Source organism: Clostridium sp. TJA032 (genome assembly GCF_058310275.1).
This window is the reverse complement of the sequence record NZ_JBZEFB010000006.1, coordinates 1-57,552: the sequence shown is the minus strand read 5'-3', so window position 1 is coordinate 57,552 and position 57,552 is coordinate 1. Positions and strand designations below refer to the sequence as shown.

Genomic DNA, 57,552 nt, shown 5'->3' with positions numbered 1-57,552 from the left:
AACTCTCAATTTAAAAGTTTAATCTATACTCATATTACTTATAAAAGAATTGCTGGTTTATGTTAATATCTTCTGTTTAATTTTCAAAGACCATTTCTTTGTCGCCCTCAAGCGACTTCTTTATTTTATCATCACTTTCGAACTTTGTCAACACTTTTTAAAAAAAGTTTTTTAAGTTGTTTTCTTTCAACTTAATGTCTTTTTTTGTTGCCAGTCCTTAGCGACAGGTATTATCTTATCATCATTTATTTAATTTAATTTAATTTTTAGGTGTGTTTTTTAAAAATATCCAAATTTAACTTTTGAATTCTTTTATTTTCTTTATATATCATATATTGATACGCTAGGAAAAGTTTATAGATATTATATTCAATAAGTATTCATTTATGGATAGTTTTGTATTATTAATCTATATTAAAAGCTTAAATTAATAATTAATTCTTTATTATCATTACCACTTTTAGATTAAATATTCATAAGTATTATAAAAAGAAAAAATATAATTATAAAGTAAAAAGAAGAGAATAATTTTATATCCTCTTCTTTTTGCATAGATTTATTTGTTTTTTTCTAATTCTTCTAGCTTTTTATCTATTAAGTTTAGAACATACTCCCTATCTTCTGGTACATTCTCAAAATCTAACTCATCTACATTTATTCTTAATATAGGAGACACATCGTAGTTTTCAAAATACTCTCTATACTCTTTATTTAATTTTTCCCAATATTCTCTTTCTACTACTTGTTCGTAATCTCTCCCCCTCTTCTGAATTCTTTTCATAGCTTCATCTACTGATATTTCTAAATATACCATTAGTTTAGGAGCTTTAACATGCTCTAACATATTTTCTAAAAGCTCTTTATATAATTCAAACTCTTCAACAGTCATTTCTCCACTTTCGCAAAGCATTTTAGCAAATATAACATCACCATATATACTTCTGTCCATAACAGAATTTTCTACAAGACCTGCTTCTTTTATATGTTTAAATCTTTTATTTAAGAAAAATACTTGAAGTGGAAAAGAGTATCTATTTCTATCATAATAGAATTTTTCTAATATAGGATTGTCCACAACTGGCTCCTCATAAGCTATTAATCCCCTTTCCGCTAAGATGTTCATCAAAGTACTTTTTCCTACTCCAACAACTCCATCTACAACTATCATCTCCCAATTTCCTCCTTTATCTATCCTGTCTAGTATCTCTTTATAAAGATTATTTTTAGTATTTAGAGACAACTTTGCTCCTCCTTAAAGTTCTATAAATCATTATTTATCTTATAAAATATTTTGTGGTCTCTCCACTCTCCATTTATATATAAATATTTTTTACTAATACCTAACTCATTAAAACCACAACTTTTTAGTACCCCTTGTGATCTATCGTTATCTATTAAAGTTGATGCTTCTAATCTATGCAAATTCATCTCATAAAAAGCATAGTTACAAACCTTTCTTAATGCCTCTTTCATATATCCTCTTCCTTGATATTCTTTATCTATTGAATATCCAACGAAAGCACTTCTAAGTATTCCATATACTATGTTAGATAATTTTATTTTTCCTATTAACTTTTCATCTTTAAATATTCCTAAGTCAATAGATGTACCATCTATAAATTGCCTAAAACTTTCCGTTAAAATTTCCTTTTGCCCCTCATAAGTATAAAAACTACTGTCCCTTGTTGGCTCATATTGTTTTAAATGCTTTTCGTTTCTTATATAATAAGCTAACATTTCCTCAGTATTTTCTGGTGTTAAGTTTTTAATAGTTAAATTCTTAGTATTTAATTGAAAATTAACTAATTTCACTTTATCCTTAAAGTCATTTGAATTTATACCAAGTATATATTCATCCTTTTTTACGCCGTTCACACAAACATTATCTGATAAAATTCCTTCAAGCATAAAACCTAAGTCTAAATAGACACTAAAATTTTTTATATCCGATACAAAAAGATTTATTTTATATATGTCTTTTTCAGCAAATAAAACCTTTAGAATCTTTTTTAAAGTTTCCTTCATAAGCATATAGTTTTCTTCTTTATAAAACTTAAATTTAACATCTGCTTTTTTATTTTTATTATCTAGGTCCTTTAAAAAAAATCTCCCTAAAATTATTCCAATTTTATCTTTTATAACGTACTCTCTATTGTTTCCTCTTATTGCTTCTATAAATACATTTTTATCAAAAGACATACTCTACTCTCCAAATTTATATTTTTATTTTACTAGCTCTTTCTTGGTTTTTACATATAAGTAGAACATTAATATTGCAGATAAAATTGCACTTGCAGGTATAATATAAAAAGCTTTTTCAGGTCCTATACTCTCATTTAAAATACCAATTACTTTATTTAATATCATTCCTACTAAACTTGCAGATGTTATTACTATTCCTGTTATATAAGCAACATTTTTATTAAACACCTTACTTATTGTTAAAACTGTAGTTGGGAATGTTATTGAGAAGAACAATCCTGATAAAGATATTATAACCATACCACTTCTACCTAAAACTAAACCTAATATACAAAGCACAGCACCTACTATTAATGTTTTATATAGTATGTTAAAATATCCTCTTTTTTCTACTACAAAACCTCCAAACAATCTTCCAATTGTAAAGATAGCAAAAAATAAAGATAGATACATTCCTGCTCTTTGTTCATTTATATTATACCCGTACTTCATATAATTTACGAACCAGTTTGATATACCTTGCTCTGTAAATACATATAAACCTAAAGCAAGCATATAGGCTATAATTATTTTATTTGATAGAGCTTCTACTAAAGTCATCTTATCTTTTTCCTTAACAACTTCAGTTCTAGGTATCTTTACAAATATAAAACAGATAAATACTGCTAAATAAATTAGTCCAACAAAAAAGTATATTGTTCTCCAGTTAACACCTCTTGCTGTTAAAGCTCCAAAAAGCCCTTGCCCTACTGAAGAACCTAAACCATAACAAGCATGCATAACATTCATTATTACATTTTGTGCAGTTAAAGCTAGTATAGGGAGTACCGTATTACAAGATATTGCAACTAAAGCTATACCAGCACTACTTACAACTGTCCCCGTATATAACATTAAGTAGTTTCTTGTAAAAGATAAAAATATAAGAGATAAAAATATAACTACTAATCCTGTTAAAAATACTTTCTTTTGTCCAAATTTTTCACATAGCATTCCACCTATAAATGTTAAGACCATGTATGCAGCTGAAGTTGATATAAGTAAATTACTTATAGTATTATCGTTTACTCCAAATTCCTGTTTAAAAACAGGGATAAATATACCCTTAGTATTTTCAACTATAGCTGCTAAGATCATCATTATAAATAGAAAAGCTAATGCAACATAATTTTGCTTTTTACTATTCATTATTACTTCTCCTTATCATTTAATAAATAAAAAATCTTACCATATTTATATTATTAAATTAAATCACTTTAAGCTATAAAAATATAAAATTTAGAGTAGTATTTATAAAACAAAAACATTAAAATTATAACACAAAAAATTTATTTAATGCTTAAATTATATACTCTAAGTATGTAAAACTTCTTTATACTTTTAAGCTAAAAATTATTTTTAATTTAATAAATAAAATTTAGGTTATATCAAAATAACTAAGTTTATATTTTGATATAACCTAAAAATTTATTCAAACTATATATATTCTTTTATTAAATCCTTAACCACTTCTGAAGCCATTATCATACCTGCAACTGGTGGAACAAAAGACATACTACCAGGTGTTTGTCTTTTCTTTATAATGGTTTTATCATTGTTTTCATTTTGTTCTTTTTTTGAGGATTCCTCTTCGTTAAAACTTTTAGGCTTTCTTGGCATCTCTTCTGAATATACAACCTTTAACTTTTTAACTCCTCTTTTTCTAAGCTCATATCTCATAACCTTAGCTAAAGGACATACCTTTGTATTATATATATCAGAAACTTTAAATTCAGCTGGGTTTAATTTATTTCCTGTTCCCATAGAACTTATAAGCTTTATACCTTTTTTCTCACAATAAACTGCAAGAGCTATTTTAGATGAAATGGTATCAATAGCATCAACTATATAATCTACATCCTCTGGTATTATTTCGTCTAAATTATCTGGTGTAACAAAAATTTGTATTGTTTCCACATTACAATCTTTATTTATTGAAAGTATTCTCTCTTTCATAACATCAACTTTATTTTTATCTACAGTATCATATGTAGCATGTATTTGTCTGTTTAAATTAGTTATACAAACTGTATCATTATCAACTAAAATCAGATTTCCAATTCCTGCTCTTGCTAAAGCCTCTACAGCAAAGCTTCCTACTCCCCCAACTCCAAATACCATAACCTTACTTTTGGATAATTTCTCTAAAGCTTCTTCTCCTACTAAAAGCTCTGTTCTTGACAATGAATGTTTTGACATAAAAATTCTCTCCTTCTTAAACTTTAAAATTTTCCCTATGTGTAAAAATCTAATTTATGTTCTATATAAATTATATATAGAAATTTACTTTATTTATATAAACTAATATAAATAAAGTTTTTCATATATACTATCATATAATTTAGTCAAAAAGTTTTTATATATGTAAATTTATTAAATTCATATATAAAAAACAATAAAACTACTTATTAAAAGTATTTAAATTCCTATGATATGCTTATTTTTTAATATATAATAACTTTATGAATTTAATTTGAGGAGGCATTAAAATGACATTAGGAATAATCGCTGCTATGAGCGAAGAATTAGAAATACTTTTAAAAGATATGGAAGTTAAATCTAAAGAAACTAAAGCTAATATGACATTCCACAAAGGAACTCTTTGGGGACAAGAAGTTGTAGCTGTTGTTTGTGGTATAGGTAAAGTTAACGCTGCAGTTTGCACACAAATATTAATAAGTGAATATAAAGTTAATAAAATAATAAATGTTGGTGTTGCTGGTGGTATAGGTATGAATATCTACCCTGGAGATGTTGTTATAGGTAATTCATTAGTACAATACGACATGGATACTTCAGCTTTTGGAGACCCTATTGGACAAATCCCTAGACTAGATACCTTTGATTTTAAATCTTCTGAAGAATTAATAAAACTTTGTGAAGAGGCTTGTAAAGAAAATGATGAAATCAATAGCTTTACTGGAAGAATAGTAACAGGAGATCAATTTGTTGCTGATTTAGATAAAGTTAAATGGTTAGAAAAAGAATTTTCTGCTTTAGCCTGTGAAATGGAAGGAGCAAGTATCGCTCATGTATGTTACTTAAACAATATTCCATTCTTAGTTATAAGATCAATATCTGATAATGCAAATAATGGAGCACATATGGATTTTGCTGAATTTACAGCTATAGGAGTTAAAAACTCAACTTCTATACTAAAATCTATGTTATTAAAAATGGCATAAAACAAAAGCCCTAATATATTAGGGCTTTTTTAAATTTAAATAATATCTTGTAAAATGTTAAATTTTCTTTCCATTTCTCTTGAACAAGTTCCGCATCTAAATTCATTACAATTTAAACAACTTTTACAAGAATCCATTGAAGATACAGCTTCCCTATGTCTAGATGAAAAATCAAAACAATTTTCTGCTATATGATTAAACTCCTCACTTATAGTCATATAAAAAATCTCCTTTCTTAGAGAAGTATTTATTATTATTATTTTCTAAGAAAGTTTTTTTATACTAAATTATTCCTCTTCTTCACCCCAAAATAATACTGATTCTGTTTCTCTACAGTATTTAACACAAATACATTGTCCTAAATTTCTTGGACAAACTCTACACAAACAATTTTTTTCAGTTCCATCACATTTATTATTTTTAAAGTCTATACAATACTTACAATTTATACTTGTTCCAACAGCCATAATAACCCTCCAAATTTTTAATAATAAAAGTATATCACACTTTCTTTTATTAAAAATAAAAAGAATATTTAAATAGACATATCTTCTGCTAACTGTATAGCTCTACTTAAATTTTTAATATTATATAAATGTTCAAGTTTTTTTCTTCTTTTACTCATAATAATTCTATAGCTTATTTCTAAAATCACAAAAAATATTATAAAAAATACTAAAGATAAAAGATTAACTATAAAAGTTCCTTGAACATAAGATATTCTAGGCATTAACATTATTAATAAATATCCTATTCCATGAACTGAAATAAAACTTATTAATAAACTCATAAAAAAATAAACGAAATATCTAATACTTTTAAAGAAATATATATTAGAAATATTTACTACCTTTATATTTCTAAAAACTACTTTTGATAAGATTATAAATATTAATGAAATTGCATTTATAATAAAAATATTTATAACCTGTCTTGATATACTAAATGAATTTATTTGAAAATCCAAATTAAAAATTTCAAATATTTTAAGAAGAAACTCCCCTATACTAATTAAAAACATTCTTAACTTTATTAGTTTATCACTTATTAAAAGTTCACTTATAAAAAAGAAAAATATTAATCCCTCTACAAAAAATATAGGAAAAACACCTGCTAAAAGACTATCCTTTATTAAAAAATTCATAAATATTATTATACTAAGAAAAAACAGTATTAAACTTAATATATAAAAAAAGCTTAATATAAATAACCCAATAGGAAATTCCTCTCTATATTTAAAATATAAAAAAAACTTTAAAAGCATATTTAAAACATAAGGAATAATAGATATTTTTAGTATTGTCATTATCTTTATATAAAAATAATTATGTTCATACTTAAATATTTTAGATGAAACTAAACTAGTACCCTTATGAGAAAATATAAAATTAACTGTAAAAGCTAAAATTAAAAAAAGAAAAAACTTATCTATATCGCTTAAGGAAAAACATTTATTTATTATGGAAATCTCTAAAAAAGATTTATTTAATTTTAAGTTTCTTATTAACGCATAGTTTCCTAATAAAAAGAAGTACAAAGACCCTAAAAAAATACCAATTCTAATATTTTTATACTTATATTTATCTAAATATTTTTTATCATAAACAAAACTAAAATTACTCATAAACAAAACTCTCCACATTTAAATTTATAGTATATATAAAATATACTTTTCTTTAAAAGATTTTATGATTTAAGTAGCAATTTTTTATTTTAAGCATATATTTATATTAAGACTAATTACTTCTTACTTTGGCTACTCCTCTCCTTAGAATAAGAAAGAAGTAATTGGATTCCTCCTTAATAATTGTCAAAACAATCTCCTTCCAATGACTTAAATAAAAAAAACAGGTGAAAATCACCTGTTTTTTTATGCTATAAAAATTTGAAATAACACCATTAATACAACTCCTGGTATTCCTAATATTCCAGCAATTAAAGCTGTTAACAAATTTATACCTATAGTTATTCCAAAATATGCCCCAAAATAGTTAACTATTAAAAGTAGTACTGCTCCAAAAAGACCATTTATAACTAAACCAATTATCTTTCTTATAGACCCAAATATTAATCTTAAAATTAGAAGTGCAGCAAGTACACCTATAATTAAAATAACTATATCATCTAAGGATAAATTTCCTATATCCATTAATATACCATCCCTTTTTAAATTATGCTTATTCTAGTATTCTTAAATATATGCTCAATCCCAACTTTTATTCCTCTTTTTTTTGCTTCTCTTATTAAATATTCATATCTTGCATTAATATCTTGCTCTTTATATATTAAAGATTCTATAAGTTTATCATCATAAGCATTTTGAAAGGCTGACCTTGCAACTTCCATCTCCAAAATAGTCTGTTCTATGGCATCTAATATTTCTTTTTCTTCCTTTGAATAATCTATTTTTTTAATTAAGTAATTAGAAATTTTTCTTTTATCCATAATAACACCTCCAACTTATTCTTTTGGAATTATTACCCAAATATCCAAGTTATATTCATGCATTACAGATATTTATAGAATATTTATATATTAAATTACTGTTCTTCCCTCTAAAGCTTTTGATAAAGTTACTTCATCTGCATATTCTAAATCTCCACCAACAGGTATTCCCGCTGCTATTCTAGTAACCTTAACATCTAAAGGTTTTAATATTTTTGATATATACATTGCCGTAGCTTCTCCATCAATTGTAGGATTAGTAGCTACAATAACCTCTTTTATATCTCCACTCATTCTAGCTACTAATTCTCTTATTCTTATATCTTGTGGCCCTCTACCTTGCATCGGAGAAATTGTTCCATGTAAAACATGATATAATCCATTAAATTCTTTAACTTTTTCCATAGTCATAATATCTTTTGGTTGTTCAACAACACAAATTATATCCTTATCTCTGTTAGGATTCGAACAAATTGCACAAGGGTCTGTATCTGTAAAGTTACCACAAACTGAACAATACTTAATAGTACCTCTTGCTTTAATTAAAGCATTAGCAAATTCTTCAACTTCTTCCTTTGGCATGTTTAAAATATGTAAAGTTAATCTTTGAGCTGACTTTTTTCCTATGCTAGGTAATTTAGCAAACTCTTCAATTAACTTCTCTATAGCTACAGGATAAAATTCCATATTTCTTCCTCCTATCTATTAAAATAAACTCTATATTTATAAAAAACTCCGCTGATAGTTTCAGCAGAGTTTTTAAATTTAATAAGTATTATATTAGAATAATCCTGGCATTCCCATTCCGCCAGTTAATTTACCCATTTTCTCTGAAGTTTCTTCAGTAGCTTTTTCTAAAGCTTGCTTAACAGCTGTGAAAACTAGGTCCTCTAACATTTCAACATCATCTGGATCTACAACTTCTGGCTTTATATTAAGTGCGATTAATTCTTTCTTACCGTTAACTTTTGCAACAACTGCACCGCCGCCAGCTGAGCCTTCGAATTCTGTTGCTTCGATTTCTTCTTGCATTGATTGCATTTGCTTTTGAAGCATTTGTGCTTGCTTCATTAAATTATTCATATTTCCCATTCCGCCTGGGAATCCACCTCTTGCCATACTTATATCCTCCTTAAAAAATTAACTCTTTAATATTATATAGCATTTTTGAAAAATTTACTATAATATATGATTAACCATAATTATTTGGTTACAAATTATTCTATTCATCAACTATTTCAAGGCCATCTCCCATAATACCTGCAAGTCTAGCTTCTAAATCAGCTTCCTTATCTTTTTCTTCTTCAGTTCCTTTTTCAACACTATATACAACTTTTACAGGCTCTTTCAAGACCTCAGAAAAAACTTCATTTACAATCTTAGAAAAATCAGGTTTTTCAAGTCTTTCTTTATTATGTCTATATTCATAATTATATCTAAATTCAACAACTCCCTTATTGCAGGAAACCTTACTTATCCCTCTAGCTAAAGCTATATAAACCATATACTTTCCTCTACTCTTAAAAGTTTCAAGTATATCTTTCCAAACCTTCCTTAAATAATCTGGTGTCAAAGTTGAATTTTCATTTACAACTTCATAATTTAAGCTCTTAACTTCTTTATCTTTTTCATTATTTAAAAGCCTTTGATTTCTATTATTTTCATTTATAACTTTAGGCTTTTCTAATTGTGAGTTTGTATTAACTATTATATTTCCACTTTTTATAATTTGCTCTAATTTATTTATTCTAGATAATAGAACTTCCTTAGATGTATCATACTCTATTTTACACATTTTTATTACTGCTAATTCTAAATAAACTCTAGCTTGTTTGCTAAGTTTAGCCTCTTCATCACAATCTTGCATAATTCTTATGCATCTCATAATTTCCTCAACTTTTAACTTAGCACCTTGAAGCTTCAACTTTTCTATATTTTCCTCTGCAGTATCTAAAACCTCCTCTGGATTTAAAGTAACCTTTATCATAAGAAGATTTCTGTAATGAACTATTAAATCCTTTATAAAAAGAGTTAAATCCTTTCCTGAGAGAACTAATTCTTCTATTATTTCCATAGCACTTTCAATATCTCTCTTTATTATAGAATCAACTATTTTAAATAGATTATCATTAGTTACAAGTCCTAGCATTGAAACTAATTCATCATAATCCACCTTTCCATCACCTATTGATATAGCTTGATCTAATATACTTAGTGAATCTCTCATAGCTCCATCAGAAACTCTTGCAACTAAATCTAAGCTTTTATCATCACAAAAAACACCTTGCTCTGTAACTATTTTTCTAAGCCTTGCCGTTATGTCTTTTCTACTAATTCTTTTAAAATCAAATCTTTGACATCTTGATAATATAGTTATAGGTAATTTTTGTGGGTCTGTTGTTGCTAAAATAAAAACCACATTTTTTGGTGGCTCCTCTAAAGTCTTTAAAAATGCATTAACAGCTCCCATTGAAAGCATATGCACCTCATCCATTATGTAAACTTTATATTTAGCTTCCTGTGGTGGATATTGAACATCTTCAATTATATCTCTTATGTTATCTACTCCATTATTTGAAGCTGCATCAAGTTCTGTTATGTCTATCGCTAGCCCTTCATTTATTTTTTTACACATTTCACACTCATTGCATGGTTCACCATCCTTTAAATCTAAACAATTTAAAGCCTTTGCAAAAACCTTAGCAGTTGATGTCTTACCTGTTCCTCTTGTTCCACAAAATAAATATGCATGAGCTATTCTATCATTTATTATTTGATTCTTTAAAGTAGTTGTTATATGTTCCTGTCCCACAACATCCTTAAAGGTCTGTGGTCTCCATTCTCTATACAAAGCTTTATATGCCAAATTATTCACCTCTCTAAGCTTGTATTAACATATAATCATTATACATCAAAACAAACTGTAATACCTGCTACACTTTTTTATATTTTTCTTAGTTAAATTATTATATCATGATTAATATTTTATTTTCTAAAAATAAATATATAATTATCTTTAATAGTATTTATATTTAGAAAGGATTTTTTATGTTTTCTATAATTGTTGCCAAAAGTATTAATAATATCATAGGAATTAACAATAAAATGCCTTGGAATATTCCAAGCGATTTAAAAAGATTTAAAGAAATTACTATGGGTAAAAAAATATTAATGGGTAGAAAAACCTTTGAATCTTTACCCTTTATACTACCTTATAGAACTCATTTAGTTTTAACTAGAGATAAAAACTTTTCTTGCAAAAATAACTCAGTAATAATCTATAATGATTTAAAAGATGTTATTTCAGATTATAAAAATAGCAAAGAAGAAGTTTTTGTAATAGGTGGAGGAAAAATTTACTCAGAGCTTTTAAAACATAGCTCAAAATTTTATATAACCGAAGTATTAAAAGAATTTAATGGTGATACTTACTTTCCAAATTTAAATTATGAAAAATTAATAAAAACCTATGAAAGTTGTATTTATGAAGAAAATAATATTAAGTTTAAGTTTATAGACTATAAAAAAATTTAAACTAAAAAAACAAAGCTCTTTTAAAGAGCTTTGTTTTTTTAATTTTAGTAGGATTCTTCTAAAGGCAGTACTTCCTTTTTCCTACATATAATTGCAGCTATTAATCCTCCAATTATTGCAGGAACAACCCAGTTAAATCCTAAATTTGCAAAAGGTAATTTATGTACTAAATCTATCTTAATTCCTAAACTATCAATTACAGTAAGTAAACTTATTAAAAGAGTTGCATAAGTTGCACCTTTTACAACTGCATCACTTGGGAATAACTTATCAAATATTTTCATTAGTACTAAAAGAATTGATACTGGATAAATTAAACTTAATATAGGAACTGCTATTTCTATTATTTTATCAACTCCTAAATTTGAAGAAAATGCACTAAATACACATATTGCTATTACTACATACTTATACTTTAATTTTTTATTAGAAACATCCTCAAAATACTTAGCAGTAACTGATGTTAATCCAACTGCAGTTGTAAGACAAGCTAAACCTATTACTACAGCTAACATTATTGTTCCTGTTGAACCTAATATCTTATTTGTTATGTTCATAAGTAAAGTTGTTTGTGAAATATTACTATCATATAAAGTTGAAGCTGTAGCCCCTAAATATGTTAATCCACCATAAACAATAGCTAGTCCAATACATGCAATTAAAGCTGACTTTATAGTAAGTATTCTATTTTCTTTTTTATCTTTATACCCTTTACTTGCTAAGGAAGCCATAACAAGAGCAACAATTCCTCCTGTTCCTAAAGCATCCATTGTTTGATATCCTTGAGTAATACCTGTCATAAATAATTCTCCTGAATTAACCTTTGCTAACTCGCCAATAGGACTTACAATACCTTTTATTATTAATATTGCTAAGGCTATTAATAATAAAGGTGTTAATACCTTTCCTATTATGTCCATAACTTTATTAGGCTTTATTGTTAAAGCAAAAACTACTAAGAAGAATATAATTGAAAAAATATATGGATTTACACCACTAAAAATTGGTGCAATACTCATCTCAAAAGTTGTTGCAGCAGTTCTTGGAACTACTAATATAGGCCCTAGACAAAGCATCATTAAAATTTCTAAAGTTATACCAAATCTCTTACCAGCTCTTCCCACAACACCTTGGAATGAGCCTGCCTTAGATATAGCAACTATAGATAAAAATATTATTCCTACATCTGAAATTATAAATCCTAAAAAACTTATAATCCATTGACTTCCAGATGTTAATCCTATGTATGGAGGAAAAATTAGGTTTCCTGCCCCAAAGAATATAGAAAACAAAGCAAATCCTATTATTAATATATCTCTGTTTTTTTTCATGTTTTCCAACCCCAATCTAAATTTATTTTTTTATATAAAAAAGCCACATAGTGTAAAACTATGTGGCCCTATTGCCTAAATAAAAAAGCCACATAGTATTTATCTATGTGGCCTACATGCATATTAAACTTAGCCATCATAGATACAAACCTTAGCTTGCATCTATGAATTCTTATGTATCATAAACGCAAACTTAACTATAATAGCTAAAGTAAAAGGTATTTAGTTTTGAAGCTTTAGTTAAGTTTATATTTTTCATAATACCATTCTCCAAATTTCAAATTATTATCTTACTAGAATTTTAATTGCTAAACCAAAAAAAGTCAATACAATTTATTGTTATAATACTAATAAATTTCTTTAAAAAGTATAAATAAGATAAAATCCCTTTAATTTCTTAATAGTTTCTTTAATTTAACAATTTTCGTAGTATATTAATAACCTATCAACTATATTAGATATTTCCTTATTACTCTGAATAAAAACCTTAGCATTTTCTTTTATAGAATTTTCATCTTTAGAAACTAACATTACATCTAAGGAATCCTTAGCTTTTTTTAAATTATCTAATATCTCCTCATTATATGTAGAAAACTCCTCTGGAACGCTTAAATTATTAAAGTCATCTATAAGACATTGAAAAAAATTATCTGAAACTTCTAATTGTGAAAATAGTTTACTATCTATTTTGCCTGTTTCACTAACCTCTCTCATATTATTTATTGACCCATCTACTCTCATATTTACAATAGTAGAGGAAAGTTTTTGAATATATTTTTCTTTATCTTTATACTTTTCCTCAATGTTCTTATCATTAAAAAAACCATATAAATTTTTTTCCATGTTAGAACATCCTAAAATAAAAAAGGACATAACTATCCACATTATACCCAATAAAATTTTCCTCATAATAGCTTCCTCCATATATTTATCATAAGTATTCTCTTATAATTATACCAACAAGCACAAAGGATTTTATTAATGTTTTGTTAATAAACAGTTTAGAAATTTTAAAAAATAAAAAAACTCTTAACATTTTACTGTTAAGAGTTAAATTTGCATAAATAAACCGTACACCTCACTTCGACAATAACTTATGAACGTTACCTATGCAGTTAGCTCAAGCCAGACGTATCCACGGCACATGAAAATGACTGCTTATCGCTGCTTCCTTCCAGACCTGACGAGGTTCACAGGTTTCCATTGCGTGGGGCCCAACTCTCAACACCACTTACATAGGGCAGACTTCACAAGCTAGAGCCTCTATGAGGACTTCGATCCTGCTGTAGCGGATTGCAGGTTACAGGGCACCGCTAACTCCCCATCTAGTACGGCATTGGCGGAGAGAGAGGGATTCGAACCCTCGGTAGAGTTTCCCCTACACACGCGTTCCAGGCGTGCTCCTTCGGCCACTCGGACATCTCTCCATATAAATAATATTAATTTGTAATACTTTCTCATTCTAACATATAAAGCTAAGCAATTCAATACTGAAAAGTAAATATCTCTCTTTAAAATAAAAAATAAGAAAATCAATAAAAACCTCACTTATAGGCTTTTCTTAAAATTCTTATTTATACATTATATATTAAATTCAAAATATAAATTTATTGTAAAGTATCTGTATAAGAAACATTTATAATTGGAACAGTTACTATTTCTCCAAATTCATTTCTTATCTCCTTTGATTCAACTACTCCCTTTATTTTTATTTCACTTCCATTTTTAATTTCTTTAATATCTCCCCTACAAAGAACTCCTAAATACATAGAATCCACTATACAACAAGTCATATCTATCTGTGTTATAGCAAATTCTCCCCTTTCATAATCAGAACTTAAATAAAAAAGTCCTTCCATATAAATTTCTTTTCCTAAAAATTCATCTAAGTTAACACTTAACTCCTCTATAAAACTATGAAAATTCTCTTCATTAGAAACTAAAACATCTGAATTTTTAATTTCTTCATGAGAATGTAAGTGATTTTCTTCCTTATGAATTCCATGTTGTAATTTAACTCCCTTTAAATCTAAAGAAATTTCTTTAATATCACTTCTTACTGATATACTTAACATAATTATTGCAAAAAGAAAAATTAAATATCCTCCCTTAAATTTTTTTCTAGTTGAAACCTTAAAAATATTAAAAAATTGAATTATCAAAATAAAAGACAATATTATTAAGGTTAAAATAACATATATCTTCATATCCTTTGATATTATCAAAAAAATCTTTTCGCTAAGTATCATCTTAACTATTAAATACTCTAAGACTAAAATTAATAAAAACCATATAAATTCTCCAAAATTAAACTTTCTCATAAAATTCCCTCCTTAAAATATAAGAACTGAAAATATAAAAGAAAGTGCAAATACTACAAATAAAAGCTTAAAAACAAAAGACTTCTTAAATGTTGAAAAAAGCATAATAGTATTTTTTAAATCTATCATAGGACCAACTACTAAAAAACTAGTTACTGCCCCTAAAGAAAATCTATTCATAAAAGTACTTGCAACAAAAGCATCAGCTTCTGAACATAGAGAAATTAAAAATGAAAAAATCATAAGAGTTATTATAGATAAAACTTGATTATTTTCAAAATAAAAAATTATTCCTCTTGGTACAAAACTTTGAAAAATTGCTGCTAAAGAAGCTCCTACTATAAAATATTTTCCTATTTCATAAAACTCTAAGGATATATGCTTTAAAAGCTTTATTATTTTACTAGAATTATCTTCTATTTCAGAACATCCACAAAAACATTTTTCCTCTTCAAAGCTATCTTCTTTATTTATAAATATATTACCTTCTTCACTTAAGTAAAGCATAATAACTCCAGCTATAACAGCTACTGAAAATCCAATAAAAACTCTTAAAAATACAACTTTCATATTTCCACCAAAGGCATAGTAAGTTGATAAAATAACTAAGGGATTAACAATAGGTGCAGCTAACATATAGGTTATAGCAACATTTAAAGGAACCTTTTTACTTAAAAGTCCTCTAGTTATTGGTACTGTAGCACATTCACAAACTGGAAGAAAAATACCTATAACTCCTGCTTGCAAAGAACCTAAAAGCTTATTTTTGCATATTATTTTATTGAAAATATCCTTTGATATATAAACTTGCATAAAGGAAGCTAAAACTGCCCCTATAAGTATAAAGGGCAGAGCTTCTATTACTATACTTGAAAAAACTATAGAAAATTTATTTAAAAACGCCATACTTAAGCCATCATCCTTTTTATTAATCTTTCCTTATTAAAAATCATTTTATTTTCCTTTTTACCTATACAATTCACTATATGAGCATCTTTATTAAATTTCTCTATCATACTCTTATACTCTTTTAAAGAATCACCTTTTATATATTCACATTTGTTTAAAATAATAAGATTACTTAAAGATATGTTTGGAACTATCATAGAAGGTATATTTTTCAAAAACATATCAAAGGTTGTCATATCTATTAAATTAATTACAAGGTCTAAATTCAAATAATTTCTAAGTTTATCTCCTCTTATTTTATCTATTATTTTTTTACTACTTATAACTCCATTACACTCAAAAATAATTCTTTTAGGTTCATAAAACTTTATACTTCTTATTAAGTCTTCTTCCTCTAATTTTTCCATGTCTAAATAATTTTTTATATTAATATTTTTTCTCTTAATATTTATAGATTCCTTACCCTTTTCCCCCTGTATTATTAAAATCTCATCTTTAAAGCCTCCCTCTAAAGTATGATTTATAAAGGAAGTTTTTCCTGAGGATAAAAAACCTGTTACTAAATCAACAGAACATTTTTTCATCTCTCTAATCTCCTTTTAAAAAAATAATTTTTCTATTTCCTCTTTATTTAAATTTCTTCCTATAACACATACTCTTCCTGTATAATCTCCTTTATAGTCTGAAATTGATATATCCTTAGGAACAAAATCAAATTTAAGCCACCTATCTTCCTTAGACTTTACTATTCCCTTAACTCTTAAAACTTCTCCATACTTGTTACTTTGAAACTCTTTTAAAATTTCTTTTATTTCTAACTCTTTAAAAACCTTTGCTGTTTCTGTACCCCAATTTTCAAAAACTTCATTAGCATAGCTTCTTTTAACTGCCCTTATACCCTTTCTTTTAAAATCTACTCCCTCTATTAAATCCTCAATCTTTTTTTCAGAAACTTGAAGTATTCTTTCTGCACTTAATTTATTTAAACTTGTAGTTATAATACTTGCTCTATTATTTACACTTTTTATTTCTTTACAAACTTTAAGAATCTCATCATCAGAAAGATTTTCAACTCTAGTTAATATTATTGTATTTGCCATAATTAATTGGCTTTTATAAAACTCTCCAAAATTTTTCATATACATATGAACATTTTGAGCATCAACCATAGTTACCTTCATATTTATTCTTAAACCCTCTATATTAGCTTCTTTTATAGATTCAAGAACCTGAGAAAAATTAGCTACTCCAGAAGGTTCTATGATTATTCTATCTGGTCTATAATTTGATATTATTTCTAAAATACTCTTTTTAAAATCACCTTTTATAGTGCAACATATACAACCTGAATTAATTTCCTTAACCTCAATTTTGCTATCCTTAAGTAAAAATCCATCAATTCCAACTTCACCATATTCATTTTCAACAATAGCTACCTTTTCCTTTATAATTAAGGTTTCTAAAAGCTTTTTTATTAAAGTAGTTTTACCAGAACCTAAAAACCCAGAAATTACATCTACTTTCATTTAATCCTCCAAATAAAAAGCATATTCTTATTGATTATATTCTTAAAATCCATTTATTATTACTTTAATAAAATTAGATAAAATAAAAGCTTAAAAAAGAATATATTCTTTCTTAAGCTTTTATTTTTTATTACCACCAAAACTATTAATCATTTTTTTATTTTATACTGTAAGTTGAATTTCCTACAATCCATTCATTTATATTTTTATCTAATATGACTTTTCCATTAGCTATTACCTTTATATTTTCAGGCTTATAATCATCTTGAAAAGCTGTATATTTACTTTTTCTAATCCACATATTTTCAATATCAGAAGCCTTTATATTCTTATCCTTTAACTTAAAGGTATAAGTATCTTTACTTCCTGTCATAAAATCATTTCCTGGGTTGTCCATTTCCCACTCTTGACTTTCTCCATCCTTAGTCTTAATTCCAAAATACATATAATCATTTGTTCCTGCATCTTTTTCATTACTAGTTGAAATATACGCAACTAATTCATCTATATTTTTATCAATTGAAGCTTCTTTATTTTCTGAAACATCATGTAAAAATCTATAAATGTAACCTGCTGTTCCTTTTTGAGAATTAGCTAAAGTTATTTTTGCTGCATAATCCCAATCTTCCCATGTATGACTCATACTAGCATGACTATAATATAAATTCTTTCCTATCTTAGCAAATCCTCTTGCATATTCCTTTGACCAAGAATTAAAATCTTCATTTTTTAAAATATCCTTATAAAAATTTTCATCTGTTTTACATCCTACAGTATCTATTTTATACTGCTCTTTTCTTTCCTCTGCAAAAGTTTCAAACTTAACATGCCCAGGGCTATCTACAGCAGTTACATTTGCAGGATGATATGGAGTATCTATATCTCCAAAATAATGCATAGCTTCTCCAAGATAAAAAGTTGCCTCTTTATAATTACCCCTTTGCCACTCATATCTAGCTAAAGCTGAAAATTTTCTTATTTGTGATTCTCCAGTATCTTGAACAGAATAAGCTAAATACCATTTATTATCCTTTGAAAAGTTATGTTCTGTATCAGGGTCCCAGAAATGGTCTTGATATAAATCATAAGCATTTTTATCATAGTCAGGATAAGTTGAACCTAATTGAAACTCTTTTAAGTTGCTTTTTAAAATTTCTAAATTTTCTCTTACGTAAGCCGGTTCATCCTTTGATAAATCATTTTCCAAAATAGAAATTCCTTGCTTTGCAATCATTGCATGAGTTCCTGTACCATCAATTTTTCCATCCCAAGCATATACTTTACTTGAATAAAGTCCTGCAAAAGAAGTTACTAAAGTTGCACAAATAAGCGCTTTACAAATTTTTCTTTTCATTTTACATCCCCCATAAAAAATATCTAGCCTTAATATTCCTTTTTTGATAAGGTTTAACACTAGTATTGAAATTATACCATATATAATTAATAATCTCAGTAATTTTTTAATATTTTTTAAACTATTTTTAAACTAAATTCAAAATTATATTAAATAAATTCTTCACTAAAATTAATATTTAATAATTTTTTAAAACTATTAGTGATATAATCTACTTAAATCTTATTTTTATAATTTAATAAAAATTTTTAAGCATAATATAAGGGATGGAATAAAGTTTGAAATAAATTATAAGGTAAAGGATTTAAATATATGAATAAAAAAGATTTTCAAGAAAAAACAGGTTTTAATCTAGAGAACACCTACTTAACTCTTCCTAATATATTCTTTAGTAAACAAAATCCTAGCATATCAAAAAATCCTAAATTAATTAAATTTAATGATGATTTAGCTAAGGAACTTGGACTTAATAAAGATATTTTAAATAGCGACTTTGGTCTTAGCATATTTTCAGGCAATAAAACTTTTCCTGAAATAACACCTATTTCACAAGCCTATGCTGGTCATCAATTTGGGCACTTCGCAATGTTAGGTGATGGAAGAGCTATTTTATTAGGTGAACATATAACTAAAGAAGGAAAAAGATATGATATAGAATTAAAAGGCTCTGGAAGAACAATATATTCAAGAGGTGGAGATGGAAAGGCAGCCCTTTCCCCTATGCTTCGTGAATATATAATAAGTGAAGGAATGTATGGACTTAAAATACCAACAACTAGAAGTCTTGCTGTGGTAACTACTGGTGAAGAAATTTTAAGAGAAGGATTTAAACAAGGAGCTATACTAACAAGAATAGCCTCTAGCCATATAAGAGTTGGAACATTTTCTTTTGCTAATCAATTTGGAAAATTAGATGACTTAAAAAGTCTTGCTGATTACACAATAAAAAGGCATTTTCCTCATTTAATAGATAAAGAAAATAAATATGAATTATTCCTTTTAGAAGTAATAAAACTTCAAGCTAGTCTTATTTCAAAATGGCAAAGTGTAGGATTTATTCATGGAGTTATGAATACAGATAACATGCTTATATCAGGAGAAACAATAGATTATGGCCCTTGTGCCTTTATGGATACTTATAACACAGAAACAGTTTTTAGCTCAATTGATTATTTAGGTAGATACTCCTACAAAAATCAACCTAATATGGCCTTATGGAATTTAGCTAGATTCTCTGAAGCATTGTTACCCCTTTTAAGTAACCATAAAGAAGAAGCTATTAATATAGCTAATAAATCTTTATCAAATTTCTCTAAGTTATATGAAAATTACTGGTTTGATAAAATGAGAGCTAAACTTGGTCTTTTTACTAAAAAGAAAAATGATGAAATGTTAATAGATACTCTTTTAAGCATAGTGCAAAGGTATAAAGCAGATTTTACCAATACTTTTGTCTCTTTAACAACTAATAACTTTAATGAAGAAGAAATTTTTAATAGTGAAGAATTTAAAAATTGGTATATGCTTTGGAAAAGCAGATTAAAAGAAGAAAATAAAACAAGTGAAGAAATAAGAGATTTAATGAGTAAAAATAATCCTTATATAATTCCTAGAAATCACTTAGTTGAAGAAGCTCTTAAAAAAGCAGAAAAAGGTGATTTTATCTTTATGAATGATTTAATAGAAGCCTTAAAAAATCCTTATAACTATTCTAAGGACTTAGAAAAATACACTAAGGTACCAAATAAAGATAATAAACCTTATATAACCTATTGTGGAACCTAAGCTTTAAATATATTAAGGTATAAATTCTCTTAAATAGAATTTATACCTTATTTTTATAAATAAAATTAATACACGTTCATAACTTCCATGCCACCATTTATAGCACCTAAGGTCATTTCATTATACATATTCAAAATTTCTTCTCCATAAGTATCACTAGGAGCCCAGTTTTCACTAAGCTCAATTACAGAATCAGCTTTTCCTAATATACTATCAAAATGCCTAGGGTCCTTTGTTTCTTCCTTAGGGTATCCTATAGCTCCTGCATATAATGCTAAATGGTCTAAATGAGCTTTTACTCCATCATCCCAACTTTCAAACTTCATATGTGCCTTAGGGTCTCTATCACTTCCTCCTCTACTTGTTTTTAACCCACAAGGATTTCTATAAGAAGAATCTAAAACTCCCCCAAAATTACCATAAGCTGTTTCCTTAGCGGCCTGTGCATAAGCTAAAGCAGGATTAACCTCACCATGTTCACTTGAATATTCCCAATATAAATCTGCAAGATATAAAAATTCCTCTGTTGCTCCCTTTTCTCTTGCCCATTCCTTAGCCTCCTCTGCACTTATAAATACCTCTGAAATTATTGGAACGTTCTCTTCTTCTATTATTTCTAAATTTATATTATTTTCATTAGATAAATGAACAAAATCTATATTTATAATTGTAAGCATAATTAATATGGTAACTATAAGAGTTTCTATATTAAATTGTTCCTCTTTCAAAATAGTACCTCCTAATAATCTATAAATTTCTCTATAAATAATATGAGATACAATGCTTATTTATGTAAAAAGTAATTGTAAAAATAATCATTAATAAAATTATTTTTTATAATAAAAAAGTCAACAAATAAAAATTTATTTGTTGACTTAAATAATTAAGATACTTTTAAAGACCTTATTTTACATTCTTTTTGTAAATAATTTTCTTTTATATAATTAAATACTTCCTTATAATCTTCTTCTCCATATTTTTTAACTAACATTACATTTAAACTTGTACCAAACCATACTCTACAGAAGGATGGGTCTATCATAAGCTTAGCGCCTTCTTTTCCATTTATTCTTACATTTTCATCCTCTAATAAAGTATTAAAATGATTTATAAGCCCCATCATTATTCTATCTCCAATATTAGGGTCCTCATCTGCTATTGTAATAAAATAGTATGACCAAGCATATAAAAGATTTTCTTCTATAGCTATTCCTGCAACCTTTTCTCCAATAGTTTCATTAAAACATCTATGCATATAGTAAGATAATTTTTTTATGTTATCATCAAATTTCTTTTCATAAAAATTCATTTCATATCCTACCATCATATCTAATTTATTCATACTACACCCCCACCAATACTTGTATCATCAGTATAACATAAAAAAGGTAAGTAAATCATTACTTACCCTCGTCTATCTTTGAAAAATTCTGTTAATATTTTACTACATTCCTCATCATTTTCCCAAACAACTTCAAGAAAATGATTCAGATTGTGGTTTTGAAGAATATTGATTACAGAACCAGAAGCTCCAGTATTTTCATCAAATGTACCAATATATATTTTTGAAATTCTACTTTGTAAAATAGCTCCTGCACACATAGGACATGGTTCTAATGTAACATACATTTCACAACCATTTAACCTCCAATTATTTAACTTTTTACAGGCTTCCTTTATAGCAAGAATTTCAGCATGTGCTGTTGAATCCTTTAAGGTTTCTCTTAAATTATGAGCTTTTGCAATAACCTCTCCATCTTTTACAATTATAGCACCTACAGGAACTTCTCCTTTTTCTTTAGCTTTTTTTGCTTCTTCCAAAGCTAAACTAAGCACATTTAACTCTCCTCTTTTTCTATCTTATAAGTATATACTCTAACTTTTTTAATTCTATTTCTATCTAACTCTTCAACTATAACCCTAAAGTCATTTGTTTTTACTTCTTCTCCAACTTCAGGCATTCTTCCTAAATAACCAATCACATATCCTCCAATAGAATCAAATTCTTCAGATTCTATATCAAATCCTATCATATCGCTTAAATCAGAAAGTCTTGTACTACCATCTACAACGAATTCATTTTCTTTTATAACTTCTATATCCTTATCTCTTTCGTCGTATTCATCTTCAATTTCTCCTACAATTTCCTCAATTAAATCCTCAATAGTTACAATACCTACTGTTCCACCATATTCATCTAATACTACAGCTATGTGATTTCTTGTAGTTCTCATCTCTGCAAAAAGTTCAGTTATCTTCTTAAATTCAAAAGTTCTAAAAGGCTCTCTCATATAGTCTGTTACATTAAAGTCTTTTTCATCGCTATCTAAAAGTATTAAATCTTTAACATTTAAAATACCTACTATGTCGTCAATTGATTCATTATACACAGGTATTCTTGAAAATTGTTGTTCTTTTATAACTTTAAGAATCTCCTCATATGTAGAAGTAACATTAACTGCAACAACATTTACTCTTTGAACCATTATATCTTTAACTTGAAGATCTCCAAATTCAAAAACGTTAAATATCATCTCTTTTTCTTCTTCTTCAAGGACGCCCTCTTCTTCACTTACATCTACCATAGTTTTTAATTCTTCCTCTGTTATGAAAGGCTCACTTTTATTTAAATCCCCACCTAAAAGCTTTACTATAAGTGAAGATATTGAAGTAAATAACCATACAAAAGGTTTAAAAACTATTACAACTATATTTATTATAGGCGCTACAGCTAAGGAAACTTTTTCGGCATTTTGCTTAGCTAAAGATTTAGGTGTTATTTCTCCGAAAATTAATACTAATATTGTCATAACTCCAGTTGCCAATGCAACTCCACCATCACCAAATATTCTATAAGCAAGTGTTGATGCTAAAGATGATGCACCTATATTGACTATATTATTTCCTATTAAAATACCACCTAATAACTTATTTGGGTCTTCTAATAACTTTTCTAAAAGCTTAGCTCCCTTTACATTTTCATCAACCATATGTCTAACTCTTATTTTACTTAAAGACATTAAAGCAGTTTCTGAAGCTGAAAAAAAGCCTGATAAAACTATTAATATAATAAGAAGAACAATCTGCAACGTATATGGGTCCAAATGAACTCCCCCCTAAAAATTTTATATATTTTCTTATTTATTTTTCTATATAATTATTATATTATACAAAAATTTATTATTAAATAATAATACTTAAAAAACTCCATATAAATATGGAGTTTTTTACTTCACAGTTAAAACCATGGTATCCCCAGTAGGAATCGAACCTACATCTATCCCTTAGGAGGGGATTGTTCTATCCATTGAACTATGGAGACTTATTTTAATTTTTATTATAATTTTAACTCTATAACTAATATATGTCAATATGACTTATTTTATTAGTATTCCCTCTAGTATATTAGTTGTAATTTCTGAAAAAACACTATCAACATCAAATTCTTTTTCTTTACTTAATTCATATAATGAAGTTGATATAAGGCTTCCAAACAAACTATGTGCTAATAAAGAAGTGTCGCAATTTCTTATTTGATTTTTATTAACAGCCTCATTTAATATTCTTTCTATTCCTTCTATATATTGATTTATCTTTCCTCTTAGCTCATCCTGTCTAGTTTCCTGTCCCCAAATTTGACTCATTACAACTTTAAAAAAAGCTCTATTTTCATATAATAACTCAAATTGCATCTTAAATAATTTTTTTAATTTATCTATTGGTTCATCCTTAAGATTTTCTAAAGTCATTAGTTTCTCATTCCATATTTCTAAACCTTTGTTAATCACAAAATTAAAAATCTCTTCCTTATTCTTAAAATTATAGTAAATGGTTCCCTTGGCAACACTTGCTTTAGCAGCAATCTCATCTACAGTTGCACTATTATAATCATAAACTGAAAAAATATTTATAGCTGCATCAAAAATAGCCTTTTTGGTTTTATTCATATTATTCACTCCACCTTCATTATTAAAACAATTTAATGATATAATACTTATTTTATTTAATCAACAACAGAAATTTGTAATTTTTTGTTTACAAGTTCAATTTATATATATAATAATATAATATATGTATTTAACATAAATTTTAAAGGGAGATATCATATATGATAAAAAATTTTAATAGAAAAACTAAAGCTTATGACATTGAACAAGTAGCTGGTCTTAAGTATATAAATTGGTCTTATTCATCTCCTATCGGAAAAAGTTTTTTAGAATTATTTATAAAAAAGAAATTGTTTTCAAAACTTTATGGTGATTTTTGTGATTCTTCTTTAAGTAAGAAAAAAATCAATAAATTTATTGATGAATTCAATATTGATATGTCTATATGCACTAAAAAGAAGGAGGACTTTAAAAACTTTAATGACTTCTTTGCAAGAACTTTAATTAAAGAGGCTAGACCTATTGATTATAATAAAAATATTCTAATTTCACCTGGTGATGGTAGACTACTAGCTTATGAAAACATAGACCTTGATAAACTTGTTCAAATTAAAGGATATACTTATTCTTTAAGAGAATTAATAGACGATTCTAAAGTAGCTGAAAAGTTTAAAGGTGGAACATGTTTAATCTTAAGATTATGCCCAACAGATTATCATAGATTTCATTTTGTAGATAGTGGAACTTGCAGTAAAACAACAAAAATAAAAGGATTTTATTACTCTGTAAATCCTATTGCATTAAATAATATTCCTAATCTTTTCTGTAAAAACAAAAGAGAATGGTCTATTTTTAAATCAGATAATTTTGGTGATATACTTCATGTAGAAGTTGGTGCTACTTGTGTTGGTACAATTATTCAAACATACATACCTGAAAAAAGAGTAGATAAAGGGCAAGAAAAAGGATACTTTAAGTTTGGAGGTTCTACTACTATACTATTCCTTGAAAAAGGAAAAGTAAAAATAGACTCTGATATTTTAGAGCAAACTAACTTAGGATACGAAACTAAGGTCAACATGGGCGAAACTATTGGTCGTAAACAATAAAAACTTAGCTTTTAAGCTAAGTTTTTATTGTTTTAATTAAGATAAGACCTTATTTATTATCTTTTCTAATTTCTCTTTAAATATTTTTTTATCACCATCAAATATAACTAAGTTTATTCCCATTTCCTCAGCTCTTTTTAAAATAGAGGACTTTAAAGGAGGATAAGTTGCAACTAATATCTTAACTACATTTTCTCCGCCTAGCTGTTCTGAATAAACATTTAGTTCATTTAGTGCTACTTCATCATACTTTTTAGAATCTTTACAAGAAACACATATTAAAACTGAATCCTTTATAGCAACTACATCAACTTCATTTTTAATTCTAGATTCTTTATCATTCCAAAGAAAAAGCACTCCACTTTTTATATCATCAATACTTTTTATTTCTTCAATAATATTTTTTGTTAAAACTTCTAACCATGTTCCACTTTTAAATATAAAACCCTTTATAAATTCATTTTGAAAAGTTACTTTTAAATACTGGTCAAAGCTTCTTATTTTTATTTGTCCATTTTCCTCTAAAAACTTTAAAATTTTATCAATTAAATTTTTTTCTTCTTTATTTAGAAGTTCTCTATCTATTTTTATTATTTTAGGATTTGACTCATCATGAATAAAAATAGAATTATCACTTAATTTTATCTTATATCTTTTCCAAAGTTCTAAATTATTAGCTATATGATTTGTAATTTTTTCTATTATATTTATTTCAGACATCTTAGTTGAATCTGATATTATGGAAGCTCCTATACTATCTATAATATCCTTAACATCTAAATCTATAAAATTACATTTGCTTAAATTTATATCTCTTAAATTTGATGTTAAAATTTCCTCCTTAGGAATATCAAGAAAAAAACAATCTATATTATATTTTAAAGCTAAATTGTTCATAATTAAGATATCTCTTTTATCGCCTTGATTTAAACATATAGCTACTTTTTTATCCTTAACACTTTCTATTAACTCTTTTAAAGAAGAAATTATGTCCTTATCTATTTTTTTAGTTTTAAGATTAATATTAGGAAATTTATTTAAATAAAACTGCTTTAAAGAATTTGAAATTCCAATTTCTTCATCACTTTTATATAAATATATAATTTCCTTAGGACTTAACTTTTCACTTAATAAAATACTTGACTCATTGTGGTCATCTAAAATAGTAATTATAATATCATAATTCATATTATCAACCCTTATCAATATTTTATGAATAAAACTATTTATAATTATTTTCACCTAAGCAAGTATTTTTATTCTAAAAAAATAGATAATATACTCTTTATAATTAAATAAAAAAAGCTTACAACTAAATGTTGTAAGCTTATGGTGCGGCGAAGAGGATTCGAACCCCCGACCAATCGGTTCGTAGCCGACTACTCTATCCAGCTGAGCTACCACCGCATATTTATCAGACTTATAATATCATATATTTAATAATAAATCAAGTTGTTACATATTATTCCCACATCTCAAATTATTATTAAATATACTATTTATAACTTATTCTTCAATTTTATGCCCTAGATATTTTTTATATTAAATATTATACTTATTTAGAATAATTCAATTAAATGAGGAGGAAAAATTATTTTGAAAAAATTTGTTATATTTACTGATTCGGCTTCAGATTTGCCAAAAAGCCTAGTAAAAGATTTAGATGTTGAGTATTTAGGACTTGTCTGTAATATTGACAACATAGAATACACAGATAACATTGACAGCAAACTAACTCCTGAAACTTTTTATAATAAATTAAGAGAAGGCTCAATGCCCTCTACAAGTCAAGTAAATTCCTTTAGATTTGTGGAAGCCTTTGAAGAATACATAAAAAAAGGAATATCTATTTTATACTTATCTTTTTCCTCAGCCTTAAGCGGAACATACAATAGCTCTCTTATGGCTAGAGAAGAACTTTTAGAAAAATATCCCCACGCTGAAATAAAAATAATAGATACTAAAGCTGCTTGCCTAGGTCAAGGTCTTATAGTTTACCATGCTGCTAAAATGAAAAAATCAGGAAAATCCTTAGATGAAATTTACTCTTGGGTAGAAGAAAATAAAAACAATTTATGTCATTATTTCACAGTAGATAGCTTAGACCACTTAAAAAGAGGTGGAAGAATATCCTCTACTGCAGCAGCTATTGGAAGCTTACTAAATATAAAGCCTATGCTATATGTAAATGAATTAGGTGAACTTCAAAATTTTGCTAAGGCAAAGGGAAGAAAAAAATCATTAAAAATGTTATTTCAGCAACTTGAAAATCGTATAATAAATCCTGAAGAACAAACAATATTTATAGCTCATAGTGATTGCTTAGATGATGCAAACACTTTAGCAAAAATGATTAGAGAGAAATATAATGTTAAAGATATACTTATAGATTACATAGGAATCGTAGTAGGTTCGCATACTGGAATAGGAACATTAGCCTTATTTTTCTTAGGTGATAGAAAAGAACCTTAAATTTTAATTATTTAAAATTTAAAAAACCTATAAATATATTTTGACTTATACTCTAAATATATTTATAGGTTTATTTTAATCAATTTTATTTTTCAGCATAATTTTTTACTATATTTATTATAACTTCAACTGCTTTTTCCATAGAATTCACAGGTATATATTCATATCTTCCATGGAAGTTTTCTCCACCTGCAAATAAGTTAGGTGTAGGTAATCCCATAAATGATAATCTAGCTCCATCAGTACCCCCTCTTATTGGGTTTTTAATAGGCTCTATTCCACAATCTCTCATTGCTTTTTCAGCAGCTTCAACAATATGCATCTTAGGTTCTATCATTTCTCTCATATTCATATATTGATCTTTTAATGTTACTGTTACAGTTCCTTCTCCATATTGTTTATTTAAAGTTTCTGCAATTTCATTAAATTTTTCTTTTCTATTTTTAAATCCTTCTTTATCAAAATCTCTTATTATAAATGACATTGTAGTTTTCTCTACTTCACCTTGTATGTCTAATAAGAATGAGAATCCTTCATAACCTTCTGTCTTTTCTGGAACTTCATCTAAAGGTAGCATTGAAACAAATTCATGACCAACTAATATTGAATTTATCATTTTTCCCTTAGCACTTCCTGGATGAACATTTTTACCTATTATTTCAACCTTAGCACTAGCTGCATTAAAGTTTTCATATTCAAGTTCACCTATTCTTCCGCCATCTAAAGTATATGCAAAGTCTGCACCAAATGCTTTAACATCAAAATGGTCTGCACCCTCTCCAATTTCTTCATCTGGAGTAAATCCTATTTTTATATCTCCATGCTTTATTTCAGGATGATTTACTAAGTATTCAACTGCTGTAATTATTTCAGCTATTCCAGCTTTATCGTCAGCCCCTAAAAGAGTTGTTCCATCTGTAGTTATTAAAGTTTGTCCTTTGTATCTTGGAAGTTCTGGTGAAAAACTTGGTGATAAAACATATCCATGTCCAAGTTCAATATCTTTTCCATCATAATTTTCTACTATTTTAGGATTAACATTTTTACCACTCATATCTGGTGCAGTATCCATATGTGAAATAAATCCTATCTTTGGAATATCTTTATCACAATTGCTATTTAAAGAAGCATATATATATCCTTTATCACTAATAGTAACTTCATCTACTCCAATTGCCTTTAATTCTTCAGCAAGCATTTTTCCTAATTCTAATTGACCTTTAGTACTAGGAGTAACCCCTGTTGTTTCATCTGATTGAGTATCTACTTTTACATATTCTAAAAACCTTTCATGAACTTTCTTCATGCTCAACACCACCTTGATTAAATTGTTAACATTTCGTTAAATAAATACCTATATAATAATATTATGACTGTTTTGAAAAAAAAATACAACCGTCCTCATTTATTAATAAGTAAATATATCCTATAATGATTAATATTGGTGTTACTTTCTATAATTAAATAATAAAACTTTAATAGAGGTAAAAGATGAAAAATAAAAAATTTTCAATTTCAATTTTAATTTCAATTTTTTTAGCGATAACATTATTAATCCTATCTTTTTTATATTATATAATTTCCTATTCTAAAAACTTAAATAACTTTAAAAAAGATATAGAAGCAAATAATTACAAAGAGGCATACTATCACTTTAATTTAGGAAAAGATAGCTACTTATTAAAAGAAAATTTTATTAAAGATTCAAAAAATATAATTTTAGATAAATTCTACAAATTAGAAGAAAATTATAATAATAAAAATCTATCAGAAGAAAAAACCATAGAAGAAATAAATAATTTACTAAGCCTAAATGATTCTATAGATGAAATTATTGCTTTTAAAAACAATATGCCTATAATAAAAAACTCTGAAAATAACTTTAATGAAGGGGTCTTATACTTAGAAAATAAAGATTACATTAACGCTCTTAATTCTTTTCAAAAGGTAAATGAAATTTCAGATTACAAAAACAAAGCATCAGAATATGAAGAAATATGCTTGCAAAAAATAAGAGAACCTATTTTAGATGAAATAAATAAGTACATTTCAAACAAAGAATATTCAGAAGGAATTAAATATTTAAACTCTAAAAAAGAAATTACCCAAAAAGACTTAAAACTTCAAGAAAAAAAACAAGAACTAGAAAATCTTAGATTAGAACACCTTAAAAATTATAGTGATGAACAAATAAGCAAATCAACTAAACAAACAGCTCCTCTTAAGGAATATTATAAAAAATTAAGTGAAAACACCATAAACCAATTTAATATAGAAAGCGACACAGAAAACTTAATTTTTGTAAATATATGCGACCAAAAAACTTACATATATACTGGTGAAAAAAACAACTGGTCTTTAGATAAAACCTTTGTTTGTTCAACAGGAATAGAAGGACAAGAAACCATAATTGGAGAATTTAAAGTTCAAGATAGAGATACATGGTTTTTCTCTCCTAAATATAGACAAGGCGGTAAGTACTATGTTCAATTTATGGGTAATTACTTATTTCACTCAATCCCCTTTGCTTCTGATATGAATACAATATTAGATGATACTTTAGGAGAACCCTCTTCTCATGGATGTATTAGACTTTCTGTTGATGATTCTAAATGGATTTATGAAAATATTCCATCAAAAACAAAAATAATAATATACTAAAAGCTTTTAAAATATAAAAAGCTATAAATTAATATAATCTATAGCTTTTTATATTTTTAAAAAAAATTAATACTAAAAGTTATTTTTAAACCCTAATTATTTTCTGTTTCCTTAATATAATACTCATGTCTAGAAATTTGACCAAAACCAGTTACCTTTTCTTTTGATGCATCAAACCTTTCATCAACATATTTATTTATCCAAAGATTTAACTTATTTAATAGCTCTTTTTTTATATCCTTACACTTTAAATCTAATATTAAATTTATTTTTTCATCAGGGTCATTTATTAAATCATAAAGTTCATCCTCTCCATAAGAATATCTATGGATAAGCTTCCATTCTCTCGTTCTAATCATTCTATTAGGACCATATTCATCAAAAATTATAATTTCATCCTTTTTATCTTCACTTTCTTTTTCATTAATTAAAACACTTTTAAAACTTTTACCTGGTAAATTATTTGGCATAAACTCACTTATATTAAGTAAATCTAAAATTGTAGGCATAATATCATAATGGCTACACATATCTTCTTTAAGCTTTCCATACTTAATACCTCTTGTCCATGAAATTATAAAGGGAACTTTCACAGAGGTATCATATAAATTCATAGGAAATGTTCCATTACCTTTTCCCCATATTCCATGGTGTCCCATATTCATACCATTATCTGAGGTAAATATTATTATTGTATTTTCAAAAATATTTTTTTCTTTTAAATAGTCGATAATTTTTCCTATATTTTCATCCACAGCAGTTATTGATGCATAATATCCTGTAAGAAATTCTTTTCTTTTTTCCCCTATTCCAATTGGACATGTACTAATTTGATTTTTATTTAATTCTTCTATAGGTACAGATTTAAATTCACAATTTTTATATAAATCCCTATACTTTTTAGGATGTTGTTCCTTCTCCCATGGACTATGAGGAGCTGTATAATGAACACTTAAATACCATGGCTTTTCATCTTCAATTAATTCCTCAAGCATCTCAATAGCTTTATCTGTAATTAAATCTGTTACATAATAATTTTCCTTTATGCTAACTTCACCTTTTTCAACTAAGTCTGGCGAAAAATATTCTGTACCACCTCTCCCTAATACACACCATCTTTTAAATCCTTGTTTTGGATTTAAGCTATCACCTAAATGCCATTTTCCACTTATTGCACAGTTATATCCATTGTTATTTAAAATATTAGTATAAGTTTCCATACCTTCTAAATAATCTATACTAACTTTTTCATCTTTATATATTTCTTTACTAGAAAGCTTAAAAAGATTTTCTTTATTAAAATTTCCACTTCTAATCCAATCATGAACACCGTGTTGAGAAGGTATTCTTCCTGTTAAAATAGAAGCCCTAGCAGGTGAACAAACTGGAGATGCACAAAAGAAATTACTAAATTCAACTCCTCTAGAAGCTAGTTCATCTAAATTAGGAGTTATTATCTCATTATTCCCTGAACTAGACATCGTCCATGCCCCTTGGTCATCAGTTAATATGAATAATATATTAGGTCTCATAAAACTCTCCTTTATAACAAATTCTTTTCTTTATAAAAGTTTATTCACCTACTTATTACCCTATACAAAAAAGCTAAACACTATAAATAGCATTTAGCTTTTTTAATATTTTATATTATTAAATTTTTGAAATTCTTTCGTATATTTCTATTACCTCTTTAGCTAAATCTATAAATGTTATTGCATTCATTAAATGGTCTTGACCATGAACCATTAATAATGAAATAATATTTTTATTTCCATTAGCTTCTTCACTTAATAATTTTGTTTGAGAATTATGTGCCTTTGATAAGGAGGAATTTGCATCTAAAATTTTACTTTTAGCTAATTCAAAATTTCCTTTTTTAGCTTCATATATAGCTTCCATAGCATTACTTTTAGCATCTCCACCGTACATTATTAGATTCATTATAACTTCTATTTCTTTTTGATTTTCCACAAATACACCTCCATAAAAATTACTCTCAACTTTTAGATATTAAAATATTATTTTACTCTAATAATGCAAGAGCACTATCTAATACCTTTTCTCCATTCATCATCCCATAATCAACCATTTGAATAACATCTAGAGCAAAATTATATTGTTTAGCTTTTTCTTCAAATTTTGATTTCATAAAACGAACTTGAGGTCCTAATAATACTATATCTATTTTCTTATCTTGTATATAAAGATCAGCTTCCCCAACTGGAACAGCAAATATTTCTGCTTCAATACCTCTATTTTTAGAAGCCTTATTCATTCTCTCAACCATTAAACTAGTACTCATACCAGCAGCACAAGCTAACATAATTGTTAATTTCATATTTATCATTCCTTTCTTTATTTTATTTATTAACGATTAATTGAGCGTGCAACCATAGATATAGTATGACGAACTCCTCTAATCGCTTTACTCATTGCAAATATATTTTCAAATGGTGCTAAACCACCATATCCAGCATCACCTATGTGTTGTATATCAACACCACATATTTTATTTCTTATAGCAATTTGCTTTATTGTATCTTCATCAGCACTTTCTTGACTTGTTCCTATAGCAGTTAATACTAAAGCATCTTTACTATGTGCAACTTTAACAACTTCTTTAAGTTGAGCTTCATCAAATCCAGGAACTGTGCCAACAGCAGGAACTAATATAACATCAGCACCAGCTTCTATAAATTTTTCAATAGCTTTTATATCTGCAACATTTTCATTTACTCCAGCTCCGTGCATCTTTCCAGCAATTATAAGTCCTGAAAAAATTTCCTTTGCTAATCTAATAGTTTTTTCTATTTGAGCATTAGTTACTCCAGTTCCAGGATTACCTGTAAAACAAACAAAATCCATACCTAATTCTTGAATCTTATTTATTGTATCAATAGTAGCTTGTCTCCCCCTACTTATTTGGTATATGTCTTCACACATATCAGCCTCTAAATCAATTGGTTCTAGATTAACTCCAATAGGGCGACCAACTAAACGATGTAATGCATCAACAAATGACTCTCCATCTTTTATATTTAATCCAAATATATTAGGATTAAATACATCTAAACAATTTAATAAAATTAAATCCGCTCCAAAAGCTCTAGCAATTTCTGAATTTGTTATATCTCCTATAAAAGGTTCTCTAATAACTACATTTTCAGAAATTATAGTTCTCCCCTCACTAGCTTTAATACTTTTCTTTAATTCCAAAGAATTCATATTTAAAATTTCTGATGCATTTGAACTAATAAACCTTTTCCCCATATTTTATATCTCCAATCTAAAATAATATTACAAAATTCTTAATTAACTTTAATATCTTCTAACTCTAAATTTCTTCTTTCTACCACCTTATAGAATGTCCAATATATAAATATATCTATAATTATTAATATAACTTGTAAAATAGCTCCACTTATATTACCACCAGTTGTTAAAAATCCACTTATTACTGGTGGCATAGTCCAAGAAACAGCAATCCCAGTTGTTTTCGCAACTAATCCAGTTGCCATAGCTGAATAAGCAATTACGGCATTTGTTATTGGTGCTAAAATAAAAGGTATTAATAATGAAAAATTCATAACTATTGGTAATCCAAACATAGCAGGTTCATTTATATTAAATATTCCAGGTGCCAAGGTCAATGGTGCCATAGTTTTAGTAACTTTACTTGAAACTTTTCTTCTAGCCATTATAGCTATAACGATTACTAGACCAATAGTTGCACCTCCACCGCCTATATATACAAAATTATCCATAAACTGTGCTGTAATAATATGTGGTAAATTAGCCGCACTATCAGCTTGGAATATTAATCTATTAGCATCTGAATTCATTAGCCAAATTGGATTTAAAATACTATTTACAACATTACCTCCATGTATTCCAACAAACCAAAATAAACTATTTAATAATATAGCAAATATAGTTCCAAAAATATTATTACCTAATAACCCTAGAGGTCCACCTAAAACTATCATCATTAAATCATGTATATTACCTATATTAATAGTCTCCAAAACTGCAAAAATAATTAGCCACAATGTTATAATCACAGCTCCAGGAATAAGTGCACTAAAACTTCTAGCTACAGCTGGAGGAACTGAATCAGGTAATTTAATTTGTATATTTCTATTTATAAATTCTTTAAATATTAATGCTGATACTATACCAACTATCATAGCAACAAATAAACCTTTACTTCCCATATATTGAACTGGAATTCCAGCGCCAGCTTCACTTGATACAAATGGTGTAACCACAATAAACGCTGATAATGAAATTACTCCTGCTGATACACCGTCAACTTTATATTGCTTAGCTAAACTATTTGCTACACCAAAACTAGTTATTAAACCCATAAGACCAAAACTACTATCTACGCCTTTCCATAAATACGAATCAATTCCTACAGATGTTAACCAATCAGTCCATGATTGTATTGGAAAACTGGCTATTACAAGAAATAATGATCCAATAATTATAAGTGGCATACTTAATGTTATTCCATCTCTTATTGAAATTAATATCTTGTTAGAACCTATTTTAGCAGCAATAGGTAACATCTTATTTTCTAAAAAAGATTCATTTTTTTTCATAACTTCTACCCCCTTTTATTTCATTTAGAACCATAATTTGTAATATTTTATAACTAATAATTACATTTTATACCTTTTTATTCCTTTTGTAAATGTTTTTATAATTATTTTTTATAATTTAAATTTACTTAAAATTATTATTTTCAATACTTTTTATAATAATTTATAATAAATAAAAATTTATTATAAATTATTATAAAAATACATTTTTTGTATTTTTTAATTTATAATTTACTTATACAAGATTTAATTTATTAAATATATTAAAATAGCGAGGATTTAAAATGAAACTTTCAAAAAAACAACAAGAATTAAGATTTAAAATATTAGATAAAATTTACTCTAAAGGACCAATTTCCAGAATTGAAATATCTAAAGAAACAGGCATAACACCAGCAACTGTTAGCGAAATAACCTGTAGTATGATTAATGAAGAAAATCTTATACATGAAGTTGGAGAAGATCCTTCTCAAGAAAAATCAGGAAGAAAAAAAATATTGTTAAATATAGCACCTAATCATAGTTTTTATATAGGTTCAGAATTGTCAACAAAATATATTTCATTTTGTTTATCTGATAATAAAGGCTCTCTAATTAAAAAAGATATTATTAAATTAAATGAATTAACAGAATCTATATATATTTTAAAATTAAAAGACTTTATTAAATCTTGTGAAAAATATAATCCTAGAGCAATAGGAATAGCTCTTCCTGGACACTTTGATAAAAAAAATGATTGTATTATTACTAATAATGAGTTTTGGAAAAACTTTAATATTAAAAATATAATAAACTCAATAAATTTACCTATTTATTTTAAAAATAATGTAAAATGCATGACTTTAGCAGAACGTTTATTTGGAAACTATAAAAATAATGATAATTTTATATTTTTTCATATAAGTAGAGGAATGTTTTGTTCATATATGTACAATGGTAAACTTTACGCAGAAAATAATCTTCTTGTAGGTGAAATAGGACATATAGTTGTTCATCCTAACGGAGAATTATGTGAATGTGGTAAAAGAGGTTGTTTACAAACATATGGTAGTGAAGCTTGTATTATAAAAAAATCTCAAATACTTTATGATAATTCAAGTAATACTTATTTGACACAATTAGTTTCCTCACGAGATGAAATAACAATAGAAACAGTTTTAAAAGCATATAAATTAGGAGATGAAGGTGTAATTACAATACTTAATTTAGCAGTTAAATATATTTCAATTACTATAAATAATTTATCTATGATGATTGACTCTAATAAGATAATAATTCATAGTGAACTATTTATAGAACCTTTATTGTTGGACTTATTAAAAGAATCATTAAATCAAAATTTAAATTTGCTTTCTGATTATGAAAATAAAAACTTTATTATAAAAGAATATAAAGATTACAATGGTTGCCTATCAGCAACAGCTCTTTGTGTATCTAAACGCTTACTTATGAATTAAATCATAATAAAAAGTAGACAAAATTATATAAATTAAATTTGTCTACTTTATTATCTAATTAAATCTAATTATTTTTTCCATACATTCCATGATTATATATTCTTCTGCTATCTAAAGACCAAATTCTTTCTGAGAACTCATTCTCATTTGTTTCTTTAATAGCTTTTCTCATATCGTACATTCTAGCATCCATAACATCTAAATAATGTAACATTTCAGCTTCTGGTATAAGAGGTTTAATAGGACTTCCATACTCTGGCTCATAGTGATGTGATAAAACCATATGTTGAAGTAACATTATAATTTTACTATCTGCATTAACCTCTTTTCCTATTACCTCAATTTCCTTTACTCCCTGTGTAATATGACCAAGTAAAGTTCCTTCTAAAGTATATTCATCTACTATTCCCATTTCATTAGAAGACATTTCTTTTATTTTAGCCATATCATGAAGTATTACTCCTGCATAAACTAAATCTCTATTTAAGAAATCATATATTGAACAAATACTTTCTGCTAACTTTAGCATAGTTGTTATATGATATAAAAGTCCTCCCTTTATTGAATGATGATTAGATTTAGCAGCTGGATAATACATAAGTTTATCTTTATTAATCTCTAAAATTCTATTAAGAATATTTTTTATATCTAAATCCTTCATATTATCAACAGTATTTTTTATAAAACTAAACATTTCATCACTAGTGTATGGTGCACTTTGAACAAAATCATCTAAGTTTATATTATCTTCTTCACTAACTTTATCAAAATGTTCAACCTTTAACTGTAAAGTTCCTTGCCAACTATTGACTGTCCCTCTTATTTTAAATACTGTATTGCTTTTTAATTCTTCATGCTCAGGTTTAATCTCCCATACTTTACCTAATATATCACCAGTTTTATCACTTAAAACTAAATCTAAATATTTCTTCCCACCAGAATTAGTAGTTTTTAAAGTAACTGATTTTAAAAGAAAAAAACCCTCAACTCTTTCTCCTTTAACGAATTCACCTATCTTTTTAACTGGTATGTCCATAAGTCTATCCTTTCTTTCATTTAATCTCTATTTTAATTATTGCATATTATTATTTTTTGTAAACAAATAAGTGCTCTATTTATAGCTAAAATTTGCATTAATTGATAAAATAACTACTAGGAGGTGACATGTTAATGAAATTACCTAACAATGTCCAATATATCTTAGAGAAATTTAACTCTAATGGCTTTGAAGCCTTCATAGTTGGTGGTTGTGTAAGAGATTCTTTATTAAATAAAAAACCTGAAGATTATGATATTACAACCAATGCATTTCCTGAAAAAATAGAAGAGTTATTTGAAAAAACAATTCCAACAGGAATTAAACATGGAACAATAACTGTTTTAATAGATAAAACACCTTATGAAGTAACTACTTATAGAGTAGATGGTGAATATTTAAATAATAGAAAACCTAAGGATGTAAAATTTGTTTCTAATATAGAAGAAGATTTATCAAGAAGAGATTTTACAATAAATGCAATGGCATATAGCCCTTATTTAGGCTTTAAAGATTGTTTTAATGGAAAAGAAGATTTAAAAAATAAACTAATAAGATGTGTTGGAAATCCAGATAAACGCTTTTCTGAAGATGCTTTAAGAATGCTTAGAGCTATTAGATTTAGTTGTCAACTAAATTTCGAAATTGAAAAAAACACAGCTGAGTCTATAAAAAGAAATTTTAAACTTATAAAAAATATTAGTATGGAAAGAATTCAAAATGAATTTACTAAAATAATTTTAAGTGATGACCCAGATAAAGGTCTTATGTTACTTAGAAAACTTGGATTTTCTGACTTTTTAATTGAAGAATTTAAAAACCTAAAAATAATAAATTGCTATGATTTATATGATGATGTTCATGATACTTATGGATTAATAAATTCATTACCAAAAAAACTTCATGTAAGATTAGCAGGATTATTTTATAAAGTATTTAACTCTGAAAATGCAGTTAATGACTGTAAAACTATACTTAAAAAGCTTAAATACGATAATAATACAATAAATAATACCTGTAACTTAGTAGAAAACATAAATAATATTTCATGTAATATGACAAGAAAAAAACTAAAGTTACTTATAAATTCAGTTGGTGTTGAAAATATCTTTGACTTACTAGATTTACAAAAATGTTATTTATCATATATGGATGAATATGATACTGAATGTATAGATATTTTAAGAAATAGAATTTCTGATATTTTATCTTCAAAAGAGCCTATATTTATTAAAGATTTAAAAGTAACAGGAAATGATTTAATTAAAGAACTAAATTTAAAACCTGGAAAAAATATAGGTGTTTTATTAAATTTTCTTCTTGAAAATGTAATGCAAACACCTGAATTAAATACAAAAGAAGATTTAATAAACCTTAGTAAACAATTTAATTCATATAATTAAAAATTTAAGAAGCCCTAAAATTAAAACTTAAATTTTTAAATAAAAACCTTAGATTAATAAATTTTAAGATATTTATATTAAAATTTAAAATACTACTTTGAAGATATTTCTTAAAAAACTTCTATAAAAATTTAAAAGTTCATGTAAAACTAAACTATTTAACTTTAAAAGTTTTATTAGTATGTATCTTCAAAGTAGTCATTATATACTTTTAAGATTAATTATATTTTAAAGCTTTTTCAAGATAAAAGGAGTAAAGATAAGCCTCTTTGACCTCTTCTCCTAAAATTTTATTTAATGTAAATCTATATAATTTAATTTGATTTTCATATCTTTCTTTAAATATCTGTTCTTCATCTTTCTTAACATAATCTGTTTTATAATCTAAAAGAACATATCCACCTTCCTCTTCAAAGAAAAGGTCTATAATACCTTGTAATCTAAGCTTTTCATCATCTTCTACCTCATCATTAATATTATCTTTTATAACGCTAACAGGAATTTCAGTTATAAAAGGTAACTCTCTATATATTTTTCTTCCTTCTTTATATGCTTTTAATAATCTCTTACCTAAATCACTTTTAAAGAATTTTTGTATTTTAAATATATTTACTACCTTTCCTTCTTCTTCTGTTAAAAGTTCTTTTTCAACCATTTTATTAACTTCTTCACATATTTCTTCTATGCTATTAACCTTATCTAAAGAAATATGTTGCATTACAAAGTGTGTTATAGTTCCCTTTTTAGCTGCTGAAAAATCCTTTATTTTTTCTTGCATAAATTTAGGCTTTCTTTTTATTTTATTTTCTTCTTCTTTTTCTTTATAATTATCAAACTCTCCATAACTTTCACTAATACTTTCTTCCTCATTCTTAAGGCTTTTTAACTCAGTTACAGATATATTTGATGGAATATTACAAGATTCTATATATTTATATTTAAAATCTAATCTATTTTTTACTTCTATATAATCTTCCTTACTTTTTTCCTTATCCCAATTATCAAAATTAAACTCATTTGTAACTTCTTTTTTATCATTCTCTTTCTCTAAAAGCTCGCCTTTATTCCAAAGCTTAAAAGCCCACTTAGAATTATCATTTACACTTAAATTAAATTCTAAATTTCCTATATTTCTTATAATATCTCCATCTTTATGTTTAGCTAAAGCCATGCAAATCCAATCTAAATAGCTTCTTCCCTTTAAAACATTACTAGGATTAATAATATTATCACCTTCACTTACAAAATTACACCATCTTTCACAGGCTTTTTCAAAGTCTGAAACTGCTCCTGTTATAATTAATTTTTCCTTTGCTCTTGTAAAGGCAACATATAATATTCTCATTTCTTCAGATAAAACTTCTAATTCACATTTTTTCTTTATAGCATTTTTTTGAAGAGTATCATACCTTATTCTCTTATCTACATCTATACAATTTGTTCCAATACCTAAAGTTTCATGTAAAAGTATATCTTCTCGTAAGTCTCTTTTATTAAACTGCTTTCCAGTCCCTCCTAAAATAACAACTGGAAACTCTAGCCCCTTACTCTTATGAATACTCATTATTCTAACAACATCTTCATTCTCTCCAAGAATTTTTGCACTTCCCATATCCCCTGAAGATTTTTTTAGCTTATTTATAAAGTTTATAAAATTAAATAACCCCTTAAAACTTGTAGCTTCATACTGTCTAGCTCTTTGGAATAATATTTTCAAATTTGCCTGTCTTTGAATTCCATTTGGCATTGTACCAACATACCCATAGTAAGATGTATCTGAATATAAAAACCATATAAACTCATCTATAGGCATATATGATGCTTTCTCTCTCCACCTATTTAAGTTTTTCAAAAAATATTTACACTTCTCCTTTAACTCAATAGATATTAAATTATCGTACTCACTATTTACAACACCCTTTATTATTTCAAAAAAGTATTTATTTTTATCTAATAGTCTTAAATCAGCAAACTCATTAGCTGTAAAAGAAAATATAGGTGAACGTAAAGAAGATAAAATATAAATATCTTGCATAGGATTATCAATTATATGCAATAATGACAAAATAGTTCTTATCTCAATTGTTTCAAAATATCCTGTACCTGTATCTGCATAAACAGGTATACCATAAGTTCCTAGTTCATCAACAAAGGTTTCAGCCCAGTTCTTAGTAGCTCTAAGCAAAATAACTATATCCTTATATTTTATCTTCCTATACTTTCCTAAATTCTTATCAAAAACCATATATGCTTTTTTATTCTTAGGAAACATTAATTCTTTAATCTTATTTCCAATAATTCTAGCTTCTAACTGTATTGAATCTAAGTCCTCTTCCTCATCACTTTCTTCCTCAATCTCTTTTTCAATAAATCCTTTTTCACCAGATTTATTTAATATCTCAACTTCTATAGGACCTGCAAATTTTAAATTTTCTATTTCACTTTTATATTCCTTTTCAACATTATAAATACTTAGTTCTTCATATAAAGCTCCTAAATTAAGGGCTTCTTTCTCATCATATTCAAGCTCTCCAACAGTACTACTCATTAAAGTTTTAAAGATATAATTTACTCCATCTATAACTTCTTCTCTACTTCTAAAATTTTTATAAAGCATTATTTTTCTATTTAATCCTAAATCCTCTTTATAATTTATATACTTATCTAAAAAAAGGTCAGGATTAGCTTGTCTAAACTTATATATACTCTGTTTAACATCTCCAACCATAAATACATTAGGATTTTCAACATCTCTTCTTGAAACCATTCCTACAATTGTTTCTTGAATAGTATTACTGTCTTGATATTCATCAACTAAAACCTCTTCAAACTTATCTCTAAATTCTAAAGCAACTTTAGAAGGAATTATGTTTCCCTTCTCATCTTTATCTATTAATATTTTTAAGCAAAGATGCTCTAAATCATTAAAATCTAAAATATCCTTTTCTCTTTTCTTATCTCTATATTTATTAGAAAATTCAATTACTAAATCCTTTAAACAATTCATTAGTCTATACATCTTATTCATTCCTAAAATAGCTTCTTCTAAAGAAGTTTCAAAAACATTATCTCTTAAATTTTCTACTATTTTTTTGCTTTCATCTCTAAGATTTTTAGTTTTCTCTAAAGCTCTTTCATCATTAACCTTTGTCTTTCTAACAGACTTTAATCTTCCAAACTTAGCACCCATAAGCTTATTATAAAACTTTACTATACCATTATTTAATTCTTCCTTAAGCTCTTGAACCTGTTCTATTTCAGGATATATATTAATTAGATAAGGCTCAAGCCCCTCATCCATTTCAGCAATTCCTTTAGCTTGATTAAGCATTGAGTTAGCATTGTTTAAATCTAAAAGTATGCTTTCTTTTAATACATTTACCCACTCTTTACTATCAAGTTCTTCTACGGACTTTATTTGAAATTCACTAACCTTTTCCTCTAACCACTTTTCTGGCCAAGGTCCACTCATTATAAAATTATAAAATTTAAATATTATATTGTTTAATTTATCATCACTTTTACTGCCCCCATAAGCCTCAACTAAATCCTTAAAGCACTTATCTTCCTTACTATACATTTCTTCAAAAAGGTCTGCTAAAATATCCTGCTTTATAAGCTCACATTCTGTTTGGTCCCCTATCCTAAACCCAGGGTCTAAATCTATTAAATGAAAATTATTTTTTATAACTTCTAAACAAAAAGAATGCATAGTTGTTATACTAGCTCTATTTAAAAGTGCTAATTGTCTCTGTAAAACCTTAGAATTTGGGTCCTTCTCTAAAGCTTTAGATATAGCATCTCCTATTCTTTCTCTCATCTCAGAGGCTGCAGCATTAGTAAATGTTACAACTAATAATCTATCTATATCAATAGGATTTTCAGTATCTGTTATCATCTTTATTATTCTTTCAACTAAAACAGCAGTTTTTCCAGAACCTGCTGCTGCAGCTACTAAAAGATTACAATTTCTAGTATTAATAGCTAGTTCTTGTTCCTTAGTCCACTTAGTTCCCATTTAAATCACCACCTATCTTCTCACTTATATTATCCCAAAGTTCCTCATCTTTTTTCTTAACAATAACTTTATACCTGTTGTCTTCTAAACTAGAATCAAACTGGCATATATGTGAATACTCACAATTATCACAAACAGTATTTTTATTTTCCTTACAAGGTTCTATATTAATTCTACCCTCTATCATATCTTGACATATCTCAATCATTTTTTTATTTACATATTCTCTTAATAAATCAAATTGATTTTTGCTTATTAAAGCTTTATTTTTACCTAGCTCCCCAGATTTCTTCATATTTGCAGGAATTATAAGAGAATGAGTTCCTGGCTCTAATTTATTATCCATAGCTTTAACAACTTCTATATCATTTAATAAAAGTCCTTCTAACTTTAACTCTTTTAAAATTTCATCTTTTATTTCATCTTCTGTTAAATCACCCTTAGACTTTAATATAGGGTCATCTATTTTAAAATAAAATATTGCCCCTGGCATAGCTTGACTTTCTAATATATTTTCTGAATTATTTATAAGTGCATCTAGATAAACTAAAAGTTGCATTTGAAGTCCATAATAAAATTTATTTAAATCAAATTTTTTAGAACCTGTTTTATAATCTATAATTCTTAAATAAGTTTCTTCACCACACTCTAATTTATCAACTCTATCTATTCTTCCATTTAAATAAAATTTTTCTCCTGAAGGAAGTTCTAGTTTTATTGAATCTAAGTCATCATAAGAACCAAAGGATAACTCATTTTTATAAATCTCAAAATTACTTCTTCTCATTTGTTCACTAATTATAAGAACTGACTTTGTAAGAATCCTTTTAAATCTTTCTGTAAAATATTCATATCTCTTAGAACTATTTAATATAGATGACTTATTATTTTTAACCTGTTTATCAACTAAATAATTTATAGTATCTCTACAATTTTCTTTACTTAGTTCATTCCATTTTAATCCTTTTTCCTTTATTTCATTAGTAAATTCATCTAATATTTCATGCATAAAACTTCCCAAATCTGGTGCTGTAAATTCATATACCTTTCTATTCTTAGCTTTTAAACCATATTGTATATAATAAGCAAAAGGACATTGTGAATATCTTTCTAATCTAGAAACACTTAAAGAAATTTTATTTTTATTATCACTATAAAGTCTTTTTGCTCTTTCCTTTGATATACTGTTTTCTAAATTTGTATATTTAAGCCCCTTAACTATATAATCTATTTTTTCTTTCCACTTAGGCTGTTGTAAATACCAATCATAAACATACTTCCAATAGCCTTCTATTTCATTTCCTTCATACTTTTCTCTAATAGCTATCATTAATTCATTTAACGTAGGAACTTTAGCAGAAACTTTATCATACTTATCTTTAACAAGCTTAAAACCATCACTTTCCTCTTTTATACTTGGAAATATCTTTTTAAGCCTATGAACAATAAAAGATGGTCTTTGAGACTTACCTTCAAAATCAGCTAAAGGATAGGTAACAACCAAATATTCTTCAGCTATAGTAAAAGCTGTATAAACTAAAAACTGTTCTTCAAAAATTTTATTTTTAGTATCAGATGCTAAACTTACTCCATTTTCAAGTAGAATTTCTCTATCACTATCTGACAATATACCTTCATCCTTTTTAGCAGAAGGTAAAACTCCGTCATTTACTCCTATTATATATAAAGCTTTAGCCCCTCTACTTTTTATCCTTGTTATATCCCCTATACTTACTTGGTCTAAAGCTATTGGTATAAGTCCCATTTCATATTTAGATAACCCAATATTTAATATATTCATAAAATCATCTAAACTTAAAAGCTCCTCTTCTAAAACATCAACTGCCTGTTCTAAAACCTCTATAAAAATATCTCTTACTTCTGAATACTCCTTAGCTTCTGTAGTCATATTATTTTTTTCAAAATACTGAACATAATCATCAATAGTATCCATAACATTTAACTTTTCATCTAAAAACTCATAAATAATTGTAGCAAATTCTTTTAACGTCTTTTTACCCTTACAACTTTCATAAAGTTCTTCTAAAGGAGAAACTATAACCTCTCTTATAGCATTTAATTTTTCTAAGGCTTCCTTATCTTCCTCAGATATTTCTTCCTCTTTTAAAATATTAAAACTATAATTAACCCAAGGTTCCTTCCACTTGTTCCCCTTAATTCCATAAGCTAAAACATAATTTTCTAATTCATCAATAAGTTCTGCTCCTTCAATTCCACTAAACTCTTTAAGAAGTCCAGTTTTAAGATATTTAAACATATTCTCATATGTCCAATTTTTACTTATTATATCTATAGCAGAATTAATAAAAACAATAAGAGGATTACTAGATATATCTATCTTTTTATCTATATAATAAGGTATTTCATATTCTGAAAATATTGCAGATATAATTTTCTCATAGCCCTCTATATCTTGACTTATAATTGAAATATCCTTAAATCTATATCCTTTCTCTCTAATAAGTCTTAATATATCCTTTGCAATAAAATCTACCTCATCATAATTATTATTTGCTCTATACAACCTTAAACTATCACATTCACCTTTATATCCTTTAGAGGAATAAAAATATAAATTATTTTCTAAATAAGCAAGATTTTTATTCTCTTTAAACCTATAAGGAACTCCATTATTTAAATTTAAATACCCACTAAAAGGAATATTTTCAGTTTCTATTAATTTAAGCAAACTATTTTCTGTTTTTTTAGTAGTAAAGAAAATATTGTTATCTCCCTTTTCAGCTTTATCATCCATACATAAAGTTATATTTACATTTTTAGCTTTTTTTAATAACTTACCTATAATACTTAATTGATTAGGCGTAAAGCTACTAAATTCATCTATCCAAATCTCTGAATCATCATATAAAGAACAATCATCTAATCTATCCTTTAATAAGGTAAGTTTATCCTCCTCATCTATATGAGCTTCATGCAATCTAGAATTAAACTCAACAAAAATATCCTTTAATTCTTCTATTTTCATTCTTAAATTTGCATCCTCTATTTTATCAATAACATTTAAATCTAAAACCTGTTCATCTACATTATATTTTTTAAACTCACTTATAATTTCAGAAACAATATCTATAAAGCCTTTTTGTTTAGATACATTTTCAAAAATAATCATCTTATCACTTAAGTCCTCTAAAACTTTAAAAATCAACATACTTTTCCCTGCATTGCCCATAATAGTTTTTGTTGTTCCACCACATTCATTAAAGACATTATGAGCAAGTCTTTTAAAGCTAAGAACTTCAGCTCTTAAAACATATTTTTCTCCTATCTCTTTTAAGACTTTATTTTCAGTTTGAAATGTAAATTGTTCAGGGACAATCAATACTAATTTATTTTTAGAAGAATTATTTATTCTTTTTTTTATTTCATTTATACAAAAAGAACTTTTACCAGTACCAGCTCTTCCATATATAATTTTTAATCCCATTTTTTCACCTCTTAATTATTTATATATTCAAAAATTCTCGCTTAAGTATACTAACATTTTATACTTAATTTTAACTTTTAAATAGCAATATAAGAAAAAATTTATATGAGTTATTTTATTGTAGAAATCCATTAAAATCCATTATATAATAATGGTGAAATCATAATTATTTAATATGGTTATTAACCAGTAGGGGGTATTTAAAGTGAAGATTAGTGACACATTTAAAAAGTTCGTAGATGCTACTGCTGAAATCGAAACTAAACTTGGAAATCCAATGGCTTGTTTCCTTGATGAGCAAGAAAGAGAAGAAAAAGAACGCGAGGAAAAAGCAAAATCTGAAAAAAATAAGACTAAGGACAAAAAACATGATTAATTAATCTATTGAAATAAAAATTTGTTCAAATAAAAAACTCTAATGTTTTATTTAAAACATTAGAGTTTTTTATTAGTAATTTTCTATTTTAACAGGTCCACCTATAATATCTCTACCAACAAATAAAGCGCCCTTATCATTAACCTTTATTGTCCATTTTATAAGAGAAATTTCTCCTTTAACTATTTCAATAGCTGTAACAGTTCTTGGCAAAACACAACATCCAATATTAAAATAAGTAGATTCTTTTTTGCTTTTAGGAAATAAAGTTTTATGAGTATGGCCTAAAATTATCCTAGTTTCATTTTCTTTAGCCCAAACTCTAATTTTCTCATCAAATAAATTTCTCTTATTATTACTCTTTGCTGGACTTGTAGGGTCCTTAAATCCTAAAAAAGCTTCTAAAATAGCCCAAACATATCTAACTAAAAATTTTGATAAAAATGCTAATTCATTATTTAAAAAATCAACTTGATGTCCATGAATTATGAAAAAATCTTTTTTACTTTCTTCATGAAAAAGAACTAAGGCCTCATATATCTTTAAATCATTATAAAAATTAATAGCACTATGACTAAATCTATTCTTTCTCTTGCTTCTTTTTAAAAAATTTATCTTAGACTTATCTATATCATGATTTCCATATAGCATATAAAGTCTATTTTTTTCTTTAAATTTTTCTAATATTTCATAAACCTCATAATTCATATCATATATTTCTTGTATGTTATTAAATTTCCAAAGTTCATCACCATCACCAACTTCTATATAAGTAAAGTTATTTTTATAATAATACCTTATAGCTGATAAATATATATTTATATTAGGAGCTAAACTATCCTTATATGTGCCATCACCTCTATGACAATCACTAAAAAACACAATTTTAGAATCATTATTAAAAATAATCCTTTTAGAACTATTCTTTAAATCATGTAGTTTTTCAATTTTCATTAATAACTCCAAAAACTTTTTCCTATATAAAATATATTTTTAATATATAAATATATTCTTAAAATAAAAAAAAGCATCTAATAAACTAGATGCTTTTGGCGGAGAATCCGGGATTTGAACCCGGGCGCCGGTTGCCCGACCTACTCCCTTAGCAGGGGAGCCTCTTCAGCCACTTGAGTAATTCTCCACTTGTGGCGGAGAGAATGGGATTCGAACCCATGGTACGCTCACACGCACGCCGGTTTTCAAGACCGGTGCCTTAAACCAACTCGACCATCTCTCCATGCTCGACACATTTATTATTATATCACTTTTATTTTATATGTCAACTATTTTTTTAAAAAAGATACTATTTTTTTCTCTCATTTATAGTATCTTTTTTCAAATTATTATGTTAATGGGATTTTAACAAATAATATCCAAGTAAATACTGTTAAAACAAACCCTATTATATTTAATATTAATGGAAATTTCCCTTCATTATGCTTTTTAACAGCTATATAACCAGCAATAATTCCAGGTATTGAAAAAGGTAACCCCACAATAAAAAAGTATAATGCTGCAAAAATACTACTCCAACCTAAGTATAATGATAGTGTGTATGCTGTTGATCTTTTTGGTTTTTTAGGTCTAACTGGACCTGATGATCCTTTCAAAATATCTCCCCCCATTAAAATTAATATAATTAAATTATACATTTTTACATATAAACATAATTATATTATCTATAAATTTTATATTAACAATTTTTGTATATAAAAATATATTTTTTCTAATGTGTTATATTAAAAACTTTTATATAAAAGAAATGAATCAAAGACTAAATAATATTTATGGCTTTGCCTTAAACATAATAAAAGCACCTAGTAAACTAGATGCTTTGGCGGAGAATCCGGGATTTGAACCCGGGCGCCGGTTGCCCGACCTACTCCCTTAGCAGGGGAGCCTCTTCAGCCACTTGAGTAATTCTCCATAATATCCCATTTTAATTTTTTATAAAAAAAATGGCGGAGAGAATGGGATTCGAACCCATGGTACGCTCACACGCACGCCGGTTTTCAAGACCGGTGCCTTAAACCAACTCGACCATCTCTCCGCGGTACGATAACAATTATATCAACTAAATATATATATGTCAACACTTTTTTATAAAAAAACAAGATATTTTATTATTATTGATAAAATATCTTGATAAAATATCTTGATAAAAACTAATTTAAATAAAAAACATATTATCTATCTCTATAATAACATCCGCAACCACAATTAGGTCTTTCTGGTTTTTCAGGCTTATTATTATTTTCGCTATAAACTTTATAACACTCTATAGTATCAAATAAATTTTTAAATGCTTCTAAAGTAACTCTATTTAAATTTTCTTCTAAATTAGAAATATCATTAAATAAGCTTTCTTCTTTTCTTCTTAAACTATTCAACTCTTCTTCTAATTCTTTTATTTTCTTTTGTAAGCTTTCTCTATTCTTAATTTTTTCATTAAGTCTTTCTCTTAACTCCTTACTATTCCTAGTTAAATCATAAGAAATTCTCTCTAGATTTTCACATTTATCAGTTTTATTTATATTATTTTCATGGTCATCATCATATTTATTCCATTTACATCCACAGCTATTATATCTATAATTCATAAATTACACCTCTCTTTTATTTCACCTAATTTATACTATGTTAATAAAACTGTATTTGATACAAAAATAAAAAACGGTATTAAAAATACCGTTTTTTATACAAATCTAATAAATAAATTATTTTAATAAATCACATCTCATATATTCTTTTAAAGCTTCTGGTATAACTACTGTACCATCTTCTTGTTGATAGTTTTCTAATATAGCAGCTACAGTTCTTCCAATTGCAACTCCTGAACCATTTAATGTATGAACAAATTGTGGTTTTTCTTTTGGTGAATTTTTATATTTTATATTAGCTCTTCTAGATTGGAAATCTTCAAAGTTTGAACAACTTGAAATTTCAACATATCTATTATAACTTGGCATCCATACCTCTATATCATATTTTAATGCAGCAGTAAATCCTAAATCACCTTTACATATTCTAACTATTCTATATGGAAGTCCTAATCCTTGTAATACTGATTCTGCATCTTGAACTAATTTATCTAATTCTTCATAACTTTCTTCTGGTTTACAAAACTTAACTAATTCAACCTTATTAAATTGATGTTGTCTTATAAGACCTCTTGTATCTCTTCCTGCTGAACCAGCCTCTGCTCTAAAACAAGCACTATATGCAGCATGTTTTATTGGAAGTTTATCTCCTTCTAAAGTTTCGTTTCTATACATGTTAGTTACAGGAACTTCTGCTGTTGGTATTAAGAAATATCCATTATTCTCAACCTTAAAAGCATCCTCTTCAAACTTTGGAAGTTGACCAGTACCAATCATACTATCTCTATTTACCATGTATGGAGGTAATACCTCTGTATATCCATTTTCAAAAGTATGCTTATCTAAGAAATAATTAATTATAGATCTTTCTAATCTAGCTCCCATTCCTTTGTAAACTGTAAATCTTGAACCTGCAATTTTTCCGCCTCTTTCAAAATCTAAAAGATCTAAATCTGTTCCTAAATCCCAATGTGCTTTTGGCTCAAAGTTAAATTTAGTAGGCTCTCCCCATCTCTTTATTTCAACATTGTCTTCGTCACTATCTCCCTCTGGAACAGCTGGGTTTGGTATGTTAGGAATTCTTAGCATAATATAAGTTATTTTATCATTTAATTCAGAAACTCTAGCATCATCAGCTTTTATTTTATCTCCTATTTCTCTCATTTCAGCCATTACTTCTGTAACATCTTCTCCAGCTTTCTTTCTTTTTGGAATTTCAGCTGAAACTTCATTTCTTTTCTTTTTTAGAGCCTCAACTTCAACTAAGATTTTTCTTCTCTCTTCATCTAAAGCTATAACCTCATCTATAACATTTACATCGAAGTCCTCACCTCTATTAGACAAAGCTTTTTTTACTTCTTCAGTATTACTTCTTAACTTTTTTAAATCTAACATTGCCATTCTCCTTTCAAGAAACCTATTTATATATTTTAAATTTGTTAACTAAAAATTTATATAAAAAAGGAGCCTTCTTTCCCTATAAAAAGGGACGAAAAGACTCCGCGTTGCCACCCTAATTGATAAAATTAAAAATTTTATCCTCTTAAAAAATCTAACGGTTAATCCGTACTGCTCATCACAGTCCCTCACAGGTGGATTCATGAAAATATTGTGTTAGTTCACACCAAAAACCACTAACTCTCTGAAATCAATATATAACATTACTAGCCTGCTCAAAGGTTTTATTATTAAATTAAATATAATATATTAAGAATATACTTTAATATTTGATTTTTGTCAATTCTTAACTATCCTTTGGAAGATTTTTTGTGCAAATAATGTCTACTCCTGTATTCATTATATTTTTACATACTATATTTCCACTTTCAGTTGGTACTCCAACATATAGTCTACTTAGTACATTTGAAAAATCAATCCACTTAGAAATCTCCACAGGTTTATTGCTTTTTACAGGAACCACATTATACTTTTTAGATCCCCTAACTCTAACTACACTAGTAAATATATCCTTATGCATAAAATCACCTCTTTAAACCTTATTAAATTCTTTAATTCTAGAGGCTAATACTTTAGAATTTTTTGAGTCCTCAACTATTTCTGTAGGTTTTTTCTCAAGTTCTCTTGCTAGTATATTTATTATTTTACTTATACAATAAGCCCCATGACAAGTTCCAAAGGTAGCACCTGTTCTTCTTTTTACTCCCTCAACAGTTCTTGCACCTAAAGGACGTCTTATGCAATCTACAATCTCCCCTTCACTAATTCCATTGCAAAGACAAACTATTTTACCATATCTTTTGTCTAAAGATATAAGTTCATTTCTTTCTTCATTAGATAATTCTCTAAAACGATAAAATTCCCTTCTTTTATCTATGAAATTTTTATTTAAGCTACAATTTAATTTATCTATTATCTCATCACATATTATTTTAGATACAGCTGGTGCTATAGTAACTTCACCATAATGGTTTCCCATAACCTTTATATAACCTTTATTCTTTCTACTATCATCTATAATCATTCTATCCTGATTATGATTATCATAAAAAATATCCTTAACATGCTTTCTACTTATGCTATTTATCATCTCTTTAGCTATTTTTAATGATTTCATAAATCCTAAAGAATTATTTGAGTTTATACCTATTAAGGTGTCCCCATTAACTGTATTTTTTTGAATAATAAACTCTTCTTCATTTTTTAACTTCACAACTATATTAGAAGTTTTCTCTTTTATTTCATCATTTAATAATAAATAATAAGTTTTTAGAGCATTTTTTTGCTCATAATCCTTATCCTGATCTATAGTATAGTGTTCACTAGGAGTTGTATTAATAACAAATCTACAAGTAAATTTATTTTTGTTAGTTGTTACCTTAAAACCCTTAGCTATACTTTGTATATCTAAAACTACCTCTTCTAATCTAAAGCTAACTCCATTATCATAAGCTATTTCTGCAAATCCTATAGCTAAATCATACGGACTTGTAACAGCTATATTTTCCGAATACATAGCTTTCTTTATTTCCCCTTTATAATTTGGCTCAATCTCTCTTGCTCTTTCTTCATCAATTAAATAGATATTCTCTATTCCTCTAGATTTTGCCCTATTATAATTTTCTTCAATTATTTTAACTGTCTCATCACTATCTGCAATTGTTAAATGACCAACTCTCTTAAAGGGAACCTTTAACTTTTTAGTTATTTCAGGTAGCATCATATTTCCCATATTTTCTAAATAACTCATTAAATTATCCTTACATTCAGAACCGTCATAAACAATTGCTGTATTAACAAAAGATACGTCATCTGCAATATCAAAATCTTTCTCTATAAGAGCTATATTTAAGTTATACTTTGACAACTCATATGCAACAGAACATCCTATTATTCCTCCACCTAATATCAATACATCATAATCCACATGCTTCACCCCTAGCTCTTAGATATATTACAATAAGAATTATAACATAAAATCATTAAACTATTATACGCCTTCATAAATTTATGAAATGCAAAAGCATGTTAAGTAAATATAAAAATATACTTAACATGCTTAAAATAAAATTATTCCTTAGAAAGCTTATTTAATAAATTTCCTAACTTATCAATAAGTTCTCCATAAGTTGCCCACTCTCCATTTTTCTGAGCTTCTATAGCTTTATTAAATAACCCTGCTGCTTCTTTTATATCTCCACTACCTGAAGTAACTTCTTCCTTGTTTTCCTCTGCATCATTTTCTTCAATATTGCTATTTTCTTCGCTATAGTTAAATAGCTTTAATAGTGCTTTTTCTACATTTTCTTCTATAACTATTTTATCACCATTAGAAAGAATTACTCTCTTCATCTCTGGCATACTATTTTCAGAACTAGCTTTTAAATAAATTGTATTTAAATACAATAAAGAATCCTCTATAGGAACTATAACTAAATCTCCATAAATAACCTCTGAACCTTTTCCTTCCCAAAGGCTTATCTCCTTAGATATATTAGGGTCTTGTTGAATTCTATTTCTAAATAAAATAGGGCTATATATAGTTCTTTGTGGTGGGAATTTATACATTACTAATTCTCCATAATTTTCTCCATCCATTCTAGCTCCTAAAAGTGCTACCATACTTTGCTTTCCTCTCATATTGAAATAATCTAAAAGCATCATTTCAACCTTTTCTTCTCCTGGTAACTTTGTCATAAGGTAAAGCCCTTCATTTTCATCTTCTATTATTTTATTTTCTTCTCTTAATTTAAGAGCAAATTTTTCATCTAAATTTTCTTCTCTTTCAATCTCTCCACCTTGTTTAACAACCTCTAAAGACCTATCCCATAAATCTTCTTCAGTAAATAGCTTTATAGGGTCATCTACATGATATTTAGTTAAAACCTTACTTTGTAACTCAAATAAATCTTGAGGATATCTAAAATGTTCCTTTAAATCTTTTGGCATCATTGATAAAGGCTTAAATAAACCCTTATATATCTTGGCATATGCATTAATTATAGGGTCTTTATCATCAGCTATATAAAAGTCAACTGTTCCATTAAAGGCATCAACTACAACCTTTACTGAATTTCTTATATAATTAACTCCTTCATGAGGTTCTGAAAAAGGATATTTATCTGTTGTTGTATAAGCATCCATCATCCAAACTAATCTTCCATCATGAATAACTATATATGGGTCACTATCATAAGATAAAAATGGTGCTATAGTCTTAACTCTCTTCATAATATTACGATTTAGTATTATTCTACTTTCAGAAGTTATTGAACTAGACATTAATATTTTAGGATTCTTTTCATAAATACTAAATAACACTCTATTTAAAGGTGTCATTTTTAATCCACCAGTTCCATTATAGTTAAATGTATTTTCAGTATCTCCAGTTGGATAATCAAACTCTCCACCTTCAGTATTTACAATTACATAGTCATTATCACTTTCTCCAAAATATATTCTTGGATTTTCTAAATCTATATTTGCAGTATTAACTGTAGGTATATCCTTCATTACAAAATCAGGTTGTCCAAATTCAGTTACACTATTTACTCTACTCATTGCAACTCCATAACCATGAGTATATCTAAGATGCTTATTTTGCCAAGTAGTCATAGAATCTCTATTTATTTCTCTTGGTGATATAAAAACTTGAGTATATTCATCATTTATTTTATATCTATCAGTATCAACATCATTAAATTCATAATAATTTTTTATAAGTTGAACTTGTTTATAAAAACTTAAAAGAGGTCCTGTAGAGTTTACCTTTAAATTCTCAATAATATCTTTATTATTATTAATTTTTTCACTAGTTATATTTTCATTAGGCTCCATTTCCTTAACTTCTATCTTATCAATATTAAAAGCTCTTTTAGTAGCTTCAATATTATGAGCTATATAGGGTTTTTCAAGTTCCATTTCATTTGGTTTAACAACAAACTGTTGAGTAATTAAAGCAACTACAGGCTCTAAAACAATTAATACTGCAACTGTTGCAATAGAAATAACAATTGGTTTAAATTTTAATTTTAAAATAGAAATAAAAACTACTATAGCTGATATTAAACATACTATAGCTATAACCTTATAAAAAGTCATAGTTATTTTAACATCCGTATAACTAGCTCCATAGGCTACTCCCCTAGTGCTGTAAACTAAGTTGTAAGACTTAAGCAAATAACTTCCTCCAACTAATAAAGAAAGAATTGATGCTAAAACTGCTAACTGCTTTCCAGCAAATTTTCTTATTCCATAAGCCTTGTTATTTATACTTATAACATTATCTTTACTTTGAATTATTTTATCCTTAATACCTAAAACTAAATATATAATAACTGTTATTATAACTAAAACTATTATTAAAGAAATAGCTGTGCTTAATATAGATTGTATTAACGGCAACTTAAATACATAAAAAGATACATCCTTTTTAAAAATAGGGTCTATTTCCCCAAAAGAAACAGAATTGCTAAACAATAATATTTTGTACCATTGAGTTATAGCTGTAACTCCTGCACCAAAAAAAGAAATAACTAAATTAAAAATCCAAAAATATTTTTTAGTACTTTTAAACTTTTCATCCCCAACTAAACTTTTAATACTATTTCTTAAGGTTAATAAATATATAGCTATAGCAATAAAATACAAAGCAAATATCGGAATAAATAACTTACAAATAGCAATAAGCTTAGTAAAAAATACGTTTAAATATCCTACTTCGTTAAACCATTGAAGATTTATTATAAAATTAGTTGAAACGAAAAAAATTACAACTATAAGTAAGATACTAAAAATAATAATATTACGTATTTTACTTTTCAAAATTCCCCCTCCTTAAAATTAAATATTTCATATATTAATTAAATTAAAGCAAAAATATTATTTTAAAATAAAATAATAAAAAATATATTTAAATCTTAAATTTAAATTAAAGGTCAAAAAATTATAAATATAAATATTTTTCATATAAACTATATTATTTTACTTATAAGAAAGTATATTATTAAATCTAATAAATTAAGGTCCCTTACTCCCTAACTATTAGATTTAAATTAGTTTATTTTATTATTTTATGTTTATTAATAATATAAATAGCTTTAATAAAATTCTATTTAACTAAGCTTAAATTTATATATAAAAATTAATTTTTATCATCAGCTTCTTTTAATATACTTAAAAATATATTTTTATTGTCCCCATTATAAGAATGATGATTTTTTATTGCTTCTACAAAATTCTTATTGTAATTTTTTTCATTTAAATAATCAAAAGCCTTAAAAGCATGGTTATAGTAAATATATATAGCCTTTATATTTTGATATTTTTGTATTTTATTTTTAGAAATTTTTTTACCTAAAACTAAAAGAGATTTTTTAACTAAATTCAATGGATAATATAGTTTTCCTATATCATGTAATAAACCTAATTTAGCTATTTCAAAAAGCTTTTCTTTAGAAGTTATTCCATTTTTTATAGCTATAGAAACACACTCTTTAGAAACTTTTATACAATGAAACTGCTCTCCTTTTTTTAACTTTAAAAATAATTTTAATTCTTCACTATTTAAAAATGAGCTAACATAATCATAATCTAATTCTTTAAAATTTGCAGAAAGCGCCCATAAAACTTGTTTTATTCTATAAAGCATCTTTTGTATCACCTTCTATTTTAAATAATGTTAATAAAGTAAATTATACCATATAAATACAATTATTATATATTATCTTTCCGTTAAAATATTTATCCACTAAATCACAGGTAATAATTATGTTTTTGTGGATAACTTGTTCTTTATCTTATTAAATATGTGGAAAATTTTAATTTTGAAATGAAATTTACTAGAATATAAATAATTTAAGATTTTTAGAATTTAAGAAAATAAAAAAACTCTAAACAATATTGTTTAGAGTTTTTGGTGGAGGTAAGGAGATTCGAACTCCTGACCCCCTGCGTGCAAGGCAGGTGCTCTCCCAACTGAGCTATACCCCCAAAAATGGTGGACCTTCAGGGACTCGAACCCCGGACCTACCGGTTATGAGCCGGTTGCTCTAACCAACTGAGCTAAAGATCCATGACCTGGCAACCACCTACTCTCCCACACAGTCTCCCGTGCAGTACCATCGGCCTCTATAGGCTTAACCTTCGTGTTCGGAATGGAAAACGGGTGTTACCCTAAAGAGCATCATCACCAGATGACATATCTATGTTATCAAATTTCAAGAAATTTGTCAACATATTTTTTGAAAGATTTTGTTCTTTCAAAATTGCACATATTTAATTTACTATATTTGGTCAAGCCCTCGATCTATTAGTATCGGTCAGCTGAACATGTTACCATGCTTACACCTCCGACCTATCAACCTTGTGTTCTT

At 26.7% G+C, this 57,552-nt stretch carries 51 protein-coding genes, 9 tRNA genes, 2 rRNA genes, 1 other RNA gene and 1 other annotated feature; of the genes, 9 read left to right on the top strand and 54 right to left on the bottom strand.

The annotated features are described in order from the left end of the window. Positions 1-556: 556 nt before the first annotated feature. The 4 genes from AC4FRL_RS11185 to AC4FRL_RS11170 form a co-directional block, all read right to left on the bottom strand. Positions 557-1,240, bottom strand: coding sequence for a deoxynucleoside kinase (locus tag AC4FRL_RS11185; RefSeq protein WP_491140322.1), 684 nt, complete (start codon positions 1,238-1,240; stop codon positions 557-559). Positions 1,241-1,260: 20 nt separating this feature from the next. Continuing rightward, a complete protein-coding gene (locus tag AC4FRL_RS11180) occupies positions 1,261-2,199 on the bottom strand; it encodes a GNAT family N-acetyltransferase (protein WP_491140321.1) in 939 nt (312 codons plus the stop codon). 24 nt (positions 2,200-2,223) lie between these two features. Then, on the bottom strand, positions 2,224-3,390 hold the full coding sequence (locus AC4FRL_RS11175) for an MFS transporter (protein ID WP_491140320.1): 1,167 nt from the start codon (positions 3,388-3,390) through the stop codon (positions 2,224-2,226). A 288-nt stretch (positions 3,391-3,678) separates the two neighbouring features. Further along, positions 3,679-4,440 carry a tRNA threonylcarbamoyladenosine dehydratase gene (locus tag AC4FRL_RS11170; RefSeq protein ID WP_491140319.1) on the bottom strand — a complete coding sequence of 254 codons (762 nt, stop codon included), beginning with the start codon at positions 4,438-4,440 and terminating at the stop codon, positions 3,679-3,681. Between the two features lie 290 nt (positions 4,441-4,730). On the opposite strand from AC4FRL_RS11170, the gene AC4FRL_RS11165 reads away from it, so the two are divergent. Then, positions 4,731-5,426: a 5'-methylthioadenosine/adenosylhomocysteine nucleosidase gene (locus AC4FRL_RS11165; protein WP_491140318.1), complete on the top strand. Its 696-nt coding sequence runs from the start codon at positions 4,731-4,733 to the stop codon at positions 5,424-5,426. Between the two features lie 35 nt (positions 5,427-5,461). Here AC4FRL_RS11165 and AC4FRL_RS11160 read toward each other — a convergent pair whose 3' ends face one another. From AC4FRL_RS11160 to dnaX, 8 genes are all read right to left on the bottom strand, one after another. Further along, the gene (locus AC4FRL_RS11160) at positions 5,462-5,644 is read right to left on the bottom strand and encodes a hypothetical protein (RefSeq protein ID WP_491140317.1); all 183 of its coding nucleotides are present in this window, start codon (positions 5,642-5,644) and stop codon (positions 5,462-5,464) included. Between the two features lie 69 nt (positions 5,645-5,713). Next, the gene (locus AC4FRL_RS11155) at positions 5,714-5,893 is read right to left on the bottom strand and encodes a hypothetical protein (protein WP_491140316.1); all 180 of its coding nucleotides are present in this window, start codon (positions 5,891-5,893) and stop codon (positions 5,714-5,716) included. A 68-nt stretch (positions 5,894-5,961) separates the two neighbouring features. Then, complete coding sequence (locus tag AC4FRL_RS11150) at positions 5,962-7,050, bottom strand: hypothetical protein (RefSeq protein ID WP_491140315.1); 1,089 nt, start codon at positions 7,048-7,050, stop codon at positions 5,962-5,964. 246 nt (positions 7,051-7,296) lie between these two features. Further along, positions 7,297-7,575: a pro-sigmaK processing inhibitor BofA family protein gene (locus AC4FRL_RS11145; protein ID WP_491140313.1), complete on the bottom strand. Its 279-nt coding sequence runs from the start codon at positions 7,573-7,575 to the stop codon at positions 7,297-7,299. 17 nt (positions 7,576-7,592) lie between these two features. Further along, positions 7,593-7,871 (bottom strand): YaaL family protein, encoded by a 279-nt coding sequence (locus tag AC4FRL_RS11140; protein ID WP_491140312.1) that lies wholly within the window; start codon positions 7,869-7,871, stop codon positions 7,593-7,595. 90 nt (positions 7,872-7,961) lie between these two features. Further along, positions 7,962-8,558 (bottom strand): recombination mediator RecR, encoded by a 597-nt coding sequence (recR, locus tag AC4FRL_RS11135; RefSeq protein WP_491140311.1) that lies wholly within the window; start codon positions 8,556-8,558, stop codon positions 7,962-7,964. Between the two features lie 93 nt (positions 8,559-8,651). Next, the gene (locus tag AC4FRL_RS11130; RefSeq protein WP_491140309.1) at positions 8,652-8,990 is read right to left on the bottom strand and encodes a YbaB/EbfC family nucleoid-associated protein; all 339 of its coding nucleotides are present in this window, start codon (positions 8,988-8,990) and stop codon (positions 8,652-8,654) included. Positions 8,991-9,093: 103 nt separating this feature from the next. Beyond that, positions 9,094-10,737, bottom strand: coding sequence for a DNA polymerase III subunit gamma/tau (gene dnaX / locus AC4FRL_RS11125; RefSeq protein ID WP_491140308.1), 1,644 nt, complete (start codon positions 10,735-10,737; stop codon positions 9,094-9,096). 182 nt (positions 10,738-10,919) lie between these two features. On the opposite strand from dnaX, the gene AC4FRL_RS11120 reads away from it, so the two are divergent. Further along, positions 10,920-11,405 carry a dihydrofolate reductase gene (locus AC4FRL_RS11120; protein WP_491140307.1) on the top strand — a complete coding sequence of 162 codons (486 nt, stop codon included), beginning with the start codon at positions 10,920-10,922 and terminating at the stop codon, positions 11,403-11,405. A 44-nt stretch (positions 11,406-11,449) separates the two neighbouring features. Here AC4FRL_RS11120 and brnQ read toward each other — a convergent pair whose 3' ends face one another. The 9 genes from brnQ to AC4FRL_RS11075 form a co-directional block, all read right to left on the bottom strand. Continuing rightward, entirely contained in the window at positions 11,450-12,736 is a 1,287-nt protein-coding gene (gene brnQ / locus AC4FRL_RS11115; RefSeq protein ID WP_491140305.1) for a branched-chain amino acid transport system II carrier protein, read from the bottom strand. A 414-nt stretch (positions 12,737-13,150) separates the two neighbouring features. Beyond that, positions 13,151-13,645: a hypothetical protein gene (locus tag AC4FRL_RS11110; protein WP_491140304.1), complete on the bottom strand. Its 495-nt coding sequence runs from the start codon at positions 13,643-13,645 to the stop codon at positions 13,151-13,153. A gap of 160 nt (positions 13,646-13,805) precedes the next feature. After that, positions 13,806-14,070: signal recognition particle sRNA large type (gene ffs, locus AC4FRL_RS11105), an RNA gene on the bottom strand. A 3-nt stretch (positions 14,071-14,073) separates the two neighbouring features. Continuing rightward, positions 14,074-14,163: transfer RNA gene (locus AC4FRL_RS11100), tRNA-Ser, on the bottom strand. Between the two features lie 180 nt (positions 14,164-14,343). Beyond that, on the bottom strand, positions 14,344-15,057 hold the full coding sequence (locus AC4FRL_RS11095; RefSeq protein WP_491140302.1) for a TIGR03943 family putative permease subunit: 714 nt from the start codon (positions 15,055-15,057) through the stop codon (positions 14,344-14,346). A gap of 12 nt (positions 15,058-15,069) precedes the next feature. Then, the gene (locus tag AC4FRL_RS11090) at positions 15,070-15,963 is read right to left on the bottom strand and encodes a permease (protein WP_491140300.1); all 894 of its coding nucleotides are present in this window, start codon (positions 15,961-15,963) and stop codon (positions 15,070-15,072) included. Between the two features lie 2 nt (positions 15,964-15,965). Then, a complete protein-coding gene (locus AC4FRL_RS11085) occupies positions 15,966-16,550 on the bottom strand; it encodes a GTP-binding protein (protein ID WP_491140298.1) in 585 nt (194 codons plus the stop codon). Positions 16,551-16,565: 15 nt separating this feature from the next. Continuing rightward, positions 16,566-17,492: a CobW family GTP-binding protein gene (locus AC4FRL_RS11080; RefSeq protein WP_491140297.1), complete on the bottom strand. Its 927-nt coding sequence runs from the start codon at positions 17,490-17,492 to the stop codon at positions 16,566-16,568. Between the two features lie 157 nt (positions 17,493-17,649). Continuing rightward, positions 17,650-18,846 carry a phospholipase C gene (locus tag AC4FRL_RS11075; RefSeq protein WP_491140295.1) on the bottom strand — a complete coding sequence of 399 codons (1,197 nt, stop codon included), beginning with the start codon at positions 18,844-18,846 and terminating at the stop codon, positions 17,650-17,652. A 312-nt stretch (positions 18,847-19,158) separates the two neighbouring features. On the opposite strand from AC4FRL_RS11075, the gene AC4FRL_RS11070 reads away from it, so the two are divergent. After that, on the top strand, positions 19,159-20,631 hold the full coding sequence (locus tag AC4FRL_RS11070) for a protein adenylyltransferase SelO (protein ID WP_491140294.1): 1,473 nt from the start codon (positions 19,159-19,161) through the stop codon (positions 20,629-20,631). Between the two features lie 65 nt (positions 20,632-20,696). On the opposite strand, the gene AC4FRL_RS11065 is transcribed toward AC4FRL_RS11070, so the two are convergent. The 6 genes from AC4FRL_RS11065 to AC4FRL_RS11040 all read right to left on the bottom strand — a co-directional run bounded on the left by AC4FRL_RS11065 (position 20,697) and on the right by AC4FRL_RS11040 (position 24,578). Beyond that, positions 20,697-21,359 (bottom strand): glucosaminidase domain-containing protein, encoded by a 663-nt coding sequence (locus AC4FRL_RS11065; RefSeq protein WP_491140292.1) that lies wholly within the window; start codon positions 21,357-21,359, stop codon positions 20,697-20,699. 155 nt (positions 21,360-21,514) lie between these two features. Next, on the bottom strand, positions 21,515-21,973 hold the full coding sequence (locus AC4FRL_RS11060; protein WP_491140290.1) for a hypothetical protein: 459 nt from the start codon (positions 21,971-21,973) through the stop codon (positions 21,515-21,517). A gap of 62 nt (positions 21,974-22,035) precedes the next feature. Continuing rightward, the gene (locus tag AC4FRL_RS11055) at positions 22,036-22,467 is read right to left on the bottom strand and encodes a nucleoside deaminase (protein WP_491140288.1); all 432 of its coding nucleotides are present in this window, start codon (positions 22,465-22,467) and stop codon (positions 22,036-22,038) included. 2 nt (positions 22,468-22,469) lie between these two features. Further along, the gene (locus AC4FRL_RS11050) at positions 22,470-23,735 is read right to left on the bottom strand and encodes an HlyC/CorC family transporter (RefSeq protein WP_491140287.1); all 1,266 of its coding nucleotides are present in this window, start codon (positions 23,733-23,735) and stop codon (positions 22,470-22,472) included. Positions 23,736-23,878: 143 nt separating this feature from the next. Further along, positions 23,879-23,953 (bottom strand) — tRNA-Arg (locus AC4FRL_RS11045). Positions 23,954-24,008: 55 nt separating this feature from the next. Further along, positions 24,009-24,578 (bottom strand): TetR/AcrR family transcriptional regulator, encoded by a 570-nt coding sequence (locus AC4FRL_RS11040; protein ID WP_491140286.1) that lies wholly within the window; start codon positions 24,576-24,578, stop codon positions 24,009-24,011. 161 nt (positions 24,579-24,739) lie between these two features. Between AC4FRL_RS11040 and AC4FRL_RS11035 the strand changes: the two genes are divergently transcribed. Then, on the top strand, positions 24,740-25,627 hold the full coding sequence (locus tag AC4FRL_RS11035) for a phosphatidylserine decarboxylase (RefSeq protein WP_491140285.1): 888 nt from the start codon (positions 24,740-24,742) through the stop codon (positions 25,625-25,627). 36 nt (positions 25,628-25,663) lie between these two features. Here the strand turns inward: AC4FRL_RS11035 and AC4FRL_RS11030 are convergent, their stop codons facing one another. Next, positions 25,664-26,815 carry a Card1-like endonuclease domain-containing protein gene (locus AC4FRL_RS11030; RefSeq protein WP_491140283.1) on the bottom strand — a complete coding sequence of 384 codons (1,152 nt, stop codon included), beginning with the start codon at positions 26,813-26,815 and terminating at the stop codon, positions 25,664-25,666. A gap of 142 nt (positions 26,816-26,957) precedes the next feature. After that, positions 26,958-27,034: transfer RNA gene (locus AC4FRL_RS11025), tRNA-Arg, on the bottom strand. A 189-nt stretch (positions 27,035-27,223) separates the two neighbouring features. Here AC4FRL_RS11025 and AC4FRL_RS11020 point away from each other — a divergent pair. Continuing rightward, entirely contained in the window at positions 27,224-28,099 is an 876-nt protein-coding gene (locus AC4FRL_RS11020) for a DegV family protein (protein ID WP_491140282.1), read from the top strand. 85 nt (positions 28,100-28,184) lie between these two features. Here the strand turns inward: AC4FRL_RS11020 and pepT are convergent, their stop codons facing one another. Then, positions 28,185-29,405: a peptidase T gene (pepT, locus tag AC4FRL_RS11015; protein ID WP_491140281.1), complete on the bottom strand. Its 1,221-nt coding sequence runs from the start codon at positions 29,403-29,405 to the stop codon at positions 28,185-28,187. Between the two features lie 185 nt (positions 29,406-29,590). On the opposite strand from pepT, the gene AC4FRL_RS11010 reads away from it, so the two are divergent. Then, a complete protein-coding gene (locus AC4FRL_RS11010; RefSeq protein WP_491140279.1) occupies positions 29,591-30,760 on the top strand; it encodes a L,D-transpeptidase in 1,170 nt (389 codons plus the stop codon). 92 nt (positions 30,761-30,852) lie between these two features. On the opposite strand, the gene AC4FRL_RS11005 is transcribed toward AC4FRL_RS11010, so the two are convergent. The 5 genes from AC4FRL_RS11005 to AC4FRL_RS10985 all read right to left on the bottom strand — a co-directional run bounded on the left by AC4FRL_RS11005 (position 30,853) and on the right by AC4FRL_RS10985 (position 35,364). After that, the gene (locus AC4FRL_RS11005) at positions 30,853-32,292 is read right to left on the bottom strand and encodes a sulfatase family protein (RefSeq protein WP_491140278.1); all 1,440 of its coding nucleotides are present in this window, start codon (positions 32,290-32,292) and stop codon (positions 30,853-30,855) included. A gap of 118 nt (positions 32,293-32,410) precedes the next feature. Next, positions 32,411-32,731 (bottom strand): PTS sugar transporter subunit IIA, encoded by a 321-nt coding sequence (locus AC4FRL_RS11000; RefSeq protein ID WP_491140277.1) that lies wholly within the window; start codon positions 32,729-32,731, stop codon positions 32,411-32,413. Between the two features lie 52 nt (positions 32,732-32,783). Beyond that, complete coding sequence (locus AC4FRL_RS10995; RefSeq protein ID WP_491140276.1) at positions 32,784-33,098, bottom strand: PTS sugar transporter subunit IIB; 315 nt, start codon at positions 33,096-33,098, stop codon at positions 32,784-32,786. A 29-nt stretch (positions 33,099-33,127) separates the two neighbouring features. Next, the gene (locus AC4FRL_RS10990) at positions 33,128-34,030 is read right to left on the bottom strand and encodes a DUF7916 family protein (protein WP_491140274.1); all 903 of its coding nucleotides are present in this window, start codon (positions 34,028-34,030) and stop codon (positions 33,128-33,130) included. A gap of 38 nt (positions 34,031-34,068) precedes the next feature. Continuing rightward, the gene (locus AC4FRL_RS10985) at positions 34,069-35,364 is read right to left on the bottom strand and encodes a PTS sugar transporter subunit IIC (RefSeq protein WP_491140272.1); all 1,296 of its coding nucleotides are present in this window, start codon (positions 35,362-35,364) and stop codon (positions 34,069-34,071) included. Positions 35,365-35,648: 284 nt separating this feature from the next. Between AC4FRL_RS10985 and AC4FRL_RS10980 the strand changes: the two genes are divergently transcribed. Continuing rightward, complete coding sequence (locus AC4FRL_RS10980; protein WP_491140271.1) at positions 35,649-36,821, top strand: ROK family protein; 1,173 nt, start codon at positions 35,649-35,651, stop codon at positions 36,819-36,821. A 64-nt stretch (positions 36,822-36,885) separates the two neighbouring features. On the opposite strand, the gene AC4FRL_RS10975 is transcribed toward AC4FRL_RS10980, so the two are convergent. After that, entirely contained in the window at positions 36,886-37,857 is a 972-nt protein-coding gene (locus AC4FRL_RS10975) for a 3'-5' exoribonuclease YhaM family protein (RefSeq protein WP_491140270.1), read from the bottom strand. Between the two features lie 134 nt (positions 37,858-37,991). On the opposite strand from AC4FRL_RS10975, the gene AC4FRL_RS10970 reads away from it, so the two are divergent. After that, positions 37,992-39,260, top strand: coding sequence for a CCA tRNA nucleotidyltransferase (locus AC4FRL_RS10970; protein ID WP_491140323.1), 1,269 nt, complete (start codon positions 37,992-37,994; stop codon positions 39,258-39,260). Between the two features lie 217 nt (positions 39,261-39,477). Here AC4FRL_RS10970 and addA read toward each other — a convergent pair whose 3' ends face one another. Then, positions 39,478-43,278 (bottom strand): helicase-exonuclease AddAB subunit AddA, encoded by a 3,801-nt coding sequence (gene addA, locus AC4FRL_RS10965; RefSeq protein ID WP_491140269.1) that lies wholly within the window; start codon positions 43,276-43,278, stop codon positions 39,478-39,480. Next, on the bottom strand, positions 43,268-46,744 hold the full coding sequence (addB, locus tag AC4FRL_RS10960) for a helicase-exonuclease AddAB subunit AddB (protein WP_491140268.1): 3,477 nt from the start codon (positions 46,742-46,744) through the stop codon (positions 43,268-43,270). The genes addA and addB overlap by 11 nt, the downstream gene beginning before the upstream one ends. A gap of 205 nt (positions 46,745-46,949) precedes the next feature. Here addB and AC4FRL_RS10955 point away from each other — a divergent pair, with 205 nt between their 5' ends. Beyond that, positions 46,950-47,120, top strand: coding sequence for a hypothetical protein (locus AC4FRL_RS10955; RefSeq protein WP_491140267.1), 171 nt, complete (start codon positions 46,950-46,952; stop codon positions 47,118-47,120). 72 nt (positions 47,121-47,192) lie between these two features. On the opposite strand, the gene AC4FRL_RS10950 is transcribed toward AC4FRL_RS10955, so the two are convergent. The 16 genes from AC4FRL_RS10950 to AC4FRL_RS10875 all read right to left on the bottom strand — a co-directional run. Next, on the bottom strand, positions 47,193-48,074 hold the full coding sequence (locus AC4FRL_RS10950) for a metallophosphoesterase (protein WP_491140266.1): 882 nt from the start codon (positions 48,072-48,074) through the stop codon (positions 47,193-47,195). A 96-nt stretch (positions 48,075-48,170) separates the two neighbouring features. Then, positions 48,171-48,261: transfer RNA gene (locus tag AC4FRL_RS10945), tRNA-Ser, on the bottom strand. Positions 48,262-48,266: 5 nt separating this feature from the next. Further along, positions 48,267-48,357, bottom strand: a tRNA-Ser gene (locus AC4FRL_RS10940). A gap of 106 nt (positions 48,358-48,463) precedes the next feature. Beyond that, positions 48,464-48,730, bottom strand: a complete 267-nt coding sequence (locus AC4FRL_RS10935; RefSeq protein ID WP_491140265.1) for a hypothetical protein — start codon at positions 48,728-48,730, stop codon at positions 48,464-48,466. A 225-nt stretch (positions 48,731-48,955) separates the two neighbouring features. Next, positions 48,956-49,046, bottom strand: a tRNA-Ser gene (locus AC4FRL_RS10930). 33 nt (positions 49,047-49,079) lie between these two features. Then, positions 49,080-49,170: transfer RNA gene (locus AC4FRL_RS10925), tRNA-Ser, on the bottom strand. Positions 49,171-49,306: 136 nt separating this feature from the next. Next, the gene (locus tag AC4FRL_RS10920) at positions 49,307-49,720 is read right to left on the bottom strand and encodes a hypothetical protein (protein WP_491140264.1); all 414 of its coding nucleotides are present in this window, start codon (positions 49,718-49,720) and stop codon (positions 49,307-49,309) included. A 117-nt stretch (positions 49,721-49,837) separates the two neighbouring features. Next, positions 49,838-51,115, bottom strand: coding sequence for a serine--tRNA ligase (gene serS, locus AC4FRL_RS10915; RefSeq protein WP_491140263.1), 1,278 nt, complete (start codon positions 51,113-51,115; stop codon positions 49,838-49,840). A gap of 87 nt (positions 51,116-51,202) precedes the next feature. Further along, positions 51,203-51,406: a binding site (T-box leader), on the bottom strand. A 58-nt stretch (positions 51,407-51,464) separates the two neighbouring features. Further along, positions 51,465-51,698, bottom strand: coding sequence for a DUF1667 domain-containing protein (locus tag AC4FRL_RS10910; RefSeq protein ID WP_491140261.1), 234 nt, complete (start codon positions 51,696-51,698; stop codon positions 51,465-51,467). Between the two features lie 12 nt (positions 51,699-51,710). Next, the gene (locus AC4FRL_RS10905; RefSeq protein ID WP_491140259.1) at positions 51,711-53,105 is read right to left on the bottom strand and encodes an NAD(P)/FAD-dependent oxidoreductase; all 1,395 of its coding nucleotides are present in this window, start codon (positions 53,103-53,105) and stop codon (positions 51,711-51,713) included. 143 nt (positions 53,106-53,248) lie between these two features. Then, positions 53,249-56,002 (bottom strand): UPF0182 family protein, encoded by a 2,754-nt coding sequence (locus AC4FRL_RS10900; protein ID WP_491140258.1) that lies wholly within the window; start codon positions 56,000-56,002, stop codon positions 53,249-53,251. 319 nt (positions 56,003-56,321) lie between these two features. Next, positions 56,322-56,828: an HD domain-containing protein gene (locus tag AC4FRL_RS10895; protein WP_491140257.1), complete on the bottom strand. Its 507-nt coding sequence runs from the start codon at positions 56,826-56,828 to the stop codon at positions 56,322-56,324. 265 nt (positions 56,829-57,093) lie between these two features. Next, a tRNA-Ala gene (locus tag AC4FRL_RS10890) sits at positions 57,094-57,169 on the bottom strand. 5 nt (positions 57,170-57,174) lie between these two features. Further along, positions 57,175-57,251 (bottom strand) — tRNA-Ile (locus AC4FRL_RS10885). A gap of 3 nt (positions 57,252-57,254) precedes the next feature. Then, positions 57,255-57,373: ribosomal RNA gene (gene rrf / locus AC4FRL_RS10880) — 5S ribosomal RNA — on the bottom strand. 95 nt (positions 57,374-57,468) lie between these two features. Continuing rightward, positions 57,469-57,552, bottom strand: a 23S ribosomal RNA gene (locus AC4FRL_RS10875); the annotation flags it as partial.

Bases quoted from the DNA above. Each gene is read 5' to 3' on its own strand.
- AC4FRL_RS11165 (WP_491140318.1), top strand. From the start codon at position 4,731: ATGACATTAGGAATAATCGCTGCTATGAGCGAAGAATTAGAAATACTT.
- AC4FRL_RS11145 (WP_491140313.1), bottom strand. From the start codon at position 7,575: ATGGATATAGGAAATTTATCCTTAGATGATATAGTTATTTTAATTATA.
- AC4FRL_RS11175 (WP_491140320.1), bottom strand. From the start codon at position 3,390: ATGAATAGTAAAAAGCAAAATTATGTTGCATTAGCTTTTCTATTTATA.
- AC4FRL_RS11075 (WP_491140295.1), bottom strand. From the start codon at position 18,846: ATGAAAAGAAAAATTTGTAAAGCGCTTATTTGTGCAACTTTAGTAACT.
- pepT (WP_491140281.1), bottom strand. From the start codon at position 29,405: ATGAAGAAAGTTCATGAAAGGTTTTTAGAATATGTAAAAGTAGATACT.
- AC4FRL_RS11180 (WP_491140321.1), bottom strand. From the start codon at position 2,199: ATGTCTTTTGATAAAAATGTATTTATAGAAGCAATAAGAGGAAACAAT.
- AC4FRL_RS11070 (WP_491140294.1), top strand. From the start codon at position 19,159: ATGAATAAAAAAGATTTTCAAGAAAAAACAGGTTTTAATCTAGAGAAC.
- AC4FRL_RS10975 (WP_491140270.1), bottom strand. From the start codon at position 37,857: ATGGACATACCAGTTAAAAAGATAGGTGAATTCGTTAAAGGAGAAAGA.
- AC4FRL_RS11090 (WP_491140300.1), bottom strand. From the start codon at position 15,963: ATGGCGTTTTTAAATAAATTTTCTATAGTTTTTTCAAGTATAGTAATA.
- AC4FRL_RS11130 (WP_491140309.1), bottom strand. From the start codon at position 8,990: ATGGCAAGAGGTGGATTCCCAGGCGGAATGGGAAATATGAATAATTTA.
- AC4FRL_RS10970 (WP_491140323.1), top strand. From the start codon at position 37,992: ATGAAATTACCTAACAATGTCCAATATATCTTAGAGAAATTTAACTCT.
- brnQ (WP_491140305.1), bottom strand. From the start codon at position 12,736: ATGAAAAAAAACAGAGATATATTAATAATAGGATTTGCTTTGTTTTCT.
- AC4FRL_RS10995 (WP_491140276.1), bottom strand. From the start codon at position 33,098: ATGAAATTAACAATTATGTTAGCTTGTGCTGCTGGTATGAGTACTAGT.
- AC4FRL_RS10985 (WP_491140272.1), bottom strand. From the start codon at position 35,364: ATGAAAAAAAATGAATCTTTTTTAGAAAATAAGATGTTACCTATTGCT.
- AC4FRL_RS11080 (WP_491140297.1), bottom strand. From the start codon at position 17,492: ATGAAAGTAGATGTAATTTCTGGGTTTTTAGGTTCTGGTAAAACTACT.
- AC4FRL_RS11170 (WP_491140319.1), bottom strand. From the start codon at position 4,440: ATGTCAAAACATTCATTGTCAAGAACAGAGCTTTTAGTAGGAGAAGAA.
- AC4FRL_RS11120 (WP_491140307.1), top strand. From the start codon at position 10,920: ATGTTTTCTATAATTGTTGCCAAAAGTATTAATAATATCATAGGAATT.
- AC4FRL_RS11005 (WP_491140278.1), bottom strand. From the start codon at position 32,292: ATGAGACCTAATATATTATTCATATTAACTGATGACCAAGGGGCATGG.
- AC4FRL_RS10950 (WP_491140266.1), bottom strand. From the start codon at position 48,074: ATGAAAATTGAAAAACTACATGATTTAAAGAATAGTTCTAAAAGGATT.
- AC4FRL_RS10990 (WP_491140274.1), bottom strand. From the start codon at position 34,030: ATGGGGAAAAGGTTTATTAGTTCAAATGCATCAGAAATTTTAAATATG.
- serS (WP_491140263.1), bottom strand. From the start codon at position 51,115: ATGTTAGATTTAAAAAAGTTAAGAAGTAATACTGAAGAAGTAAAAAAA.
- AC4FRL_RS11030 (WP_491140283.1), bottom strand. From the start codon at position 26,815: ATGAATTATGATATTATAATTACTATTTTAGATGACCACAATGAGTCA.
- AC4FRL_RS11140 (WP_491140312.1), bottom strand. From the start codon at position 7,871: ATGGATAAAAGAAAAATTTCTAATTACTTAATTAAAAAAATAGATTAT.
- addA (WP_491140269.1), bottom strand. From the start codon at position 43,278: ATGGGAACTAAGTGGACTAAGGAACAAGAACTAGCTATTAATACTAGA.
- AC4FRL_RS11035 (WP_491140285.1), top strand. From the start codon at position 24,740: ATGATAAAAAATTTTAATAGAAAAACTAAAGCTTATGACATTGAACAA.
- AC4FRL_RS10920 (WP_491140264.1), bottom strand. From the start codon at position 49,720: ATGAATTATAGATATAATAGCTGTGGATGTAAATGGAATAAATATGAT.
- AC4FRL_RS11160 (WP_491140317.1), bottom strand. From the start codon at position 5,644: ATGACTATAAGTGAGGAGTTTAATCATATAGCAGAAAATTGTTTTGAT.
- AC4FRL_RS10910 (WP_491140261.1), bottom strand. From the start codon at position 51,698: ATGCATAAGGATATATTTACTAGTGTAGTTAGAGTTAGGGGATCTAAA.
- AC4FRL_RS10980 (WP_491140271.1), top strand. From the start codon at position 35,649: ATGAAACTTTCAAAAAAACAACAAGAATTAAGATTTAAAATATTAGAT.
- addB (WP_491140268.1), bottom strand. From the start codon at position 46,744: ATGGGATTAAAAATTATATATGGAAGAGCTGGTACTGGTAAAAGTTCT.
- AC4FRL_RS11060 (WP_491140290.1), bottom strand. From the start codon at position 21,973: ATGAATAAATTAGATATGATGGTAGGATATGAAATGAATTTTTATGAA.
- AC4FRL_RS11155 (WP_491140316.1), bottom strand. From the start codon at position 5,893: ATGGCTGTTGGAACAAGTATAAATTGTAAGTATTGTATAGACTTTAAA.
- recR (WP_491140311.1), bottom strand. From the start codon at position 8,558: ATGGAATTTTATCCTGTAGCTATAGAGAAGTTAATTGAAGAGTTTGCT.
- AC4FRL_RS11040 (WP_491140286.1), bottom strand. From the start codon at position 24,578: ATGAATAAAACCAAAAAGGCTATTTTTGATGCAGCTATAAATATTTTT.
- AC4FRL_RS10895 (WP_491140257.1), bottom strand. From the start codon at position 56,828: ATGCTTTATAGAATAAAACAAGTTTTATGGGCGCTTTCTGCAAATTTT.
- AC4FRL_RS11085 (WP_491140298.1), bottom strand. From the start codon at position 16,550: ATGAAAAAATGTTCTGTTGATTTAGTAACAGGTTTTTTATCCTCAGGA.
- AC4FRL_RS11010 (WP_491140279.1), top strand. From the start codon at position 29,591: ATGAAAAATAAAAAATTTTCAATTTCAATTTTAATTTCAATTTTTTTA.
- AC4FRL_RS11150 (WP_491140315.1), bottom strand. From the start codon at position 7,050: ATGAGTAATTTTAGTTTTGTTTATGATAAAAAATATTTAGATAAATAT.
- AC4FRL_RS11110 (WP_491140304.1), bottom strand. From the start codon at position 13,645: ATGAGGAAAATTTTATTGGGTATAATGTGGATAGTTATGTCCTTTTTT.
- AC4FRL_RS11095 (WP_491140302.1), bottom strand. From the start codon at position 15,057: ATGAGAAAGTTTAATTTTGGAGAATTTATATGGTTTTTATTAATTTTA.